This window comes from Proteus genomosp. 4 str. ATCC 51469 (assembly GCF_003144375.1).
GTDB lineage: Bacteria > Pseudomonadota > Gammaproteobacteria > Enterobacterales > Enterobacteriaceae > Proteus.
This window is the reverse complement of sequence record NZ_PENV01000024.1, coordinates 1-53,442: the sequence shown is the minus strand read 5'-3', so window position 1 is coordinate 53,442 and position 53,442 is coordinate 1. Positions and strand designations below refer to the sequence as shown.

The 53,442-nt window shown below is 37.6% G+C and carries 42 protein-coding genes and 2 tRNA genes; 26 read left to right on the top strand and 18 right to left on the bottom strand.

Annotated elements, in window-relative coordinates; translation table 11 throughout:
* The 4 genes from DK866_RS18310 to DK866_RS18295 form a co-directional block, all read right to left on the bottom strand.
* A partial coding sequence (locus tag DK866_RS18310) for a hypothetical protein (RefSeq protein ID WP_162557033.1) occupies positions 1-1,941 on the bottom strand: 1,941 nt, incomplete at its 3' end.
* Positions 1,942-2,094: 153 nt separating this feature from the next.
* On the bottom strand, positions 2,095-2,961 hold the full coding sequence (locus DK866_RS18305; RefSeq protein WP_109410062.1) for a YjjW family glycine radical enzyme activase: 867 nt from the start codon (positions 2,959-2,961) through the stop codon (positions 2,095-2,097).
* Complete coding sequence (locus DK866_RS18300; RefSeq protein ID WP_109410061.1) at positions 2,933-4,474, bottom strand: YjjI family glycine radical enzyme; 1,542 nt, start codon at positions 4,472-4,474, stop codon at positions 2,933-2,935. Before DK866_RS18300 ends, DK866_RS18305 begins: the two co-directional genes overlap by 29 nt.
* A gap of 231 nt (positions 4,475-4,705) precedes the next feature.
* The gene (locus DK866_RS18295) at positions 4,706-5,440 is read right to left on the bottom strand and encodes a YtjB family periplasmic protein (protein ID WP_109410060.1); all 735 of its coding nucleotides are present in this window, start codon (positions 5,438-5,440) and stop codon (positions 4,706-4,708) included.
* 109 nt (positions 5,441-5,549) lie between these two features.
* Here DK866_RS18295 and serB point away from each other — a divergent pair, with 109 nt between their 5' ends.
* The 9 genes from serB (at position 5,550) to DK866_RS18250 (ending at position 17,184) form a co-directional block, all read left to right on the top strand.
* Positions 5,550-6,527: a phosphoserine phosphatase gene (gene serB / locus DK866_RS18290; protein ID WP_109410059.1), complete on the top strand. Its 978-nt coding sequence runs from the start codon at positions 5,550-5,552 to the stop codon at positions 6,525-6,527.
* 37 nt (positions 6,528-6,564) lie between these two features.
* A complete protein-coding gene (radA, locus tag DK866_RS18285; RefSeq protein ID WP_109410058.1) occupies positions 6,565-7,956 on the top strand; it encodes a DNA repair protein RadA in 1,392 nt (463 codons plus the stop codon).
* Between the two features lie 11 nt (positions 7,957-7,967).
* Positions 7,968-9,212 (top strand): multifunctional transcriptional regulator/nicotinamide-nucleotide adenylyltransferase/ribosylnicotinamide kinase NadR, encoded by a 1,245-nt coding sequence (nadR, locus tag DK866_RS18280; RefSeq protein ID WP_109410057.1) that lies wholly within the window; start codon positions 7,968-7,970, stop codon positions 9,210-9,212.
* A 385-nt stretch (positions 9,213-9,597) separates the two neighbouring features.
* Positions 9,598-10,737 (top strand): ElyC/SanA/YdcF family protein, encoded by a 1,140-nt coding sequence (locus tag DK866_RS18275; RefSeq protein WP_109410056.1) that lies wholly within the window; start codon positions 9,598-9,600, stop codon positions 10,735-10,737.
* Positions 10,738-10,956: 219 nt separating this feature from the next.
* A complete protein-coding gene (locus tag DK866_RS18270; protein WP_244179726.1) occupies positions 10,957-12,486 on the top strand; it encodes an alpha/beta hydrolase-fold protein in 1,530 nt (509 codons plus the stop codon).
* 202 nt (positions 12,487-12,688) lie between these two features.
* On the top strand, positions 12,689-14,128 hold the full coding sequence (gene phoA, locus DK866_RS18265; RefSeq protein ID WP_109410055.1) for an alkaline phosphatase: 1,440 nt from the start codon (positions 12,689-12,691) through the stop codon (positions 14,126-14,128).
* A gap of 418 nt (positions 14,129-14,546) precedes the next feature.
* Positions 14,547-16,178, top strand: a complete 1,632-nt coding sequence (locus tag DK866_RS18260; RefSeq protein WP_109410054.1) for a Na/Pi cotransporter family protein — start codon at positions 14,547-14,549, stop codon at positions 16,176-16,178.
* A 2-nt stretch (positions 16,179-16,180) separates the two neighbouring features.
* Entirely contained in the window at positions 16,181-16,729 is a 549-nt protein-coding gene (locus DK866_RS18255; RefSeq protein WP_109410053.1) for a GNAT family N-acetyltransferase, read from the top strand.
* 191 nt (positions 16,730-16,920) lie between these two features.
* The gene (locus DK866_RS18250; RefSeq protein WP_109410052.1) at positions 16,921-17,184 is read left to right on the top strand and encodes a DUF1435 family protein; all 264 of its coding nucleotides are present in this window, start codon (positions 16,921-16,923) and stop codon (positions 17,182-17,184) included.
* Positions 17,185-17,248: 64 nt separating this feature from the next.
* Here DK866_RS18250 and DK866_RS18245 read toward each other — a convergent pair.
* From DK866_RS18245 to rsmC, 3 genes are all read right to left on the bottom strand, one after another.
* A tRNA-Leu gene (locus DK866_RS18245) sits at positions 17,249-17,335 on the bottom strand.
* Positions 17,336-17,372: 37 nt separating this feature from the next.
* A tRNA-Leu gene (locus tag DK866_RS18240) sits at positions 17,373-17,459 on the bottom strand.
* 169 nt (positions 17,460-17,628) lie between these two features.
* Positions 17,629-18,645 carry a 16S rRNA (guanine(1207)-N(2))-methyltransferase RsmC gene (gene rsmC / locus DK866_RS18235; RefSeq protein ID WP_072069010.1) on the bottom strand — a complete coding sequence of 339 codons (1,017 nt, stop codon included), beginning with the start codon at positions 18,643-18,645 and terminating at the stop codon, positions 17,629-17,631.
* Positions 18,646-18,774: 129 nt separating this feature from the next.
* Between rsmC and DK866_RS18230 the strand changes: the two genes are divergently transcribed.
* The 12 genes from DK866_RS18230 to DK866_RS18175 all read left to right on the top strand — a co-directional run bounded on the left by DK866_RS18230 (position 18,775) and on the right by DK866_RS18175 (position 31,758).
* Entirely contained in the window at positions 18,775-19,185 is a 411-nt protein-coding gene (locus DK866_RS18230; RefSeq protein ID WP_109410051.1) for a DNA polymerase III subunit psi, read from the top strand.
* On the top strand, positions 19,154-19,600 hold the full coding sequence (rimI, locus tag DK866_RS18225) for a ribosomal protein S18-alanine N-acetyltransferase (RefSeq protein WP_109410050.1): 447 nt from the start codon (positions 19,154-19,156) through the stop codon (positions 19,598-19,600). The genes DK866_RS18230 and rimI overlap by 32 nt, the downstream gene beginning before the upstream one ends.
* Before the next feature lie 667 nt (positions 19,601-20,267).
* Positions 20,268-21,857, top strand: a complete 1,590-nt coding sequence (gene prfC, locus DK866_RS18220) for a peptide chain release factor 3 (protein WP_072069007.1) — start codon at positions 20,268-20,270, stop codon at positions 21,855-21,857.
* A gap of 729 nt (positions 21,858-22,586) precedes the next feature.
* A complete protein-coding gene (locus DK866_RS18215) occupies positions 22,587-22,931 on the top strand; it encodes a BON domain-containing protein (protein ID WP_109410049.1) in 345 nt (114 codons plus the stop codon).
* A 98-nt stretch (positions 22,932-23,029) separates the two neighbouring features.
* The gene (locus DK866_RS18210) at positions 23,030-24,085 is read left to right on the top strand and encodes a patatin-like phospholipase family protein (protein ID WP_109410048.1); all 1,056 of its coding nucleotides are present in this window, start codon (positions 23,030-23,032) and stop codon (positions 24,083-24,085) included.
* Between the two features lie 2 nt (positions 24,086-24,087).
* Complete coding sequence (locus DK866_RS18205; RefSeq protein ID WP_109410047.1) at positions 24,088-24,870, top strand: TatD family hydrolase; 783 nt, start codon at positions 24,088-24,090, stop codon at positions 24,868-24,870.
* A gap of 347 nt (positions 24,871-25,217) precedes the next feature.
* Positions 25,218-26,519, top strand: a complete 1,302-nt coding sequence (locus DK866_RS18200) for a NupC/NupG family nucleoside CNT transporter (protein WP_109410046.1) — start codon at positions 25,218-25,220, stop codon at positions 26,517-26,519.
* Positions 26,520-27,039: 520 nt separating this feature from the next.
* Entirely contained in the window at positions 27,040-27,819 is a 780-nt protein-coding gene (deoC, locus tag DK866_RS18195; protein WP_072069002.1) for a deoxyribose-phosphate aldolase, read from the top strand.
* Between the two features lie 67 nt (positions 27,820-27,886).
* Entirely contained in the window at positions 27,887-29,209 is a 1,323-nt protein-coding gene (deoA, locus tag DK866_RS18190; RefSeq protein WP_006536108.1) for a thymidine phosphorylase, read from the top strand.
* A gap of 66 nt (positions 29,210-29,275) precedes the next feature.
* Positions 29,276-30,502 (top strand): phosphopentomutase, encoded by a 1,227-nt coding sequence (deoB, locus tag DK866_RS18185; protein ID WP_072069000.1) that lies wholly within the window; start codon positions 29,276-29,278, stop codon positions 30,500-30,502.
* Positions 30,503-30,579: 77 nt separating this feature from the next.
* A complete protein-coding gene (gene deoD, locus DK866_RS18180; protein ID WP_036934279.1) occupies positions 30,580-31,296 on the top strand; it encodes a purine-nucleoside phosphorylase in 717 nt (238 codons plus the stop codon).
* Between the two features lie 252 nt (positions 31,297-31,548).
* The gene (locus DK866_RS18175) at positions 31,549-31,758 is read left to right on the top strand and encodes a hypothetical protein (protein ID WP_109410045.1); all 210 of its coding nucleotides are present in this window, start codon (positions 31,549-31,551) and stop codon (positions 31,756-31,758) included.
* Positions 31,759-32,290: 532 nt separating this feature from the next.
* Here the strand turns inward: DK866_RS18175 and DK866_RS18165 are convergent.
* Positions 32,291-32,740: a hypothetical protein gene (locus tag DK866_RS18165; RefSeq protein WP_109410044.1), complete on the bottom strand. Its 450-nt coding sequence runs from the start codon at positions 32,738-32,740 to the stop codon at positions 32,291-32,293.
* A gap of 695 nt (positions 32,741-33,435) precedes the next feature.
* On the opposite strand from DK866_RS18165, the gene DK866_RS18160 reads away from it, so the two are divergent.
* Positions 33,436-35,172: a pyridoxal phosphate-dependent decarboxylase family protein gene (locus DK866_RS18160; RefSeq protein WP_109410043.1), complete on the top strand. Its 1,737-nt coding sequence runs from the start codon at positions 33,436-33,438 to the stop codon at positions 35,170-35,172.
* A 96-nt stretch (positions 35,173-35,268) separates the two neighbouring features.
* On the opposite strand, the gene DK866_RS18155 is transcribed toward DK866_RS18160, so the two are convergent.
* The 4 genes from DK866_RS18155 to DK866_RS18140 form a co-directional block, all read right to left on the bottom strand.
* Positions 35,269-35,535 (bottom strand): DksA/TraR family C4-type zinc finger protein, encoded by a 267-nt coding sequence (locus DK866_RS18155; RefSeq protein WP_109410042.1) that lies wholly within the window; start codon positions 35,533-35,535, stop codon positions 35,269-35,271.
* A 160-nt stretch (positions 35,536-35,695) separates the two neighbouring features.
* Positions 35,696-36,856: an MFS transporter gene (locus DK866_RS18150; protein WP_072064354.1), complete on the bottom strand. Its 1,161-nt coding sequence runs from the start codon at positions 36,854-36,856 to the stop codon at positions 35,696-35,698.
* A gap of 27 nt (positions 36,857-36,883) precedes the next feature.
* Positions 36,884-38,182 (bottom strand): hypothetical protein, encoded by a 1,299-nt coding sequence (locus tag DK866_RS18145; RefSeq protein ID WP_109410041.1) that lies wholly within the window; start codon positions 38,180-38,182, stop codon positions 36,884-36,886.
* Between the two features lie 39 nt (positions 38,183-38,221).
* Positions 38,222-39,409 carry an ROK family transcriptional regulator gene (locus tag DK866_RS18140; protein WP_227336065.1) on the bottom strand — a complete coding sequence of 396 codons (1,188 nt, stop codon included), beginning with the start codon at positions 39,407-39,409 and terminating at the stop codon, positions 38,222-38,224.
* Positions 39,410-39,695: 286 nt separating this feature from the next.
* On the opposite strand from DK866_RS18140, the gene DK866_RS18135 reads away from it, so the two are divergent.
* Positions 39,696-40,097, top strand: a complete 402-nt coding sequence (locus tag DK866_RS18135; protein ID WP_109410040.1) for a hypothetical protein — start codon at positions 39,696-39,698, stop codon at positions 40,095-40,097.
* Between the two features lie 106 nt (positions 40,098-40,203).
* Here the strand turns inward: DK866_RS18135 and pyk are convergent, their stop codons facing one another.
* Together pyk and DK866_RS18125 are read right to left on the bottom strand one after the other, a co-directional pair.
* Complete coding sequence (gene pyk / locus DK866_RS18130) at positions 40,204-41,655, bottom strand: pyruvate kinase (RefSeq protein WP_109410039.1); 1,452 nt, start codon at positions 41,653-41,655, stop codon at positions 40,204-40,206.
* Between the two features lie 65 nt (positions 41,656-41,720).
* On the bottom strand, positions 41,721-43,058 hold the full coding sequence (locus tag DK866_RS18125; RefSeq protein ID WP_109410038.1) for an MFS transporter: 1,338 nt from the start codon (positions 43,056-43,058) through the stop codon (positions 41,721-41,723).
* Between the two features lie 312 nt (positions 43,059-43,370).
* Between DK866_RS18125 and DK866_RS18120 the strand changes: the two genes are divergently transcribed.
* The 3 genes from DK866_RS18120 to DK866_RS18110 are packed head-to-tail and all read left to right on the top strand — an operon-like array spanning position 43,371 to position 48,348.
* Positions 43,371-44,660, top strand: a complete 1,290-nt coding sequence (locus tag DK866_RS18120; protein WP_109410037.1) for an ABC transporter substrate-binding protein — start codon at positions 43,371-43,373, stop codon at positions 44,658-44,660.
* Between the two features lie 57 nt (positions 44,661-44,717).
* Positions 44,718-47,093: an ATP-binding protein gene (locus DK866_RS18115; protein ID WP_109410036.1), complete on the top strand. Its 2,376-nt coding sequence runs from the start codon at positions 44,718-44,720 to the stop codon at positions 47,091-47,093.
* Entirely contained in the window at positions 47,071-48,348 is a 1,278-nt protein-coding gene (locus tag DK866_RS18110; protein WP_109410035.1) for a sigma-54-dependent transcriptional regulator, read from the top strand. The genes DK866_RS18115 and DK866_RS18110 overlap by 23 nt, the downstream gene beginning before the upstream one ends.
* A gap of 78 nt (positions 48,349-48,426) precedes the next feature.
* Here the strand turns inward: DK866_RS18110 and DK866_RS18105 are convergent, their stop codons facing one another.
* The 4 genes from DK866_RS18105 to DK866_RS18090 form a co-directional block, all read right to left on the bottom strand.
* Positions 48,427-49,011, bottom strand: coding sequence for a common pilus major fimbrillin subunit EcpA (locus DK866_RS18105; protein WP_109410034.1), 585 nt, complete (start codon positions 49,009-49,011; stop codon positions 48,427-48,429).
* Positions 49,012-49,477: 466 nt separating this feature from the next.
* Positions 49,478-50,164 carry a fimbrial protein gene (locus DK866_RS18100; RefSeq protein WP_208624197.1) on the bottom strand — a complete coding sequence of 229 codons (687 nt, stop codon included), beginning with the start codon at positions 50,162-50,164 and terminating at the stop codon, positions 49,478-49,480.
* A gap of 139 nt (positions 50,165-50,303) precedes the next feature.
* On the bottom strand, positions 50,304-51,890 hold the full coding sequence (locus DK866_RS18095) for a fimbrial protein (RefSeq protein ID WP_109410033.1): 1,587 nt from the start codon (positions 51,888-51,890) through the stop codon (positions 50,304-50,306).
* 28 nt (positions 51,891-51,918) lie between these two features.
* Positions 51,919-53,442 (bottom strand): CS1-pili formation C-terminal domain-containing protein (locus DK866_RS18090; RefSeq protein WP_208624196.1); only part of this gene is annotated, 1,524 nt, incomplete at its 5' end.

The window sequence follows — 53,442 nt, the reverse complement described above, 5'->3', positions numbered from 1 at the left end:
CTCTTTGGTTGTGTCTGGTTGCTCTTTGGTTGTGTCTGGTTGCTCTTTGGTTGTCTCTGGTTGCTCTTTGGTTGTGTCTGTTTGCTCTTTGGTGGTGTCATTTTTCTCTTTAGCCAAGAGTTCTTTTTCTGCCTCTTCTTTATCTTGATCTTCTTTATTTTTATTTATCGCAATACCTTGTTGTATATCAAGAGCTTCTTTGTATACATTGTATTGATATTCGCTGGCTTTTAATTCTGGTGTTAACGCTAATAGCTCAAAATTATTTAAAGTATTCTGTATATTATCGAGTTCATTTTGTGCTAATTCCTCGTTATTTTGATATTGTGTATATTCGCCAATGTACTTATTGAATAAATCAGTATCTTCTAATTTATCTTCTAAACTTAATTTTTTTAAATTTGCCTCTTTTTTTCTTTTTTCAGCAGCTTTTTGTTGTTCTATTAGAGCAAGTCTAATTTTTTCTTTTTCTTTATTTATATCTAAAGCAAGAGCATCTACTTTATTTTTCATAGATGGAAGGTCATTTTTGGCGATTAATTTCTGATAATCTTCATCCATTTGATTAAATTTATCAGTTTCTTTTATCTTCCAACTAACAAATCGCCAGATGTTATCTTTATTATTAGCGACACCAAAAACGACTTTTCCATCACTTGAAATAGCGTGTGCCTCAGATTCTAATTCATTATAATGACTTAAGTTTGGTAGTAATAACGAAGTATCCTTATCTCTAAAATAGATAAATGCATTTCTAGGATATCTTGATTTTAAATCTTGGTTATAATCAACGCTTCTATTGATATCTCGTTTATATCCTTGTTCTGTCCAACCTATAATTGTATTACCATTGTCTGAAATTCCAGTCGCTTCTGAATTATAATAATCATTATTATCTGAGTTTATTTTACTAGGAATAATAGTTTTATTCTCTTTTGTATCATAAATAAAGGCTTGTCGAAGTAATCTTTTTGTACGTTCATATTTATAATTTACTCTTTCTTCTAACCAGCCCACAGCAATGTTGTTTTTGGACATTGCATTTATTTTTGCATCACCATGCTCTGATTTTGAAATAAAATTAATTGTTTTATTAACTGAATCATAAATAAAAGCAGATTTGCTTTCTGAGATAGAGGCGGATTTACTTAAGATCCCATATAAATATTTACCATCAAAGGAAATACCTGTTAATATAGGCTTTCTATTTATAATGTCATCAATAAAATCTAAATTAAGGAAAGATTTAAATCTATTTTTTTCTAAGTGGTTATTTATATCTGTATTTTCAATGTCTTTTAATGATATTGTTTTTTTAGTTTTATTATCATAGATAAGATATGACATTTTATTATAAGGAAGATAACCATTATTAGCTTGTTTTGTAACTTCATAATCTATTGAATAATCGGAATAAAGGCTAAATCTTCCATCTTCGCTTGTAAAGAAATAATTTTCCTTATCATAATAAACATCTTCCTTTGAATTAAACTGGTGAGCTGTTTTTAAATAAGTATCATAGATGAAAAATCGGTTTAACGCATTTCTTTCTTTATTTTCATGATGACTCCCATGAGCTGTAATGTAACGCCCATCTTCTGATAACGAAAGGAAACTTATATTACTATAGTGTTCTATTTCTAAATCTTGAAAATTAATACCAGCATCATAACTTATACTGTTTTTATTGTTGTTGGATAAAATAATAACATTTGAATACTTTGATGAGAATATTCTTGGTGTTGTTCTAGATGATAGCTTTCCGTGATGATAAAAATTATTAGGTAAAATTAAATTATTTTTACTTACTTCATAAAATTCAAAGTTAATAGGAGATGTTTCTATTAACTCAGAAGTAATGTATTTGGAATAACTTAATGAAGGGGTTATAATTAGCGATATAATAATTGAAATATTTAGTTTTTTTCTATTCATAAGCATAAGGAATAGCTCCATCTATTTTGCAGGTTTTGGAAGGTTAATTTGAACAAGCAAACCTGTCAATATTAGAGTGTTTTATTTAAAAAGATTAATTTAAATTATTTCAAATATTATTAATTTCTTAATTGCTTTTATTTCTTTAATATATTTCCATTATGAATATATATTGGGTGTTTTTATTAAATTAACATTTCTTTTATTTAGTTCTTTTTTTAATAAGTTAATGTCATTTTTGTTAGCAGACTGCCAATTTACGGCCTCTCCATAAACACCATGTTGATGGAATGCATTAATACGAATTAATATGGAACCACCAAGTGAATTAATAAACTGGGAGAGTAATTCAATATTTTCTAAATAGTCTGTTTTTTCTGGAATATATAAAAGGCGTAATTCTGTAAGTAGATTATTCTTAGCTAACCATATGATTGATTCTTTTATCCGTTGATTACCTCGACCTGTTAAATAAATATGAGTATCTTCATTCCAACTTTTTAAATCGATCATAGCACCATCCATAAAGGGAGCAATTTTTTGCCAGCCATGAAGAGAAAGAGTGCCATTACTGTCGATTAAACAAGTAAGGTGTTTTAGATCTGGTGCTTCTTTGATTGCTTTAAAATAATCAATCAAAAAAGGTAGCTGTAACGTGGATTCGCCACCGCTTACTGTTATGCCATTAATAAATGCTGAGTATTTGCGTGTAATCGCCATTAGCTCATCAACAGTATAGGTTAATGTCATTGGGCTTGATTGTCGTGGGCATTGCTGAATACAAGTATCACATTGTTCACAACTGGCGCTGTTCCAACTTATCACACCATTTTGTAATGAAAGCGCTTGTTGTGGGCAAGTCGGAATGCAGTCACCACAATTGTCACAGATCCCTATGGTGTAGGGATTGTGGCAATTTTTACAGCGCAAATTACATCCTTGCAGAAAGATGGCCAGACGATTGCCTGGGCCATCTACACAAGAAAAGGGCAGTATCTTATTTATCGAAACGCATCTGCTGTTCATGACTGATAACTCGTGGTTTACGTTCAGCGATATGACAGTTTGCAGTGGCTTCATCACCTAACCAAGTGGTATTAAGGCGGGAGCCTTCTTCTTTGTATTTTTTTAAATCCGATAAACGCACCATATAACCAGTAACACGAACGAGGTCATTACCACCTACATTGGCAGTGAATTCTCTTAATCCAGAGGAGAATGCCCCTAAGCAAAGTTGCATTAGGGCATCAGGATTTTGTTTGATGGTTTCATCAACTGTTAAGATATCGCTAATTCCGGAAGTATAAAATTGATGGTGAGGAGCAACCGTCATTAAATGGGTAACAGGATCTGGCTCTTTACCATAAGGAATGCGAGTTGCAGGGGTTGTGCCAATATCAGAGCTAATGCCCGATTGAGCATGTAACATTGAGCGATGTTTCCAACCATATTTAACAGGTGTATCAGCGACAAATTGTGCTAATTTTTCGCTGATCATATAGCTAAGTTTGTTGGCAGATCCATTATCACCATAAGCAGCTTGCTTGCCTTCTTTTTCAAGTAGAAGTGCTACGGCTTCTGCCATGGCGTAAATACCAAACATTGGCGCAAAACGATCAGGTGAGATTAATCCTTCTTCAACTAAGAAACTCTGTTTAAAGAAATTAGATTTTTCATAGAGAAACTCACAACGGGCATCGATGATCTCAATCTGTTTTTGCATATAAAAAGGCAATACATTATCAAGAAAATCGCGACTATCTTGGCTACGCTGTGCAACCTCTTTAAGATTTATACGCACTAAGGTGCTACCACCACCACTTTGAGGCAGAGAGTTATAACAACTCACAATGCCATATTCATCTTTACCAAATACCGCATCTTGCAACGTACCATTAGCAATATGAGGTTTGCTACTGTGGCAAATATTAGTAATGGCTTGGTGAAGTAAATCTGTTGGTGTTGAATTCGCATCATAAATAAATGTGAGATTAGGAGCGACTTGTTGAAGCTCAACATCCACTTTAAGAATTAAACGTGTAAGAACAGAGTCTTCTGGGCCAATATTGGCGTGCATAAAAGCATCTGGTAGCGTTCTATCAAGATAACGCCAGAAGCGTTTTAATTTAGGGTAAAGTTGTTCTTCAGTTAACTCGCCGATATAAGGCAGTAAAATTTTATCAATACGTCCTAAATAAACAGGCATAGAGGTTACAGAAGGAACATGATGATAAAGGATAGTCAGCATGTTTAAGGCATCGTCAAAATCTTGCGCAGGTTCGAGTTCTAAATAACGAGAACCCTGTGCTAAAAACTTCGCGTAATCAGGCAAGACATAACGCGGTTTATAAGGGGCGTGACCTTCATACATATCACAGATAACCCGTTCATTAAGCGCTTTAGCTGCATCATCAGGAAGTGACGGATAAGGCAACATATTTTCAGCTTCTAACGCCAGAAAATGACGTTTTTGTTCCGGGGAAAGGGTTGGGTTTTCTACGATTTGTTGACAACGTTGGATAACAGATTGTTCAGTCATAACCACCTCAGTACTCAAAGAGCCAGAAAAAGATTTAAAACTTATCTTTTTAGGTTAATGACTTGGTCAGAATTTACCGTGACTTTAAACAAAACCCCTTTAAAGATTAAGGAAATAGCACGAAAATACGCATAAATTAGATATATCTAATTTATAGTTAATTAGATATAAAAAATGAGTTTAGTTAATGATCCACTAAACTCACTAAGTAATTCGTTAAAGAATAAGAAATTATGTTTTATCTATTTTATTATCAGTGTCGTTATTTTCCTCTTTGACACTCTCTTTTGATTCATTTTCTTCATTATTTTCATCTTCACTGTCTTCATCTTCCTCTTTTTCAGTACGAGGCGGTAAATTAGCCGTTAATAAATAGGGCGATTGTTGCCAATGAACGGGAGTTAACTGAAGCAGGTTATGAGAAAGTAAAAAGCCAATGGCGAGCGCAACTAATAGCATCACACGTAATAAATTTGTTGTGTTATCGACTTGGCTTGACTCAGTGACTAACTGGTGAGTATCTAATGTTAGCCTTAAAAATCCCTTCGGTTTATCTTTGCCCGGTACGGGAACAACAAGTTGGTGATTAAAAGAACCACCACTCTTTTGTCCTTCTAGCGCTAATCGCTCTTTAACAGTGACATTTTCACCACTATGCGCTATTTGTGTACCATCTTCTAAATAAAGGCTGGCATCAAGCACCCGACTATTGTGAGTTAGATGATTTAAATTAGCCATAATGAGGGGATTTACGTTATCTTTGCTACTGTCATCCAGATAAGTGGATAAAGAGAACGCAACTTGTTCTGCCAGCGTTTTTGCAAGCTCTTCAAACTGGGTAATACGGGCATGCTGATTAGCACGGCTAAAATAAGACGCGCCCTGCATAAGAAATGCCAATAGTGCGATACAAATCAGTATAATCGCCGTTTTTTGTAGTTTGAATTTTAGTTTGTCTTTAAGCATGTTCATCCTTTTGCGTAAGCAAGTATGTGCATGTTGCCAGATGAGTCAGAGATAGAATAGGCTGAATAACGATTATTTTGTTCAGACAGGGGAAAACAGGAGAATAAGTATGTCAAATAGTCTGACCTATTGCTATTTACCGGATGAAATCCGTAAATGGCCAGGTCTGCCGTTATCACTCAGTGGTGAAGAGGTAATGCCACTAGATTACCGCGCTGGTGATAGTGGGTGGTTACTTTATGGACGTGAACTTGATAAGAAAAGAATAAGTGAGTTCCAACATAAATTAGGTGTGGCAATCGTAGTGGTTTCTTCATGGCGTATTGATGATTACCAAGTTGTGCGTATTGCAGGTAGCCTAACCCGTAGAATTCGCCGTTTATCTGATGAATGTGGCCTAGATGTCGTTCCACTAGGTGAAATCCCTCGCTTGCGTTCTCCTGGGCTTTTAGTGATGGACATGGACTCAACGGCTATTCAAATTGAGTGTATTGATGAAATCGCCAAACTTGCGGGAGTGGGTGATAAAGTTGCAGAAATAACAGAACGCGCTATGCAAGGTGAAATGGATTTTAGCGAAAGCTTAAAACTCCGTGTTGCTGAACTTAAAGGAGCCGACGCTTCTATTTTGCAAAAAGTGATGGATGATTTGCCTCTTATGCCGGGGTTAACGAGCTTAGTGCGCAAACTTCAGGCGATGGATTGGCATATTGCTATTGCATCAGGCGGCTTTACTTATTTTGCAGACAACCTAAAACAAAAATTACGGTTAGTGTCTGCTGTTGCTAATCATCTTGAAATTAAAGATGGCAAGCTAACAGGTAAAGTCAAAGGCACTATTGTTGATGCAAAATATAAAGCACAAGTGCTTGCGCGTTTAGCTAAAGATTTAGAGATCCCAATGGAGCAAACCATTGCCATTGGTGATGGCGCAAACGATCTTAAAATGTTGAGAAAGGCAGGACTGGGCATTGCCTATCATGCAAAACCAAAAGTGTATGCTCAGGCAAAAGTGGCTATTCGTCATGCCGATTTAATGGGTGTGATGTGTATTTTAAGTGGTGGTTTAAAACACGAAGAGCGTTAAACACGTTTTTTAGAATTGTTATCGTAGGGAGAGAAGTGTGGCAAAAGCAGCAAAAAGAGCCTTTGTATGTAATGAATGTGGTGCAGATTATCCTCGTTGGCAAGGGCAATGCTCGGCTTGCCATGCGTGGAATACAATTACAGAAATTCGTCTTGCTGCCGCCTCTTCCTCCCGTAATGAACGCTTTAGTGGCTTTGCGGGGGATGCTAAAGGTGTTAGTCGTGTTCAAAAGTTATCGGAAATTAGCCTTGAAGCATTACCCCGATTCTCCACAGGATTTAAAGAGTTTGACCGAGTATTAGGTGGTGGCGTTGTTCCCGGAAGTGCCATTTTAATCGGGGGAAGTCCCGGCGCAGGTAAAAGTACTTTATTACTACAGACTATGTGCCGTTTAGCTACTGAAATGAAAACGCTGTATGTCACGGGTGAAGAGTCGCTACAACAAGTCGCTATGCGCGCTCATCGATTAGGTTTACCGACAGCAGAACTGAATATGTTGTCAGAAACCAGTATTGAGCAAATCTGTTTAATAGCTTCACAAGAAAAGCCTAAATTGATGGTGATTGACTCTATTCAAGTGATGCATATGGCGGATATTCAATCTTCACCGGGCAGTGTTGCTCAAGTACGTGAAACGGCTGCTTATCTGACTCGTTTTGCTAAAACCAATGATGTTGCCATTATTATGGTAGGTCATGTAACAAAAGATGGCACTTTAGCTGGGCCGAAAGTGCTAGAACACTGTATTGACTGCTCTGTTATGCTTGACGGCGAAACAGACTCTCGTTTTCGTACCTTACGTAGCCATAAAAACCGTTTTGGTGCCGTTAATGAATTGGGTGTCTTTGCTATGACAGAGCAAGGATTGCGAGAAGTGAGTAATCCTTCTGCTATCTTTTTAAGTCGAGGAGATGAGATCACATCAGGCAGTTCTGTGATGGTGGTATGGGAAGGAACAAGGCCTTTATTGGTTGAGATCCAAGCATTAGTTGATCACTCGATGCTATCAAATCCACGCCGTGTGGCTGTGGGGTTAGAGCAAAATCGCCTTGCTATTCTACTTGCTGTTTTACACCGCCATGGCGGATTACAAATGTCTGATCAAGACGTTTTTGTCAATGTGGTAGGAGGGGTTAAAGTCACAGAAACCAGTGCTGATTTAGCCTTGTTATTATCATTAGTATCGAGTTTTCGTAATCGTCCTTTACCACGTGATTTAGTGATATTTGGTGAAGTCGGCCTTGCGGGAGAAATTCGACCTGTACCGAGTGGGCAAGAGCGTATTGCAGAAGCAGCAAAACATGGTTTTAAACGAGCCATTGTACCGAGTGCAAATATGCCAAAGAAAAATCCACCGGATATGAAAGTGTATGGTGTGAAAAAACTGTCAGATGCATTATCTGTTCTTGATGATTTAGAAGACTTCTAAAGGAGTTAATTATGGGACCTTTTGATTATATCAAACAGGCTATCAGAAAAAATGGATACACCTTACAACACGTTGCTGATGAAAGTGATATGACAAAAGGCTATCTTAGCCAATTGATTAATAATAAAATCAAGAGCCCCAGTGCGCAAAAAATGTCGGCATTACACCAATTCTTGGGGCTAGAATATCCAGTCAAAAAGAAAACAATTGGTGTTATTTTTGGTAAATTTTATCCTCTTCACACAGGGCATATTTATTTAATTCAACGTGCTTGTAGCCAAGTTGATGAACTACATGTGATCCTCTGTCATGACGAACCTCGCGATAAGAACCTATTTATCAATAGTGCGATGTCACAGCAACCAACTGTTAGTGATAGATTACGCTGGTTATTGCAAACTTTTAAATATCAAAAAAATATTCGTATTCATGAATTTGATGAGCATGGTATTGAGCCACAACCCCATGGTTGGGAAATGTGGAGTGAAGGGATCAAAACCTTTTTGCGTGAAAAACAAATTGCACCTGATTTTATCTATACCAGTGAACGTGATGATGCGGATCAATATAATGCTTTCTTAGGTATTGAAACGATATTGATTGATCCAGAACGCTCATTTATGAATATCAGTGGTAGTCAAATTCGCCAAGCACCTTTTAAATATTGGGAATATATTCCAACAGAAGTTAAACCCTTCTTTGTGCGCACCGTGGCTATTTTAGGCGGTGAATCTAGCGGTAAATCAACATTGGTCAATAAGCTTGCCAATATCTTCAATACAACCAGTGCATGGGAGTATGGTCGCGATTATGTTTTCTCTCATTTAGGTGGAGACGAGATGGCATTACAATATTCGGACTACGATAAAATTGCATTGGGACATGCTCAATATATTGATTTTGCTGTTAAATATGCCAATAAAGTGGCTTTTATTGATACGGATTTTGTGACTACTCAAGCATTTTGTTTACGTTATGAAGGTAAAGAACACCCTTTCGTACAGGCACTTATTGATGAGTACCGTTTTGATTTAGTGATTGTTTTAGAAAATAATACGCCATGGGTAGCGGATGGTTTACGCAGTTTAGGCAGTGATAAAGATCGTCGACTCTTCCAAACTTTACTGATGGAAATGCTAGATAAAAACAATATTGAGTATATCAAAGTTAACTCACCTGATTATGATGAGCGCTTCTTAAGTTGCGTTGAATTAGTCAGAGAATTATTGATGATGCAATCAAAGCATATTGAGTAAATACATAAATATAAAACGCCTTAAGGGGCGTTTTATATTTAAGGATAAAAATAATCACTGATCTCAAAACTCAACATTTTCCTCTCAGAGTAAATTCCTTTTATTTATTATTCTTTGCCACTGATGCACTATCAGAACAAAATCACTTACCAAAAGATAAAAATATATAAAAAAATCTGTCAAATAAGCTATCTACGTAATAATGCTATTTTTTTCAATAAGGTGAAAAAGGTTACTGAAAATTAATGTAGGGATCTCTATTATAGATAGCAGGTATAGATTTATCGGTGTGTATTTCTTTTGCCATTAGGTGTGAGGAGTCACACTCTCTATCTTCATTCGTTCAAGTGAAGATGCAGACTATTTTTCGTAAAAGGACAAGATAATGGCGCAACCTTCCTGTGTTTCACATCGTATTAAGAAAACGGTCATTTCGTTAGCGATTGCTGCTTTAGGTTTTACTGTCTCATCAACTGCATTGGCTTATCAAAAAGTCCATCAACCAGATAATAGTTATCAGCAATATGTTTCTCAGCGTCAAACAGTCGATAGCTTGATCCAAGATGCGTTAGATGCCTTTAAATCTCCAGCACGAGTGTCAGATGCAGGATTTACGGGAAAATTGCCATCAAATATGGAAATAGTGGCGCAAAAACTGCAACAAGCTTATAAATTAGAACCTTATCGTCTCGATTTATTATTTAGCACCGCAAGTGCTTATATCTATAACAATGATGTTCCTCGCGCGATTACTATTTATAAGCAGATTTTAGAAGCAGCTCCTGATGATATTGATGCGCTAATTTATGTCACTTCATGGACTCGTTTCGAAGGAAAAGATAAAGAGAGCGAAGCATATTTCAATAAATTGAAATCATTAAATCCAGCTAAAGCTGAAGAGATTAGTCGCTTTTTTGCAGAGATTGATCGCGTAAGTAAAATGCCTTTAAGTGATAAATTGACACCGGCAGATTTGGCAAAACTAAATAAAACCAAAGATAACAACGCGATTGTGACATTGGGTTATGCTTTAAATCCCGATGGCACAATGAATAAGATTTTAATTGAACGTTTAAATAAAACTTTAGAAGTGGCTAAACAATTACCTGAAGCTATGATTGTCGTTACGGGAGGCGTGCCAAAAGCACATCAAACGGAAGGTAAATTAATGGCGGATTGGTTGGTGAAAAACGGTATTGCACCAGAGCGTATTTTCCAAGAAAACTATGCCCGTACAACCGTCGAAAATGCATTATTTAGCCGTTATGCTTTAACCAAACATCGTATTAAAACAGCCGTTATTATTAGCTCTGGTAGTCATGTTCGTCGTGCCGATGCGATTTTCACGCTTGCAAGCTGGCAAAGTGGCCCAAGTGACATTACTTATTTAACCGTTGTTGCACCAGATAAGCCATTAGCTGAATTACAAAAGGCAAGTAAATCAGATATACAAGGCATTTATCGTGATGGCTTAAAAGCATTAGGGCTATGGAGTTTCCGTAGCTATCCACTAGAAGAGCGTTAATGGGAGCGTTTTAACGTTAATTAGTTTAGAAAGGAAATCTCCTCAATAACCAAAATGATTGGGGAGGTTTTTATTATTTTTTACTGAGGCACTAAATTTATTATAAATTTGTACACGCTTAATTTTTATTGAATTGATAACAGTTATCATTACTATTGATTCTCACAATAGTTAATAATGAGAAATAAAGTGAGAATTCCTCTGATGATATGTGCATTGATGGCCTCTTTTCCCAGCTTTGCAAGTTGCTTAGCAGTAACTGAAAATAAAGAAATGACAGGTCAGTTTGATAACAACAATACGTTGTGTTTTACCGCTCATTTAGAAAGCCAACGTTATGTTGAATTAAACGTAAAAGGGATACAAAACTTACGGTTAGAGACACAAAACGGCACTCATATTCGTAGTTTGTTAAAGGATATTCCCGCTGATGGACAACAGAAAGTACGCTTTCTATTACCTGAAACGGCAAATTATCAATTAGTTGCACAAGGTGAAGCTAAAAAGCAGTGGCAATTCATGCTAACAACACAACCTTATCAACCGTTAGATAAAAATGCTGGTATTGCACCAACTAGCCCTCGTTTACAAACGCTCGCTAAACAACTTGATCAAAAAAATATTCAGGCATTTTGGCAACAAATACGCCAAGAAGGTGCTCCTCTGATTGAGCCTTATGATCATGATAAAAAGCGAGTCACCTTTCTATGGCAAGGTGCCAAAAAGAATGTTTATTTATTGGGATCACCTGATGGTAATCATGATCCGTTAACGAATTTAGCGAATAGTGATATTTGGTATCGCAGTTATATCGTGCCTAACGACACATTAATGCAATATAAATTAGCGCCTGATGTACCTGTTATTGAAAACTCAGAGCCTTTTGAACAACGTCGCGCGATTTTAACCACGGCACAAGCCGATCCGTTTAATTCCCAAAATTCACCAAGTCAATCTGAAGATATCTATAATCACTTTTCGTTATTGTCGTTAGACAGTAAGCGTGAATGCCAATTGCCCGATATTCTTGATAGAACAATGAAAGGCAAGACGGAGATTGTTCGTTTTCACAGTGAGATCTTAAATAATGATCGTGAAATCGCACTTTATCAGCCAGCCCAAAAAATGGAAATACCGCGGATCTTGGTCTTATTTGATGGTCAAACTTATCGTCGCCAATATGGTATTGATAAGTTTTTTGATAAACAGATCGAGGAAGGAAAATTGGCACCGATGATGATCCTATTTGTTGATAGTATTGATAGTGATCGCCGTAGTGTTGAATTACCACCAAATCCTGATTTTTATCGTTTCTTGGCTGATGAATTATTTGTTTGGCTAGAAAAAGAGAAAGGTATTCACATATCAGGAGAAGAAACGATTGTATCAGGCTCAAGTTATGGTGGATTAGCGTCTTCATGGGTCGCATTTAATCGCCCTGATCGCTTTGGTAAAGTGCTGAGTATGTCTGGCTCTTATTGGTGGGCGCCAGAAAATGAAGAGCCTGAATGGCTTATTCGACAATTTGAGCAAGCAGATAAAAAACCATTACAGTTTTTCTTAGAAGCTGGGCTATTTGAAAGTCGTGGTGATAAAGGAGGAATTTTAAATAATAATCGCCACTTGAAACAGGTTTTAGAACAAAAAGGCTATCCTGTTCAATCACTCGAAATGGCCAGTGGGCATGATTATATTTCTTGGTGTGAAACACTGTATTTGGGCGCAAAAGCATTAACACAAGAAAATTAATATTTTTAAATCCGATCTCAATACAAGAGAAGCTTATACATGAGAATACACTGTATAAGCTTCATTTTTGTCACCAACTTGTCATAAAGCTGTCATCAAAATCGCTTTTACTCTTCATTTCTTTGTCATTTAACTGCCGTAAGCTTTTTCTGACTTAAAACATTAACCCTGTTTTTTTACTTTAGAGTGCAAGGAAAAAGCTATGTCTCATCGTTACCAATGTTCTATTTTATCCGTTATTGTAACAACGCTATTGGCTGGTGCGAGTTTCTCTTCTTTTGCAGCTCCCGTTGCTGCTGATGCAATTTTGGCTCAAGATCGCGCAGCAAAAGGTAATATCACGGAATTTGGTGGTGCTCGCCGTATGACTCAAGATCAAACTGAGGCATTAAAAGCAGCTTTAAATAATAACCAAGCGAAAAATGTGATCCTCTTTATTGGTGATGGCATGGGGGATTCTGAAATCACTGTTGCACGTAACTATGCTGAAGGTGCGGGCGGTTTTTTTAAAGGCATTGATGCGTTACCGATGACGGGTCAATACACACACTATTCATTAGATAGAAAAACACAAAAACCTAACTATGTAACAGATTCGGCAGCCTCAGCAACGGCATGGGCTTCTGGTGTGAAAACTTATAATGGTGCATTAGGGATTGATGTATTTGGTAAGGATCACCAAACCATTTTGGAATTAGCAAAAGCCAATGGAAAGGCAACAGGGAACGTGACTACATCTGAAATTCAAGATGCGACACCTGCCGCACTATTTTCTCATGTCACTGGACGTAAATGTTATGGTCCCGTTGAAACCTTAGAAAAATGCTCAACTAATGCATTAGAAAATGGCGGCAAAGGTTCTATCTCTGAGCAATTATTAGTGACTCGTGCAGACGTTACATTGGGGGGCGGTGCAAAAAGTTTCGCTCAAACCGCCGCTGTGGGGGAATACAAAGGTAAAACGTTAGAGCAACAAGCTATTGAGCGTGGTTATCAAATCGTCAAAGATGCAAAATCGTTAGACGCAATTACTTTGGCAAATCAGGATAAACCGGTATTAGGTTTATTCCATGAAGGTAATATGGCTGTTGCGTGGGAAGGTCCTAAAGCGGTTTATCATGGCAATATCAATAATCCACCATTAGAGTGCAAACCTAACTCTAAACTCGATCCTAATGCGCCAACATTGGCACAAATGACTAAAAAAGCGATCGATTTACTGAAAACTAATGAAAACGGTTTCTTCTTACAAGTTGAAAGTGCCTCTATTGATAAGCAAGATCATAATGCTAACCCTTGTGGACAAATTGGTGAAACTGTTGCGTTAGATGAAGCTGTACAGATCGGTTTAGATTTCGCTAAACAAAACGGTGATACATTGATTATTGTCACCGCTGACCATGCGCATTCAAGCCAGATTATTGAAGCTGATGTGAAATCAAGTGGATTAACACAGGCGCTTATCACTAAAGATGGCGCGGTTATGGTGGTGAATTACGGTAACTCTGAAGAAGAATCTCAAGAGCATACTGGTGCGCAATTGCGTGTGGCTGCTTATGGTCCACATGCGGCTAATGTGGTTGGATTAACTGACCAAACAGACTTGTTCTTCACAATGCGTGATGCAATGGGTCTGAAATAAATTTGAGTTAATACTGTAGTCTGTCTGAACTTGTAGTCGAATTGCCTTACTAAATTGTTGTATTTTTGCGCGACTCAGAGAGATACCCTCTAGTCGCGTTTTTTTATTAAAAATAAACATAAGAAAATAAAATGATAATAAATCAATAGGTTATTTATTATCTGATTTTGAAAATTACACATTCTCTGTTATAATCAACAGAATTTACAAATAAATCTATGTAATATTCTCAACTTCTCCATTGATTATTGCACTTAAGTTGCAATATCTTTTTGTCTAATAACACTCTACGTTATTTAGGCATTACCAATAAAAATCTTTTCTCAGATGTATTATCTGCTCATGGTCTTTCTCTTTTTATGAGATTGAAGGAGAACAGAGTCAAACAAACAACGATAAAAATAAGGTTATTATTTCTATGCTGACACTGCTTCATTTACTCTCATCAGTCGCGCTTCTTGTCTGGGGAACACATATTGTTCGTACAGGGATCATGCGTGTCTTTGGCTCTGATTTGCGCCGAATTTTAGGTAAAAGTATTAATAAAAAATCCAACGCTTTCCTTGCAGGGGTTGGGGTAACGGCATTAGTCCAGAGCAGTAATGCAACGGCACTTTTGGTTATCTCTTTTGTGACGCAAGGACTTATTTCGATTACACCTGCACTTGTTATTATGTTAGGTGCGGATGTAGGTACGGCACTTATGGCACGAGTGCTGACGTTTGATCTCTCTTGGTTATCTCCACTTCTTATTCTTATTGGTGTCATTACTTTTTTAAGTCGTAAAAAAGAGCGAGTTGGGCAACTTGGGCGTGTAGGGATTGGTCTTGGTTTAATTATTCTCGCTTTGCAACTTATCGTGACATCCGCAGAGCCAATTACTCATGCGAGTGCGGTACAAGCTATCTTTACATCATTAAGTGGGGACACTGTTTTAGCTCTCTTAGTAGGCGCTTTGTTTGCCATGGTGAGTTATTCAAGCCTTGCTGCAGTGTTATTAACTGCGACATTAAGTGCAACAGGGTTAATGCCTTTGTATATCAGCTTATGTATTGTGATTGGTTCTAATATTGGTAGTGGTTTACTGGCATTAATGAGTAGCCGAGGACAAAATGTTGTTTCTCGCCAAGTTGTATTAGGAAGTCTATTTTTTAAATTGATTGGTGCATTTCTGGTTTTACCTTGGATAACCTTAATTGCGAATAAAATTCAGCAATACGGTTTTTCTCCAGCAGAAGTCGTTATCTATTTTCATGTTATCTATAATCTTGCACGCTGTGTATTGATGATCCCTTTTGTCGGCATAATGGCAAAATTATGTCAGAGACTTATTCCGGAATTACCAGTCGCAGGATCTGAAGTTGCGCCTCGTTATTTGGATCAATCTGCTATTGATACACCATCTTTAGCTATCGCTAATGCAGTTAGAGAATCACTACGATTAGGTGATGTTGTAGAACAAATGTTGCAACGTTTTACTGCATTAATGGAAGGTGATCGTCAGCAGAAAAGGGAAATTAGTCAGTTAGAAGAAGAGGTTGAATTGCTTCATAGCAGTATTAAATTGTACATGGCGCAAATTCAACAGCATGATCTGGGCACTGAAGATTCTCGACGTTGGGCAGAAATTATTGATACAGCGATGAATTTACAACAATCATCGGCTATTATTGCGCGCATGTCAGTTGAAGTGGTGAGTAAAGGTTTAAATCATCACTTATTTTTATCGGAGGAAGGGCGTCGTGAATTACAGACACTCCTTGAGCGTCTGCAAAGTAATCTGAATCTGGCGATGTCGGTATTTGTTTCCGGCAACATGGAACATGCTCGTAAGTTACGTCGAGCAAAACATCGTTTCCGTTTACTCAACCAACGTTACTCGTTTGCACATGTAGAACGTCTTCATTTGCATAATATGCAAAGCATTGAAACTAGTTCTCTGCATACCAGTTTGCTTGGTGATATGAAACGGTTGAATTCCTTATTCTGTGCGGTGGCTTACCACGCACTAGAACGAAGTGAATCATCATCAGAACAGGTTAATCTTTAATAATGAAAAATGTTATTCGTCAATTAACACGAAATGAAATTCCACAAGTTTGGGAAATCGATAGAACTGAGCTTATTGAAAAACTATATGTATTAAAAGAAGGAAAGTTGCTTTTATCAGAGCAGCGCTTTGATATGAAAGGTTGGCCAGAAGGTGAAGCGGAACATTACACCCCTGTTTTACTTGAAAGCTTTGATCGAGGAGCGCCTTTTTGGGGCGTTTTTGAGCGTGATCGATTGGTCGCAGCGGCAAGTGTTGATCCGAAAAAGCGCGGTAAAAATGGTAGTCTACTTCAACTCTCTTTTTTACATGTTAGCCACCAGCAACGTGGGCAAGGTTTAGCACGAATACTCTTTGACTATTGCGTGAAATATGCGAAGGAAAACGGTGCGGATGGATTATATATCTCATCAACACCATCTGAAAATAGTGTGAATTTTTATCAGCATCTAGGGTGCCGCTTAATTGATATTCCTGATCCTGAACTTTATGAAAGAGAGCCAGAAGATATTCATTTGGTCTTTTATTTTATAAAGTCAAATAACGCATAATTTCGTTTATTAATAACATGATAAAATCAAACGCCTTTTCGTGAGAATGAGAAGGCGTTTTTTATATTGTAGAAAACGCTTTAACCCTTTAAAAATTAAGGATATAGAGAGTTTTTTTTCTTTATATAAGTTGATTTAGTACCGGTGTTATATATAATAATGAAAATCATTATCATTAATGGTGAGTTATTATGGCTAAATCAACACGTTTATCTCCAGTCACTTCTTGGACATCTCGTATCAGTTTGTGGGAAATGTTAGCTGTTTCTTCTTTACTTACCGTCATTATGCACTCTATTGCTGGAACATCTGCATTTACGTTAGTTTTAGTTGTTTCAATGCTGCTATCAACATTGATGTTATTCCATAAGAAATTGCAGATGTGGGTGATGATCCCTGCTGGAGTTGTGTTGACTTATAGCTTAATGACACTGTTAGCCACATATTATGGGTAATGAATAGAAAGCAATAAAGGATTATTAACTGGGGGTTATCAAAGGAAAAGAAAGGTTAATTGAGTGGTGCGAAGAGGGGGACTTGAACCCCCACGTCCGTAAGAACACTAACACCTGAAGCTAGCGCGTCTACCAATTCCGCCATCCTCGCAGTCTTACTCAATTATTTAGCTCTACAAAAGTGTGTTTGGTGCGAAAAGGGGGACTTGAACCCCCACGTCCGTAAGGACACTAACACCTGAAGCTAGCGCGTCTACCAATTCCGCCACCCTCGCAATCTAAACATTATCTTTGTAGATAGGAGGCGAATTTTAGGCCTTTTATTTTTGGCGTCAATTATTTTTTATCATTAAATTATCTTAGTGATGAAAAATAAAACACCTTGAATTATCACTTAAAACCAGCCCAAAAATAAAGCCCTGTTTTAGATAACAGGGCCTGTGATTAATCTTTCTTGGTGGCTTGGTAAACTTTAAATTTACCTGTTGATGCAAGCACTTCATGAGAGCCAAATACATGATCCAGAATGTCTGGATAAGGGATAAATGAATTCGCTACAATGCGTAATTTCCCCCCTTTTTTTAGGTAATTAGGTGCAAGGCGAATAATATCTTCAGCCGCAGTATAGCTTGTACCTAAACCATCATGGAAAGGCGGATTTGAGATTATCCAATCATAAGTTTCTTCAACGGCAGAATAGACATTACTCGCAATCACTCGGCCTTCTAATTCATTCACATTTAATGTCGCAATACTGGAAGAAATTGCAGCTGCATTTACATCACACAAAGTGAGTTTCAGCATTGGGTTTTTCTTGCCTAATACAGTAGCAAGAACACCACAACCACATGCCATATCTAGTAAATCACCAACCATTGCATCATCAAAAGTTGAAAGTAATAAACGGCTACCTTCATCTAATGCATTTTGGCTAAAGACACCCGGTAATGCCATTACGGTTAAATCGTTATGGCGATAAGTTTGCCACCAGTTATTACGGTCAAACAGTGTTTGATATGTTTGTGTACCAAAAAATAAGCTACAACGGCGTGCTGAATCTATTTTTTTAAGTTTAGCGATACCGTTCATTAATTCAGTTGCACTTTTAACACCGCTACGGTTTTCACCAACGATAAAGATTTCAGTACCCACTTGTAAGTTAGAGCAAAGGCTACGCAGTTGGAAAGTGGCTTCGTTTTTATTTTTAGGCCAAAAATAGATCAAGGTATTGCAATATTTTACAAAGGATTGATCTGCAACTAAACCGAAGAGTGCATTATCACCCATTGATTTTAGTAATGGTAACCATTGGTGATATTGGTTTGTATATGCTCTGACACTTTTCGCCTGGATCTGTGCTGCAAAAGTATCTTGAAGATCACCTGCAATAAGTACATGCCTGTCTGCGAAATGATCTAGGTGACGAAGAATAACTTCGCTAGCAGGGGACAGTGAGGACATTATGATTATTACTCCTTAAAAAACATGAGACGCATGATATCAGATATAAAGAAACCGACGCTATTTATTGGCGTAGTTTATGCCCTCTGATACTATGTACCGTTGTTCTACACTTGATAGGTAAGCATAATGAGCCGTAAAGACAGAATGTTATCCCAACTAGGAATTCGTCAGTGGGTACTTCGTAAGCCCGCAGTGTTAAAAGGCGAGCATTCTGTTCAATTTCCGGATACAACACGTTTACTTATCATTACTGATGATACCGTTGATCTAAATAACGGGCTTTTCTCTGATATTTTTAGCGCCATGGGGATAGATAAAAACGAAATCTATTGTATTACAACAGACGATGTGAGCATGCTCACAGAATCATTTGATCTTCCCTGCTGGTTATTAGGCACTGATCTCATTCTTCCCTCGGAATATACTTCTTTGAGAAGCCCTTCATTGCATCAATTATATTTTGATGCCGATGCAAAACGCGATCTTTGGAAACAAATCTATCAATATGAAGACCATTTCACCCTTAAACTCTGCTGATTTACCTTTAGCATGGCAAATAGAAAAATTAAGTCATTCATTCCCTTGGAGTGAAGAAACATTTTATAGTAACCAAGGAAGTCATTATTTTAATCTGAAAATTTGCATTGATAATATTATTGTAGGTTTTGCAATTACGCAATTAATATTAGATGAGGCAACACTTTTTAATATCGCAATCCATCCTGATTATCAGGGAAAAGGTTACGGTAAGGCACTTTTATTGGAACTGATTGAAACACTTGAGAAAAAAAATATCACGACCTTGTGGTTAGAGGTACGAGAATCTAATGAAAAAGCGTTCAATCTCTATGAATCTATAGGATTTAATTTTGTTTCAAAACGCAAAAACTATTACCCAACAAAAACGGGAAATGAAGATGCGATTATCATGGCTTATCCTATTTCTTTCTAATTAAATCTTTATTTAAGTTAAATTTAAAGCGCCTTTTTTGGGGCGTTTTTTTATTTTATACGGAGTGATTTTAATTTATTTTTTATTGATTTTATTTAAAATTTATCTTTATTTTTACTTAATGGAAATTTATCAAGTTAATTTCACTTTTGTCATGCTTTCATTGTGAGGTTAATGTGATTATAACGGTGTTAAAATAGTGAACGATATATAAAATAAGTAAATCGAGTATTTGGTTTTGTTTTAAATAAAGTGATTAGTCTCTAAATATACAGAATTAAAATTTAAATAAATGTACATTTATTTTAAATATTATATTCAATCCCGCTTTTAACCTAAAATAAATAGGCTAATTCTTGGCTTTATTAGTAGCTCATAAAGGCTGTTTATAAAATTCTTAGTAAAATAGTTGTCTTGGGAGTATCAATGAAACAACGTTGCTCTATAAAGCAATAGATATGATTAATTTTTTCAAACACTAGGCATCACTCCCTCAAGCAGATAAAATAGTAACCATTGATTGTTTATACAGACAAGATAGGCGAAAATAAGCGCCAATTAAGATTAACTTGCGGGTTGAATGTCTTTATAGTCACTTTAATTATTAGTTATATAAATATATCAGTGCCTTACATTCACTCGCCTATCAACCAGAAGATCACCATTGATGTCTAATCCTATTTTTCAGCAAGAAGTTGCTCGTCGTAGAACTTTTGCCATTATTTCTCACCCCGATGCGGGTAAAACAACTATCACTGAAAAAGTGTTGTTATTCGGACAAGCGATTCAACGTGCAGGAACCGTAAAAGGACGTGGTTCAAATCAGCATGCAAAATCTGACTGGATGGAAATGGAAAAACAACGTGGTATTTCTATTACAACCTCAGTTATGCAATTCCCTTATGCTGATTGTCTAGTTAACTTACTCGATACCCCAGGGCATGAAGACTTCTCTGAAGATACCTATCGTACTTTAACGGCTGTTGACTGCTGTTTAATGGTGATTGACTCTTCTAAAGGGGTTGAAGATCGTACACGTAAGTTAATGGAAGTAACGCGTTTACGTGACACTCCAATTCTGACTTTTATGAATAAACTCGACCGTGATATTCGTGACCCAATGGAAGTCATGGACGAAGTTGAAACTGAGCTAAAAATTGCTTGCAGTCCTGTTACTTGGCCTATCGGTTGTGGAAAACTTTTTAAAGGGGTTTATCACATTCTGAAAGATGAAACTTATCTTTATCAAACAGGCCAAGGCCACACTATCCAAGATTCTCGTGTCATCAAAGGATTAGATAACCCAGAGCTTGATGAAGCGATAGGTGATGATTTAGCAAGCCAATTACGTGACGAGTTAGAGTTAGTATTAGGCGCATCTCATGAATTTGATCATGAAGCCTTTTTAGCAGGTGAATTAACACCTGTGTTCTTTGGTACAGCATTAGGTAACTTTGGTGTTAACCACATGCTTGATGGCCTTGTAAAATGGGCGCCAGCACCAATGCCTCGCCAAACAGATATGCGCCAAGTTACAGCTAATGAAGAAACGTTCACTGGCTTTGTTTTTAAAATCCAAGCAAATATGGACCCTAAGCACCGCGACCGTGTAGCATTTTTACGTGTTGTATCCGGTATGTATGATAAAGGTATGAAATTACATCAAGTCCGAATCAAAAAAGATGTGGTGATTTCAGATGCATTAACCTTTATGGCTGGCGATCGTTCTCACGTTGAACATGCTTACCCTGGCGATATTATTGGTCTTCATAACCATGGTACCATTCAGATTGGTGATACTTTTACGCAAGGTGAAATTCTGAAATTCACGGGTATTCCTAACTTTGCGCCAGAGTTATTCCGCCGTATTCGTTTACGTGATCCGTTAAAACAGAAACAGTTACTTAAAGGATTGGTACAGTTATCAGAAGAAGGTGCGGTACAAGTCTTTAGACCATTGGCTAATAACGATTTAATCGTTGGTGCGGTCGGTGTGCTTCAGTTTGATGTGGTTGTTGCAAGACTTAAGAGTGAATATAACGTTGAAGCGATTTATGAATCCGTTAACGTTTCAACGGCACGCTGGGTTGAGTGTGATAACGAGAAGAAACTCGAAGAATTTAAACGTAAAAATGAACAAAACTTGGCACTAGATGGTGGTGATAACTTAACGTATATCGCACCAACGATGGTGAACTTGAATTTAACGCGTGAACGTTATCCTGATGTTGAGTTTCATCAGACTCGTGAACACTAATTCTCGTCTTACTCGTCATACTTCAAGGTGTAGCGTTGTTGACTACGTTCATTCGCATTAGTCACATACTTGTGTATGTTCCTAGCGACTCATTTACTTGTCGCCTAGCTACATCTTGAATTATTTAGAGTAAGAATGCAGTCATACTTCAAGGTGTAGCGTTGTTGACTACGTTCATTCGCATTAGTCACATACTTGTGTATGTTCCTAGCGACTCATTTACTTGTCGCCTAGTTGCAACTTGAATTATTTAGAGTAATGGTATTGGCATACTTACAGTTGTAACTTGAATTATTTAGAGTAATGGTATTGGCATACTTACAGTTGTAACTCGAATTATTTAGAGTCTGTAATCTGATGAAAAGGCTATATTTTTTAATATGGCCTTTTTTTTCTTCGTTTTTCTTTGTTAAATCTACTCTGCATATCCCTAATATCCTACCAAAAAGCCCCTCTACATTCGGAATTACTCTTTTTTATTTCTGTTAACATGATATCTGTTTTTACACTTATTTATAAATTTATGTAAAATTTTTTATAGTTTTATTGGTTATTATTAGAATAAAATTATTAGGATTAGTCTTTATTTGCTATTTTTTGCTTTATTTAATACTAATAGCTTATTAGTGTAATAACTTAACTTGTTAATTTTTTGTAGTACTTCATAAAAATAAAGATATTAAAACACACACATTTCCTAACTCAGTTATTGTGATTAAGGGGAGAGCAATGAAACAATATAAAACGTTTAAATTAGCATTATTTATGTCCATGGGGCTTGCTTTTGTCAGTATGGGAGCATCAGCTGAAACATCATGGTATAGCGAAATTAATAGTGGAACGAATAACACAGGTTACGCTATCAGCGATACAGCGATTTCTACAAAAATTAAAGACACATTATTGCCGATCGAAAGCATTGATAGTGAATCGCTTTCTATTCGTACAGAATTTGGTCATGTATTTGTGACCGGCTTTGTTAAGAATAAAGAGCAAGAAGCGCAAATTATACAAATTATTGAAAAAGTAGAAGGCGTAAAAAGTGTTGATTCTTCAGTAAATATTCGATCTTAAATTAAGATACGTTGTTTTTTATTTGTATGAATACGTAAAAATAATGACGCCGAAAAAATGTGCGGGTATCCTTTGTTAAGTTGTATAAAGGAGACATTATGGGGAAGTATATACCTGTCACATTAAATAATATTACAGCACTCGAATTTCAATCATCTCTACCACAAGGTAAAGTCGCTTTAGTCTGTGAAGGTGGAGGTCAACGTGGGATCTTTACCGCAGGTGTTCTTGATGAATTTATGCGTTCACAATTTGATCCCTTCGATATTTTGCTTGGGGTGTCTGCGGGCGCACAAAATTTATCCGCTTTTGCCTGTGGTCAGCGTGGCTATGCGCGTAAAATTATTAATCGTTATACAACTAATAACCAATTTTTTAATCCTATCCGATTTGTCCGTGGCGGTAATTTATTAGATTTAGATTGGTATATAGAAACGACAGCAAAAGAAATGCCTCTTGATATGCCAACAGCATTACGGCGTTTTGATACTGGCCGTGAATTTTATATGGTAGCCAGTCGTTCTGATAATTTCCAAGCAAATTATTTTCAACCAGATGAGCCAACTTGGCTTGATATCATCAAAGCATCTAGTGCAATTCCTGCTTTTTATCGTAATGGTGTTTTATTCCATGATGTTGTCTATCATGATGGCGGAATAAGTGATGCTATTCCTGTCAGGGAAGCTTATCGGCGGGGTTGTCGTACTATTGTTGTTGTGCGTACGGTGCCTTCTGAATATCAATATACCACTGAGTGGGTCGATCGTATGGGTAAATGGTTCGAAAATAGCCGTTTACAACGTTTTATGGCGATGGCTCAAGTTCATATTGAAACCTATACCGAAACACTTAAATTTATTCAATCGCCTCCAGAAGATGTTGTGGTTATCGAAATCTATCCACCAACGACGTTACAATCAAGTGCATTAGGTAGTCGTTTAAATGCATTAAATCATGATTATCATGTAGGTAGGCGTTGTGGACGCTATTTTTTAGCGACAATAGGTCAGCATTTTTCTAAGAAAAAATTCAAACAACATGATAAAAAAATCTTTAGCCTATTTGAGCAAGAAGCAAAGGCGGATAAAGCGGAGGATGCTTCTATTATTCAACAAGGAACAAGAAGCGTGCATCCTGATGTAAGGCAGGTTTAAGAATGAATAAATTTATTGATACTCACTGTCATTTTGATTTTCCTGTTTTTTATAATGATATTGCGAATAGCTTATCTTTAGCGCATCAAGCGCAAGTTAAAAAAATTATTATTCCTGCAGTTGCTCGTTGGAATTTTGATGTGGTGACTGAGTTATCAAATGAATATCCTCAATTATATAGCGCATTAGGATTACATCCTTTATATATTGAAGAGCATACAGAGCAGCATCTCATTGAATTAGAACAGAAACTAAAAATAGATCCTCGTTGTGTTGCTATCGGAGAAATAGGGCTTGATGACTATATGGATAACCCGCAACCAGAAAAGCAGGAACGCTTTTTAATTGCACAACTTAAATTAGCGACTAAGTTTGATTTACCCGTTATTTTACACTCACGTAAAACTCACGATAAGTTAAGTGCGCTGTTACGTCGTTATGATGTTCCGCGTAAAGGGGTTGTACACGGTTTTGCAGGAAGCCAGCAACAAGCTGAAAAATTTATTCAGCAAGGTTATTTTATTGGTGTTGGTGGTACGATTACTTATGAACGAGCACAAAAGACACGCCGAGCAATTGCTTCATTGCCACTCGAATCGCTATTACTAGAAACAGATGCTCCTGATATGCCAGTGAGTGGTTTCCAAGGTGAGCCTAATCGGCCTGAGCGTATTCAATATGTTTTTTCCCAACTCTGTGAGCTACGTCAAGAACCCTCTGAGGTAATTGCACAGCAACTCTATCTTAATAGCCTACAATTATTTCGGTTAACAGATAATGCCTAGTTGTTGAATTGATTCATCCTACGATTAAAAATTCATTTTAATTTAATCTTATTTATATGAATAAGGTGTTTATTTAACTTTATTGTCTAAGATTGAATACAAGGATTGTTAATCATATGATGTTTTCCCTTTATTCAACCTATTCAATAAATGCGTTTTCCTCTCTTTTTATGTGATCTGCTTCTCATTTGTGACCTTTTTGTTACTTTTTTCAGATTCTATTTGTGATGGATGTTGAGGGTTATTTTCTTAGACTAGGTATAATCATCCGGCAAAAAGAGTCAATAAGCTCTGACTAGAGCGTTATTGATAATCCATTAAATTTTTATATGAACAGGGATCCTTCAATGCAACTCATTATGAGCTTGGTCGGAATGGCAACATTAATTTTGATAGCCATTCTGTTTTCCAGCAATCGACGTGCAATTAGACTACGTACAGTTGGTGGCGCATTCCTTATTCAGATTGGCTTAGGTGCATTTGTTCTTTATTCCGACGGTGGTCGCGAGGTACTTCTTGCGGTTTCTGATGGCGTCAAGAATGTAATTGATTACGGCAATAACGGGATGAGCTTCCTATTTGCAGGCCTAGTATCAGATAAAATGTTCGAGTTGTTTGGTGGTGGCGGTTTCGTATTCGCCCTACGCGTACTGCCTGTTATCGTGTTCTTCTCTTCACTCATTGCAGTGCTGTATTACCTTGGCATTATGCAAATTGTCATTAAAATTCTCGGTGGTGGCTTACAAAAAGTACTTGGCACATCACGAACAGAATCTATGTCTGCCACTGCAAATATTTTCGTTGGACAAACAGAAGCCCCACTTGTTGTTCGCCCTTATATTGCAAGAATGACAACCTCTGAACTCTTTGCGGTTATGTGTGGTGGTTTAGCTTCTGTTGCGGGTTCAGTGCTTGCTGGGTATGCCAGCATGGGTGTGCCGTTAGAGTATTTGATCACCGCATCCTTTATGGCGGCTCCAGGTGGTTTACTCTTTGCTAAATTGTTGATCCCTGAAACAGAAACGCCAGACGATCAAAAAGACGCGCTTGATAAAATGGCAGATGACGAAAAACCAGCCAATATTATCGATGCCGCGGCTGCGGGTGCATCTTCAGGTCTACAGCTTGCCCTAAACGTAGGTGCCATGTTGCTTGCTTTCGTTGCCTTGATTGCATTAGTCAATGGTATTCTTGGTGGCATTGGTGGCTGGTTTGGCTATGAGAATTTCTCATTAGAACTGGTGCTAGGTTGGGTATTTGCACCAATTGCCTTCTTGATTGGTGTACCTTGGAGTGAGGCAACCATTGCCGGCTCATTTATTGGACAAAAAATTGTTATCAATGAGTTCTATGCTTACTCTGAATTTAGTAAATATCTAAAAGAGGATGCATTAGTTGCAGGTTCTGGATTAGTAGTGTTATCTGCTCAAACGAAGGTTATTATCTCCTTTGCATTATGTGGTTTTGCTAACCTATCTTCTGTTGCTGTACTGCTAGGTGGTTTAGGTGGAATGGCGCCAAACCGTCGTAAAGATGTGGCTCGTTTAGGAATGAAAGCTGTGCTAGCTGGTACACTCTCTAACTTAATGAGTGCAACAATTGCAGGATTCTTCTTTGCATTAACGGCAATGGCAGTTGTTGCCGCTTAATTGATTTAATTGTAAAGAGCAGATGGGTATTTTACCTATCTGCTCTTTTATGTTTGTTTTCTGTTGTAATGTTAACTACTTTTATTGTGTGAGATATTTCGCAGATTGTATTGAATATGGTCACAAAGGTTGTCATTTAATGTGTATTACACTTTTCTTGCGTTATAAAGACGACTTAAAAACGGTATTCAAGTAACATTAAACCAGAAAATGACCTAATTGTGATATTTGTCACATTTTTATGTCATTGCTTGCAAGTTACATTTGATTAGTGTGACGTAAAGCACATCTAATTGTTCCTTAGCGTGTTCAAATAAGATGTGCTGAAACTTCATGGAATGGCGAAGGCTCAATGACGGGTCGCCGAAGTGAGCATAGCGCGGTGAGAGGGAGCTCAGCTGTCGTTGTAGCACTAGTTACAACAACATCTTCAAGGAACCAAGTCCGCTCGCCAACAAATTTAATCGCTAACCTTAAGCGTATGCCCAAAAGGGCTTAAGAAACATCGTTGGAGAGTTTTATGACAGATTTAACCGCTGCAGCGCGCCTTGCGCTGTCTTTGATGGATTTAACTACATTAAATGATGATGACACTGATGCAAAAGTGACTGCGTTATGTCATCAGGCTAAAAGCCCAGAAGGCAATACAGCCGCTATTTGTATCTACCCACGCTTTATTCCGTTAGCACGTAAAGTGTTACGCGAACAGGGTACACCAGAAGTCCGTATCGCAACCGTAACTAACTTCCCTCATGGTAATGATGATTTAGATATCGCATTAGCTGAAACCAATGCGGCATTAGCTTATGGCGCAGATGAGGTTGACGTAGTTTTCCCTTACCGTGCATTAATGGCAGGTAACGAGCAAATCGGTTTTGATATCGTTAAAGCATGTAAAGAAGCTTGCGCAGAAGCAGGTTCTTTATTGAAAGTCATCATTGAAACGGGTGAGCTGAAAGATCCTGCTCTTATCCGTAAAGCCTCTGAAATTTCAATCAAAGCGGGTGCTGACTTTATTAAAACTTCCACAGGTAAAGTACCTGTAAATGCAACACTGGAAAGCGCTGAGTTAATGATCCAAGTGATCCACGATATGGGTGTTGGCAAAGAAGTTGGTTTTAAACCTGCAGGTGGTGTTCGTACCGCTGAAGAAGCTGCTCAATATCTAGCATTAGCTAACCGCATTATGGGTGACAACTGGGTTGATGCCCGTCACTTCCGTTTTGGCGCATCAAGCTTGTTAGGTAATTTACTAGCCACTTTGGGTCATGGCGAGCAAAAATCGTCTAGTGGTTACTAATCCATTCGTGTAATACGCCCACGTTTTATTGTGGGCGTTATCAATGCTATAAAGCCAGGAGGTTGCAGTGTTTCTTGCCCAAGAGATTATTCGTAAAAAACGTGATGGTCATCCTTTAACAGAGGAAGAAATTCGTTTTTTCATTAACGGTGTCAGAGATAATACTGTTTCTGAAGGTCAAATTGCTGCATTAGCAATGACTATTTATTTCCACGATATGACGATGCCTGAGCGTGTTGCTCTGACATTAGCTATGCGTGATTCCGGTACAGTACTGAACTGGAAAAGCCTAAATTTAAACGGTCCAATTGTTGATAAACACTCAACAGGTGGTGTGGGTGATGTCACTTCACTGATGTTAGGGCCAATGGTTGCCGCGTGTGGCGGTTATGTTCCTATGATTTCAGGTCGTGGATTAGGTCATACAGGTGGAACATTAGATAAACTCGAAGCTATTCCTGGTTTCGATATCTTCCCTGATGATGAGAAATTCCGCGATATTATTCGTAACGTGGGTGTTGCTATTATCGGACAGACTAATTCATTAGCACCTGCTGATAAACGCTTTTATGCTACCCGTGATATTACTGCTACAGTTGATTCAATCCCTCTTATCACAGCCTCTATTCTAGGTAAAAAATTAGCCGAAGGCTTAGATGCATTAGTGATGGACGTTAAAGTGGGATCGGGTGCCTTTATGCCGACTTATCAGAAATCTGAAGAGCTGGCTGAGTCTATTGTTCAAGTAGCAAATGGCGCAGGCTGTCAAACTACGGCACTGTTAACGGATATGAATGAAGTTCTAGCTTCTAGCGCAGGTAATGCTGTCGAAGTTCGTGAAGCCGTTCAATTCTTAACTGGTGAATACCGTAATCCTCGCCTATTTGAAGTCACTATGGCGCTGTGTGTTGAAATGTTAGTATCAGGCCGTTTAGCGGATGATCGTCAACAGGCTCGTCAAAAACTGCAAGATGTGTTGGATAACGGTAAAGCGGCAGAAGTCTTTGGTCGTATGGTTGCAGCACAGAAAGGCCCATCTGATTTTGTTGAAAACTACAATAAATACCTGCCAACTGCGGTATTAAGTAAACCTGTATTTGCTGAGAAAGCTGGGTTTATCACAGAAATGGATACGCGTGCATTAGGTATGTCTGTTGTGACATTAGGTGGTGGTCGTCGTAAAGCCACTGATGCAATTGATTATAGTGTGGGATTAAGCGACATCGTAGCGCTTGGTGCTGAAATCAATACAGACACACCGTTAGCGATGATCCATGCTAACAGTGAAAAATCATGGCAAGAAGCTGCGGCTGAAGTCCGTAAAGCGATGGTAATTGGTGATAGCAAACGTGAAGCCTCACCAATGGTGTACCGTCAAATCAGCGAATAAGAACTCAATTACGATTTATAAGTGACATATCCGTGGTCTACGGAGAATGACACAGGAGAGAGAATTATGAAACGTGTACATATCATGGTATTAGATTCCTTCGGTATCGGTGCTGCTGGTGATGCAGAAAAATTCGGTGACCAAGGTTCAGATACTTTAGGGCATATCGCACAAGCGTTTGCTGACGGTAAAGCAGATAAAGAAGGTCGTAAAGGCCCACTTCATTTGCCAAATCTTTGCCGTTTAGGTTTAGGTAAAGCCGCTGAAGAATCAACAGGTAAATTCCCTATTGGTTTAGATAAAAACGCAGATATCATCGGTGCTTATGGCTACGCGAGTGAAATCTCTTCTGGTAAAGATACTCCGTCAGGCCACTGGGAAATCGCGGGTGTTCCTGTGCTTTTCGATTGGGGATACTTTAAAGAGTTGAAAAACTCATTCCCACAAGAACTGCTAGAAAATATCGTTAAACGTGCAAAATTACCTGGGTACTTAGGCAACTGTCACGCATCTGGTACAGTTATTTTGGATGAGCTTGGCGAAGAACACATGAAAACCGGTAAACCGATTTTCTATACTTCTGCTGACTCTGTATTCCAAATTGCATGTCATGAAGAAACTTACGGTTTAGACGAATTATATGAGCTGTGTGAAATTGCTCGTGATGAATTAAACAAAGGTGATTACAACATTGGTCGTGTTATTGCGCGTCCATTTATTGGTGATAAACCAGGTAACTTCGCCCGTACAGGTAACCGTCATGATTTAGCCGTAGAGCCACCAGCACCAACTATGTTGAAAAAACTGGTTGATGAAAAACAAGGTCATGTTGTTTCTATCGGTAAAATTGCTGATATCTACGCAAACGTAGGTATCACTAAAAAAGTGAAAGCAACAGGTATTGATGCACTGTTTGATGCAACACTTGAAGAAATGAAACTCGCGGGCGATAACACAATCGTTTTCACCAACTTTGTTGACTTCGACTCCTCTTACGGCCACCGTCGTGATGTTGTCGGTTATGGTGAAGCACTGGAATTATTCGACCGTCGCTTACCAGAACTAATGGAACTGGTAAAAGAAGATGACATTCTTATCTTAACAGCAGACCACGGTTGTGACCCAACTTGGCCAGGTTCTGATCATACTCGTGAGCACATTCCTGTTCTGGTTTATGGTCCTAAAGTTAAACCTGGTTCATTAGGTCATCGTGAAACCTTCGCTGATATCGGCCAAACTGTTGTGAAATACTTCGGTTTATCTCCGGTCGATTATGGTAAAGCAATGTTTTAATTTAACTTCGGTAGGTATAGCAATATGCCTACCGAATGATATTTGAATAGTAAAAAGATCAATTAAAAGGAAGAATTATGGCTACCCCTCATATTAACGCAGAAATGGGCGATTTTGCTGATGTCGTTTTAATGCCGGGCGACCCGCTTCGTGCTAAATACATCGCTGAAACTTTTTTACAAGACGTGCGTCAGGTAAACAATGTTCGTGGTATGTTAGGTTTTACAGGTACGTATAAAGGCCGTAAAGTTTCTGTAATGGGCCACGGTATGGGTATTCCTTCCTGCTCAATTTACGCAAAAGAATTAATTACAGATTTCGGCGTGAAAGTTATCATCCGTGTTGGTTCATGTGGTGCAGTATTACCAGATGTTGAACTGCGTGATGTTGTTATCGGTATGGGCGCATGTACTGACTCTAAAGTTAACCGTCTACGTTTCAAAGACCAAGACTTTGCCGCTATCGCTGATTACCAATTAGTTCAAAATGCTGTTGATGCAGCCAAAGCGAAAGATATTAAAGTTCGCGTTGGTAATATTTTCTCTGCTGATCTGTTCTACTCTCCAGATCCAGAAATGTTTGATGTAATGGAAAAATACGGCATCCTAGGTGTTGAAATGGAAGCAGCAGGTATCTACGGTGTTGCAGCTGAATACGGCGCAAAAGCACTGACTATCTGTACTGTATCTGACCACATCAAAAAAGGTACACAGACCACTGCAGAAGAGCGTCAAACTACCTTTAATGAAATGATTGAAATTGCATTAGAATCTGTTCTGTTATTAGAAGACTAATCAATACATTTCGTTGCTTAAAAATAATAAAAACCCAATTTAAAAATTGGGTTTTTTTATGTCTATTTACTCAAAAATATAAATAGAAGTTTTAAATAAAATACTTAATATCAATAGGTTAGTTGTTATTTTTTTGGCTTGCCACTATCTATTTTCTTGACTATCAATAGTGTATTTTGTAGCCTATATAACATAGGTAATGAGATTGAAGATCTCTATTCCTACATTTTTATAGCAAAGTAGGAGGGTAATATGAACTTTGATATGTGCATAGCCCAAAATTGTGCATCTTTTTTTAACCCGATAACAAAAGTATTTGTTGTGGTTGATTCATTTAATAATTATGAGTTTGATGTACGTACAGGAACTTTATCTCATACGGAATTTGTAGGTACGATTACCGCAACAAGTGATGAAGAATTGAATAAGAAACTCGCTGAGATCACGGCTGCCTATATATGATAACAGAGCAAGAAATAAATCAGTTAGTTGCAAATATTAATGAAATTCTTTAAGAAGATAGGGCTAAATTAAAAATATCATTCCATTTTGCAGTCGAACGACTTAATGATAATCGTAATAACCCACCAATTACTTTAAATGAACTTAGAACTATATTTATAAAATTTATTAAGCATCATTTACAGAAAATATTAGAAAAAGAAGAAGGTTTTTCTTTTACGATAAAATGTAAAAAATCAGGTATTGCAATACCTTGCGCTATTGAACATGAGTTTGATATTGGTTCAAAATGTGTAATACAGCAAGTCATTACTATTATGCGAAAATGGGATTTTAACGCTTATCACGGCGATGCCCTTTTTGAAATTTAGATAACTCAACGCCTTAAAATCATTATTTAATTTATTCTCTTTAATATAGCTATTAGTTATAGGGGAGCGCTTAATATATTAATTATTAGAGCGTCAATTTAAATAATAAAAACCCAATTTAAAAATTGGGTTTTTTTATGTCTAATTAATAAAGTTAAAAACTATGGAGCATAAATATACGTTTCTAAATAAGGGTCCATTTTAATCGCGTAGTTTTTTAGATTATTCAGGCTAGGGGTTAACGGATCTTTGCACTCTTTTTTACTAATAATGTTATTGTCTTTATAAACAATCACGCCGTTAAAGTTCCATCCTCTACCTTCACCGTCATAAACAACGTAGCTGTAATTTCCATTCTTAAATCGAATATAAGTCGATGCTCCAGCAACAAACATCTGATGCCCATAAAAGACATTATTATTAGGTTGCTGAGGAACTGGTAGTGTGATCTCTGTTTTAGCAAGTGTGCCATAGCGATACACAGGGGGATTCCCATGTTCGGCAAATACACTGACATACTTACCATTTTCAAGTTGGCAGGTAAATTCTTCAGCATAGACACTTGCGGATAATAATACGAATACAGCAGCAACAGTGATATGTGCTTTCATATTGTCTTCTCCGTTAATTACCTACTTTATTACTTTAAGTATCGGCAAAAAAAGCAAAAGATGTAGAGTAAATATTCTGATTATTTAGCAGGGTGACTATCTTTTGTTTTTAACCAATATTTTTGTTATTTACAGGATTATTGTCTGTGATTATTTTCTTTTTTATATTTTCATTAGTGACTACCCTCTATTTTAACCCTAACCCATATTTTGTACCTAATAATAGTTAAAATTAGAATTAATTTGCTAATTGTTGAAAATATAGCAGTGTTTTAGTTTGATTTTATTGGTAGTAACTAAACTTAATGTAATTTTAGCTGTACTAATTGCGGAAATAACAGATTAATACAATTAATTAAACTGAGAGTCTAATGATATCATATGGTTAGCTAGTTATTATTGTATTTTGATTATATTTCAAATAGTTAATAGTATTGTTGGTGATTGTTTCTATTTATAGTCCTATTTTCATTGTGATCTCAGTCACATAAGCATATTAATGAAAAATTTGCGTCTGTAAATTTAACTTTCCGTATCAACTTAATTTGTTGATATTAATAATAAATATTATTAAACCTGTTATGTTTTATGGGATAGATGCTATCGCATAGAACACTAACTAATTTAATTAGAAAATGTATAGTATTGCTATGCAATTAAATTAAATTATTGTCGGTTTCTATTTGGAGAATATAGTGAAAAATCAAGATTTATTAGGTCTATCTTCTGCTAACATTCTAAACGCGGAATTTGAGAAGAAATACCACGACGTTATTGCTCACTTTTTCAGCCGAGATCCGAAGTATTGGCCGATATTTCAGGATAAAACAATCCAATCGATTACACAGTTTAGAAAAACCACAACTAATGATAATGACCAATTACAGCGTTATTCTAATGGGCCACAAATATTTGAACGTTTAATGGCGGATACGCAAATCCAGCAACATATTAATTACCCAGAAAACGATCCTAATGAGCTACTCATGTTAGTTTCAACACTGTGTAAAAACTGGGAAAATCCATTAGCTGTTGAAAACGTGATTGCAATGCCAAGTGATCCAGGTGTTTATGGTTCAATCTTAGGGTTAATGGGCAATCCTAACATGGTGTATTGCGAATATTCTGGTGTTGCTGATGCGTTAGAAAAAGTGACGATAAAAAAAGTCGCTAAATTGGTTGGTTACGATCCTGAAGTTGCCTCAGGTGTATTCACTCAAGGTGGCACCATGTGTAACTTATATGGTTATCTCTTTGGATTACGCAAATCTATGCCTAATTCTAAACATTTAGGTATGGCAGCAGATCAAGATTATCGCATCATTAACTCCCAAGGCGGTCACTATTCAAACATGACTAACCTTGCACTGTTGGGGGTTGATGTTGATAACAAAACTATCCGTATTAAAGTATCTGAAGATAACACCATTAATTTAGAACACTTAGAGCGTGAGCTAAGAGCGTGCTTTACTGTTAAATGCAAAGTACCAACTATCATGTTAACCACAGGAACAACAGACACCTTTGGTGTGGATGATGTGAAAGGGGTTTGTGAGTTACGTGATCGCTTATGTGAAGAGTTCGAGATCCCTGTTAAGCCTCATGTTCACGTTGATGCCGCTGTGGGCTGGCCTATTATCTTCTTCTTAGAATATGATTTCAGCAGTAATCCACTGGCAATTAATGATGTTACCTTAGAAGGCTTACGTCAGAACGTTGAGAAATTTAAACATCTGAAATATGCCGACTCCATTACGATCGACTTCCATAAATGGGGCTATGTACCTTATACCTCAAGTTTAGTATTGGTGAAAAATGGCAATGACTTCGTGGCACTGGAAAACGATCCAGAAAACTTCACCTATTTTGAGCATGAATTAGAAGGGCAGACTCACTTACAATCTACTATTGAATGTACACGTAGTGGTGTGGGTATCTTTGGTGCTTATTCTGCAATGCACTATATGGGGATTGAAGGTTACCAAACCATTATTGCCCACTGTTTACAAAACGCGAACTACATGCGCCATCAGTTGTTAGAGATGGGTAATGCGAAAGTGATCGTACCGCAAAACCAAGGCCCAAGTGTTGGTTTTAAACTGTATGATCCAAACCTAGTGAAAGATCCTAATGTTGCTTTTGATTTAGAGTTAACGTGCTCTACAGATAAAGAAGCATATGACTTTATGGTTCATAACACACAGTGGCATAGAAAACTTTTCTTACAACGTGGTAGAGAAGGATTATTTACTAACTGGGTAGATTCTATTGCTTGCTCGAAATATGCGAAAAATAACCGTTACGTTTATCTTCCAGGTGAAAAAGCGGTATTTATGAATCCAAATACTGAACGTGCACATATTGACAATTTCATGAAGATTTTAACCGAAATGAGTCAAAATATGAGCTCAAAAAAGGCTGCGAAAATCTAATTAAATCATTGTTTGATTAAATAAAACAAACTGTACTTTAATCGAGAAAACTCGTATTAAGGTACAGTTTTTATTTTATATGATAACAATTGCAGATTATCTGAGTTGGCTATCTTTACTACCACGGCGATTATACCCACTAAAGGCATTATTCTTTTTATCAATAGCGTCTTGGCAGTTTAAACAATAACGTACACCAGGAACGGCTTTTTGCCGAGCTGGAGAGATTGGCTCACCACATTCATCACAAAACTCTGCACTTTCACCTTGTGCCATTTGATTGCGAGCTCTTGCAATTGCATCATCAATAGTGGCATCTATTTGCTCTTGAACAGCACTATCATTAGCCCATCCACTTGCCATCATATTCTCCTATTTTAACAGTGAATATAAATACTATTATTAGGGCGATGGTGAAAAAATCAACAGAATAAAAGAGAATATAGATTGCGAAGATAGGGTGATAGAAATAAAAACCCCCTCATAGAGAGGGGGAAAATTTCAGAGGCATAATACGTCGTTGTTATTGTTTTTGTTCTCTAATAAACAGAGAAATGATAAAGAAGAGGGCGACGAATACGATAATGAGGTTAAAGCCAACAGAAACATTATAGCTTTCTGAAACCTGACCAATTAATGAACCTGCTAACGCACCACCCAATCCAGAAGCAACATAAATCAATCCCATCACTGAGCCACTTTTGCTGGTTAATTTTGTGGCAACGGCGGCGGCTGTTGGAAACAGCACTGATAATGCAAAACCAAATACCATAAACAGATAAACAACATCTTGCACAAAGATACGGCTTACAATAATGGCTATCAGAGAAAATAATGAAAATAAAATAAGCGTTTTGCGATCACCCAATGCAAGGTTAATAAAGCCACCAATAAAACGACCAATAGTAAATAAGAAAGCAAAACTAGAAATCACATAAGCGGCGGTTTCTGCTTTTTGTGCGCTACTCATATTTCCAATATCCATAGAGGTATAGAAGATAGGGAAGAAGTTTAAGAAAGCGGCTTCAGCAGCAACATACAGCGTAATAAATAAGATAACTAATAATAGCGATTTTTGTGTCAGTAACTCTAAAAAGTCACTGAATTTCATATCAACTTGTGCGCTGTTTTCTATTTTTAATGTACTCAATACGAGAATAATGACCGCAACAATAACGGCAACACCCACATAAAAAGTACGCCATGAAATAGAGTGTGAAAATAGATATTGTAAAATTAGTGGAGTGACAATCATCCCTACGCCAAACATTGCATTGGAGACGTTAAACATCATGCCAGCTTTCTCTTTATAGAAAGTCGGAATAACGGTCACGATAGAGACAAGCATTGAGCCAATACCTAATCCAATAACCAGATAAAAGCCAAAAAATAGCATCACATTAAAAGCAAGGCTAGTTCCTGTTAAGCCAACAGCCATCATCAGTGAGCCAATAAACATCATGACTTTTAACCCTTTCTTATCGGTAAAATAGCCTGTTAATAAACTGGCAATTAAAAAACCGATTTGGAAAAAGGTAATTAATGAGCCAACTTGGCTCATATTTAATGAAATATCATGTTGAACTTGTTCGAGAATAAGTCCTTTTGTATTTTGAATGCCACCGAGTAAAAACATCGTGACAAACAGAAGGAAAAAGACTTTCCATTTTTGTTGTTTAGCCATAATTTTATCCTGATTTTCCGCGGTGTATTATTCTTTAATCGTGTTGTTATAGGCGTTATTGTTAGGTGTATTGTGTTCGCCAATGGCATCAAATAATTCTTGAGTAGCCCATCCATAGCAATAATAAAGTAAGTCATCACAAGCACTTTCTTCTGCTGCAATAACAGCTTCAATTAATTGAGAGGCAGGTAAATTCCACATTTGAATACCGCTATAAATAAAGGTATTTGGCTGTGAAAGCTGGCGAACTTTATTATTTTGTTCTGCAACAAAGTGAATAGGAAAACCTTGCTGTTTAAAGGTTTCGTATGAAATATCATAAGGTAATTCAAATAAGCGTTTGAACGCAGTAAATGCACGCTCTTGGCTTTCTTTATCATGGGCAAAATGATTAATTAACCCTTGAACATCTGCACCTCCCCCTAATTTATGATAAGGGAAATGTTTGAGTGTTGAAGAATAACGGGTTAATTCATGATAATTTTGACCTAAGATCCAACTATAAGCTGGTGGCCATAAGTCAAGCCATAACGTAATACCACCCGCAGTTTGTTTGGCATCAGACAGTAATTTTTCAACTAATTGAGTCACACTTTGTTGGCGAAATACTTGCCATGCTTTTAACAAAGGTTCTTCTTTTAATGCGCTAACAGGTGTTTCGAAATCCCCTTGTTTCAATGAATCAGCTAAAGCCGCCAGACGCTGTTTGATTTCATTAACAGGTAAACCTTGCTGTACCATTTTTTTTTCACAGTGAGGGCAAAAACAGGTAAATAATCCTGCTGGATTCACTTCTTTACCTGCCCAATCAGGGAAACGAATTCTGTCAATTAAAAAGGTGTCATAACCGTAGTTTTGTTTTAATGCTGTGAATGTCTTTTGCCACAATTGAGCGACACCAGGGGCGTTAGGACAGAGCCAATGTGCTTGCGGACGACCTTGAAAATCCACAACCTGATTGTTTTCTACATCCCCTGTGAAATCGCCATTAAGAATATTAGCCCATGGAATGACTTTATACTTTCCGCCATCAGTGGCTTTTTTTATCGTCATTAGCGGATCAGCACCCGCTAAAATGGTTGGATCAACACGTTGGCTCAGACGTGGAAAATCAGTATGAGTGTTGATGTGTAGTGTACCTGTTCCCATAACCACATTATGAATAGGGTTATGAGGTAAATCACCAACAGGGTAAGGGTTACGTTCAAAAATGGTATTAATTTCGACAAATAAATGCTCGACATGCTTCATGCCATCAAGGCGTTGAAGTATAGCGGACATGCCTTCGTCTAAAATATCATGTGGGTGAAGATGTATTCCTGCCATGAGTTGCTCCCATCTCGTTTAGGTACTTTTTTATTAGGGTTATCTCAGTTGGATCTCGGGCATAAATTGAATTGATGGATAAACCGTAGCCAAGGCAAGAATGGCAATGCCATAAAGCGGGCCTTTTTCCCATAATTCAGACAGCTCGATATTCACTTTGGTGTTAGCAAATAAATGTCTATCTAGATTTGCCTGAACACGCGGTAAAAAGGTGTCAGCAGAGCGAGTGATCCCGCCTGTTAATACCACTTTTTCCAGATTTGCAATGGCGACTAAATTCATAATGCCGATGGCAAGATAATCAGCCATTTCCTCAACTAAGGATTGAGCAAGCGGATCGCCTTGTTGTGAGGCTTGAATAATCTCAATAGCACTAAGATTCTCCCCTCGTAAGTTTGCCATTCGCTCACTTAAACCTGAGCCAGAGCAGAAACTTTCAAAGCATCCTTTGTTACGCCAGTTTCGAAAGAGATGGTCACGAGCAAACATCATATAGCCGATTTCACCAGCCGCATTGTTTGCACCGCGGATAACTTTTCCATCCATCAGCAAGGCGGAGCCTAATCCTGTGCCGATGCCAATCAATGCACAACTGTGTGTATGACGGCATCGACCTTTCCACATTTCACCCACAAGTGCTGCACGAATATCATTTTCGAGTACAACGGGTACATTGAGTTTTTCTGTAAGCTGTTGTGCTAAAGGCAAATTATCCCATTGAGGTAAGTTAGGGGAGCCTTCTAGTACAACACCATTTTTGATATCGATGATCCCTGGTGTGGCGACACCGATAACATTGATCTTTTGACGGTCTACGCCGCTTTTTTCGATCACATTTTCAATACTTTGTGCAAATTGCGTAATAAAGTGCTTACGATCGTCAGTATCAAAGGTAGGCTCTTGATATTCATACAACAATTCGGCATCTAAGTTAAAAACCGCATAGGCGATTTTGGTTCCGCCTAAATCAATGCTGACACCTAAACTGTGTTGAGGATCGAAGTTAACTAAAATACCTTTTCTGCCTTGTCCTGCTGGCGAACTGACACCACTTTCATAAACGATTTTTTCTTCAAGGAGATCGTTAATAATTTCAGACACCGTCGCTTTTGTAATCCCGCTAATTTTGGCTATCTGAGCCCGTGACAAAGGACCTTGATGACGAATGACATTTAATACAAGCGAGGCATTCATTTGCCGTAATGTATTGGGTACGTTCGGTGTCACGTTACTACTCCATTTGTTTAGAAACAAAACTAAAAGATGTTTTTTTTATATAAAATCGTCTGTGTTTGATATTTATGCACCGTTTTATTTACTTTGTAAAGTATAAAACGACTAATTAGTTTAGAAACCATCCTAAATGCGTTTGTGATCACAAATTGATGAGTTTGATTTGCACAATGTGATCCTCTAAAAGATCTTCAATGTTATATATTCGTTGCTCATATTCTTAGGGTAATAAAACGACTAGAATGAAATCAATATCTATTGAACTAAAGAGAAAGTTAGCATGAAAAAAGGAATATTATTAAAAGGGTTAATAGGAATGTTATTGCTATTCCCACTGTATTCACAGGCAGTAACATTAAGCGGTTATCTTGAGGTAAAACGATTATTAGCTTTAGATAATCCTTCTAATAAACAACTAGAATCGGTGACACAAGCTTACCTGAACGGTATTGCGAATGGATTTAATTTTTATGCAGTGTCAGTAAGATTGCATAATGAAGGTAATGATTTTAAGCCACTTTATTGTCCACCCAAAAAAGTCATACAAAATGGCGATTTTATGGTAAAGCATATTGATGCTTATCTTGATAAATATCCTATTGCTAAGCAAAAATATAAAGATACATCAATAGAGCTAGTTTATATTGCCGCATTACAAGATGCCTATCCTTGCGATGAATAAAAAAGAAAAATAGCCACAATCCTTGTGGCTAAAATGATTTGGTGTGCTCTTTTTCTTGTTATTTACTTCAGGTTGCCTCTCTCATAAGCCCCTTGATGGAAGACACTCAAGCAGTTGCTGCTTCAACTTGTTTTACAGGAACAAGATGACAACAATCGCTTTCACCCGTTTTTTCAAAGGTTGATAAACGAGTGATCAAGAGTGAATTCATGTCTGTTAATAATCCTTCTGCTTGCAGTTTTTGCATGATGCTTTCATCACAATCACTATTGTTATGACGTTGATAAGCAACAGGTGTTACACCGCGTAATACGGTGAGCTGACCCGCAAGTGCTGGATTATCTGTTAATGCATATACGTTATTGTTTGGCATAAAGCGTGACAATAAGGTCACTGATTTACCGTTTTCTGTTAATGCGGCAACACTTAAATGCTTGTCATCATGGAAGGCGGTTGTCGCAGCAGCCAGAGCAATCCAACGACCAGTTTGTGAATAGTAAGACGGTGATTGCCATGGGTTTTCAGCATTAGCTGCAAAAGAGCGTTCGGCTCCTTCAGCAACACGCGCCATTGCACTAACCGCCTCGACTGGGTATTTTCCTGCCGCAGTTTCAGCGGAAAGCATTACAGCATCAGTGCCATCACCAACGGCATTCGCGATATCCATTACTTCGGCACGGGTTGGCATTGGACTTTCAATCATTGATTCCATCATTTGAGTTGCAGTAATGACAGGGCAACCTAATGCGCGACAACGTGCAATTAGTTGTTTTTGTGCGCCTGGTAAGCTGGCATCACCGATTTCAACGGCGAGATCACCTCGTGCTACCATAATGACATCGGATGCTTTAATAATGTCATCCATATTTTCTTCACAAGAAACCACTTCTGCGCGCTCAACTTTAGCAACGATTTTGGCGTGACTTCCTGCTGCTATTACTAAATCACGGGCATATTCAATATCCGCACCATTACGAGGGAATGAAACGGCAATGTAATCTGCTTGAATAGCGGCTGCTGTGTGTATGTCTTGTTTGTCTTTCTCTGTTAATGCAGGTGCAGATAAACCACCACCGAGTAAGTTAATTCCTTTACGGTTAGATAATTTTCCACCAACAGTAACGACAGTCTCTATTTTATTATTATTTACGGCACTGACTTGTAATTGAATATTACCATCATCAAGTAACAGAATATTCCCTGGTGTGACTTCCTGAACAAGTTGTGGGTAATCCAATCCAACTTGTTGCTCGTCGCCTAATGTGCTGTCTAAATCTGCATTTAGAATAAAGCTATCGCCTTGTTTTAATTGAATTGAATCATTTTTAAAGTTAGCGATACGAATTTTCGGGCCTTGCAGGTCAGCTAAGATCCCGATAAATACACGATGTTTTTCTGCGACCTGACGGATAGTTGCGGCAGTGGCCTGATGCTGTTCGCGAGTGCCATGTGAAAAGTTTAAACGGAATACGTTAGCACCTGCCATAATCAGCTTTTCAATCATCTGTTCTGAGCAGCTAGCCGGGCCAAGAGTCGCAACAATTTTTGTCTTACGCATAATGACATTCTCTTTTTAAAGAGGGATACCCAAAGGTATCCCTTGATGACAACTTAATTAATTCATTAATCCATGGTAACTTTTTTCGCATTCCAGACTAGCGTCGCTAAAATCATGGAAACGATGGCAGAACCTATCCAGAAATACTGTACTGTGGTGAAGTCGTAGTTAGTGATATCGCCCACTTGAGTCACTTTGATCAGTGATGCCGAAATCAGTTCTTGAGCTGATGCTGCAATGTAAGCGAACAGTCCGATAAAGCCTTTTACTGCACCTACTGCGTTTTTCGGCATCAGGTCACAAGCGGTTAAACCTGCTAAGAACACAACCAGACCACCCATTGCAAAACCAATCATACTTAATGCAACAGCATCCATAACACGGCTTTGTGGACCCCAGAACATCAGTGCAAAACCAGCGATGTTGGCGATACCATAAATCAGTGTTGGAATATGACGGTTAGCGTTAAACAGTTTGTCAGAAGCCATACCCGCTAAGATTGCGCCGAAGAAACCAGCGATTGGGTAAGTTGACATTGCGAAACCCGCATCAATCAGTGAGTAACCTTTTGAGCCTTGTAGGTAAAGAACGGCCCATGAACTAATTGCGTAGCGAGAGATATACATAGCCGCACAAGCCGCTGCGATGATCCACACTGTTGGTTGTTTTAATACGAATAACTGAGCGCGACGAGTTTCTTTAGGATCACTTGATTTAACGGCTTCTGACTCTTCGCCATACGCAGTTGCTGGATCAGGTAAGCCATAAGTACGAGGACGGTCTTTTAAGACCATCAGTAAGATGATACCCGCAGCAATACCTGCGATACCTGCACCGATAAAACCTGCACGCCAGCCGAAGAAGCTCACTATGGTTGCAGTCAAGATCCAGGTAATTGCTTCACCGATATTACGCGAGCCACCCCAGATGGAATAAACCGTACCGCGCTGTTTTGGTGAGAACCACTGGAAGATAGAGACACAAGAAGGCGCTGAACCAACAGATTGGAACCAACCGTTAATACCCCATAACAGGATAAAGAACAGGCTCGCCGTTGACATTCCCATGAAGATACAAACAAAGGATGAGGCAATCAACGAGATGGACATAAAGCGTCCAATGTTGGCATAATCTGACAAGAAGCCGTTAGAGAACTTACCAAATGCGTAGGTAAAGAAGAACGCAGAACCCATTAAACCGAGTTCAGCGGTGGTTACAATACCTGCATCCAGCATAGGTTTTTTCACCACACCGAGTGCCATACGAACCACATAGAACATGGCATAACCAAGAACAAGACCAAAGAAGACCTGCCATTGGTGCTTTTTATATATTGCGCGGATCTTTTCACTTGACGCTTCTATTAGCGGCAGATCCTTTCTGGTTTTAAAGAAACTTAGCATAGAGATGACTCCGAATATTATTCATGTCTGAAGCTGATTTTGGTTTTCAGAGCTGATGCTATTCATTTAGGTCATCTTGGCGCAAAACACGGAATTTGAGTCATCGATGACACATTCTGCTGAATCGGTGAGTCAAATTTGTAACATCGCTATTAGGTGTTGGTTTAAAAATGAGTGAAGATATCGTCGTATCATTGTTGTAAATGGGTCATTAAGGACTCATTAGCCCAAAATAATAAATATTGCTAAATATCAGAAGTTTGAAGTTCGACACATTTTTATGTTTATTCAAAACAAAACCAGGGGTACGTCATGAGAATAAAAATAACACTTAGCCTCGTCTGTTTATTGTTTAGTTGGCTGTTTATCACTCCGGTACGTAGTGATGAGCAGCCACTTGTTATATTGACGACGCTTTCAGATACACCAATGAGACCACTCACAGAAGCTTTTAGCGCACGTTATCCTGATACCAAAGTGCAAGTGGTTTATCGTCGTGTCGCAATAGCAACACGTATGATGAAACAATATCCCACACAGCCTGTTGATATAGTGATGTCGTCCTCGGCTAACTTTTTTCATCATCTAGATAGAGAAGGGCTACTGGCGCGGTTACCAGTCAATTATGAAACGCCAAAATGGTTAACTCGCCATAGTGATATCTTAAACGATAAAATAACCACAGTTGGTTATTCCGGTATTGGTATTATGAGCAATACACAATACTTGCAAAAGTTGGGGCTTCCTGCACCGAAAAGCTGGATTGATTTAAGTGATCCGATTTATCAAGGGCACTTAACCATGACCACACCAGCGAACTCTGGCACGATGCAATTGATGGTGGAAAATGTGCTGCAAGAGTATGGCTGGGAGCGAGGATGGCAGATCTTACTAGAAACCAGTGGTAATCTTTCTTCCATTTCTGCACGTAGTTCACGTGTTAGTGATGCTATCGCCAGAGGTATTGTTGGTGCAGGGCCAATTATTGATAACTACGCTTTTAACCATCAAAAACGCTTTGATTTTGTTGAGTTTAGCTATTTTGATAAATCGATTATTTTGCCAGCTTATGTCGCCATTGTGGCGGAAAGCAGTAAAAGAGACACCGCGGCCAAATTTATTGCCTTTCTTTTATCGGATGAAGGACAAGAGATCATCTATAAGAGTGATATGGCAAAGATCCCATTAAGCAAAGAGATCTTAGGTAATAACGATGAACTTGCTAATAACACAGAATTTATTTTAAACAGTAATGAGGCTTATCGTCGTAGTGAAGTGGTGAATGTGTTATTTGATCAAATGATCACGCATAATTTTCCTTTAATGCGCCAAGTTTGGAATGATATCCATGAAGCAGAAAGACAGGAAAATAAAACTCCAGAACGCATTTCTGCGATCAGTAAAGCACGAAAAATAGCAAGTTCAGTGCTTATTAGTGAAAAAGAGGCTAATTCACCGACATTACAAGCGTTATTTATGAAGGAAGCCGATCAGCGAGAATACTCTGATCAAGCGTTAGCTGTGCTGTATCAATGGCGTACATTAGAAGCTGAAAGGCTTGAACAAGCACTGGTTTTATTGAAAGAAACAAAATCACCCTAACCGCCTTGTGGTTCAGATATACAGCAGGAAGCGCTGTTTTTATGAAAGGTATTACGGATGAAATTATTAGTGCCTAAACAATTTGGCAAACTAGGTAGACGCCTGTATATGGCGTTTATCTTTAGTTCTTTACTCACCTTATTGATTGGTGTGGTTATCTTTTTTATGTGGGGAAAACTGGCAACACAAATTAATGCGTCAGTGGGAGAGTCTCTACCGATGTTAACCACCAGCTATAATATGGAGCGTTATAGCACCAATTTACAAATGCTATTAAAAGAGCGAGAGCAGACACAGAGAAAATCAGTTTCAGAGCAACAACAGCAGGAAATTCATCAGTTATTAGATAATTTACGTGAATTCCCTATTGAACAAACACCGCAACGTGATTTTTATACTCAACTTGTCGATGAATTATCAGAGCTCATTAATCAACAAGATGTATTACTCGATAAACGACGTGAATTAGAGAATCGCCTTGCTCAATTATTGGGACAATTGGCTTGGATGCATGATGCTGTTGGTGAAGATATTAAACCGCTACTTAATGAAATTGAGTGGCATGTCAGCCAAATGCTCAATGAAAAAAATGTGCAGGAAAATAGCTTACAACTGTTATTAGAATCAACGTTATTACAAGAATTATTTACCACTGAGAATGAATTAATTGGTTTAGTTGAAGAAATTGCTCATCAACGTTATAGCCGTGATATTGATGTCGCTTTTCACTATATCAGTGTCAAAATTGATGAAATTATTTCGTTAAATCAGAAACTAAAAAGCTATCCATCAACCATTGCTCACAGACAGGTATTACAAGAGATTATTTCTATCACTCGTTATGATGGTGATATTTATCAAACACTGATTGATGATGTAGAAAACGAAAAAAAGCTTAAAGCATTAACCCCTGAATTAAATGAAAAGTTATCTCAGTTTGATAATGCCGTAAGTGGTAATGTGTTGGCGACCAGTGAAGTGTTAAATAAACTCAATGGCAATACCCGTAAACTGATGGCAACAGGGAAAATTGTTATTGTAGCGATCATTGTCGCTTCTTTATTACTCAGTATTATTGTGATGAAAATCTTAATTGATAGAAGACTTATCGCAAGATTGAATAAACTCAGTGATGACTTAGCGCATGTTGCCAAAGGTAATTTAACGGAGCCTGTACTGATTGAAGGGCAAGATGAAATTGGTCTATTAAGTCGGCGGCTTCGCCGATTTTGGCGTCAAATGAAAGAAGTTGAAGCCAGCAATGCGTTAAATCTTATCAATAATACCGATGCGAGTTTAATTACCTGCCACCACGATGGCAGAATGGAAACCGTCAATCCAAGTGCGGCAACGTTATTAGGAACAGGAAAAGAGCAAAGTAATAAACCGCTTTGGTTACTATTTAGTGGTGAGGCGAGCACAATGCTTAAAGCGCAATTTAGCTCAAGCAGTCAGCTTTACCGTTTAGGGCAGAGTGAATGTACTATTCGCATGGTAAAAGTAGGTGAGCCTCATTTCTTACAATTTAATATTCGTGAATATCCGCATAAAGATGAGCATAAATATATTGTGACTATCACAGATATTACGCGCCAAGAGTTAAGCCGATTAGAGCTTCAACGGCTGGTGGCATTAAAAACACAAGATTTGCAGGATAAAAACCAGCAATTAAATGAAGAGATGTTGCGTCGTGAACAAGCACAAAAACACTTAATTCAAACACAAGAAGAGTTAGTACAAGCGGCTAAAATGGCGGTTGTCGGGCAAGCAATGACAAGTCTTGCGCATGAACTTAATCAGCCTCTTTCTGCAATCAATACCTATTTGTATAGCGCAAAACTGACCATGCAGATGGAAAAATACGATCAATTGCCTGATTCTATAGAGCGTATTGAAAAGCTTTGCGCGCGAATGAATCGAATCATTACAGCATTACGTAATTTCTCGCGTAAATCTTCGTCTGAAATTAGCTTTGTTTCGGCACCATTAAAAGAGTTGGTAGATAGCGCAATGGTGCTGGTGGAGTCTCGTTCTAAGCGAGAGCAGTGCATCATTACGAATAATATTCCTGATGAATTAACCATTTGTGCTGACCCGACTCAAATCGAGCAAGTTTTGGTTAATCTATTTGTTAATGCGATGGACGCCATTGCGGGTATTGGTGAAAGTCAGATCACTATCGATCTCTTATCTGCTGATCCTAAAAGGAAATTAGTGGGGATCTCGGATAGTGGAAAAGGGTTTAATTCAGCTGTTTTACCAAAACTATTTACCCCGTTTACCACAACAAAAGATGTGGGGCTTGGGTTAGGGTTATCCATTTGCCGTTCTATTATGCAACGGTTTGGTTATGAAATTTATTTGGCCTCAGCGTTAAACGGTGGCGCTATGGTTGTTTTGGAGTTTACTGATGACACAATCACTCATGCCTGATATTGATGTTCTATTAATTGATGATGACGAAGATATACTTGAATCTTATCGTCATTTGCTTAACCTCGCGGGTATGGTTGCCAGAGTAACTGATTCGCCTGAAAAAGCACTTAGCCTTTTAACACCAGAGTGGCAGGGTGCTGTTGTGCTCGATATCTATATGCCAGCAATGAATGGTATGGAAGTGCTTGAACGTATTAAACACATTGATCCTCGTATCCCAGTTATTATGATCACTGGGCATGGCGATATACCGCTGGCTGTTGAGGCAGTAAAAAAAGGCGCTTATGACTTTATTGAAAAGCCAATTAATCCGCCATTATTCTTAGAGTTGGTGGCAAAAGCACATAAAGAACGACAGTCTATTCTTGCCCTTAGAAATGCGGTAATCAGCACAACTCAAGAGCGATTAGTGGGTGATAGCGCACAAATCACTGCGATTAGGGAGCAAGTACAACAAATTGCCGATATCGATAAAGACTTAATGATAGAAGGCGAGATGGGAACAGGGCGTCACCTTCTTGCTCAACTCTTACATGAGTTAAGCCCGCACAGCGATAAAGCGATCCAAACTGTGGATTGCCAGAATTTATCTGATATTAAACAGGTTATTGCTCAAATTGAAGCGGATGAAGTAGGAACGCTGATTTTGCGTTCTCCTTATGATTTATCCTCAGAAGCACAACGCTGGTTAAGTTCTTATTTGTTAGATATGGAACGCCAAGGAAAGCGCCATTTTAGAACGATTGCAATTTTAGAAAATAATACACAGCAATTGGTAACAGAAGGGCGGTTAATCCCTGAATTTTATTACTATTTTTCACAAATCACTTTTTCATTGCCTCCGCTAAGTGCGAGACGCCCTGATATTATTCCGCTATTTAGAGCGTTTTTGAGACAAAGTGCGCAGCGACTTGGTATTGCGGTACCGAAGATTGATCGTAATTATCTTGATATTTTAAAACGTTATGATTGGCCGGGTAATATTCGAGAGTTACGAAATGTGGCTGAATTGTATGCGGTAGGTATTGTGAAGATGGTGGATAGTGAACAACATAGAGCTATTATTCCACCAGAAGGCCCTTTGGACAACTTAGTTGATGAATATGAGCGCCGATTAATTGAGGATGCATTATATTTATTTGCAGGTCGTGTTAGTGATGTGGCGGATTATTTAGGTATTCCTCGTAAGAAGCTGTATTTACGGATGAAAAAGCACGATCTTGATAAAGATAGCTATAAACCGAAGGTTTGATTTAGATCCTATGGAATAATAAAGAAGCGCCATACCGGCGCTCTTTCGCATTTTTTCTTTTAAGATACATCGATTGAATTATCTTGCAGCGAGAGTTACAAAATCGCCTGACCACTTACTGGTAAATTCAATACGCAAAGCGCCTTCCCATAAACCTTCTGGTAATGATGCAACAGTTTGAGAACCATTGATAACATTAAATAAAAAAGCACTTTGAAGACTTTTTAACTCGCTTTTCTCTGATTCTTTATTCTCAGCCACCAGCCCATGATGAATACCTTTTTGATTATCGAGAATAACGGTTTCTTGATTATTTGATAATGTTTTACCGTTCCAGTCTGCTTTCACTGTTAATACAGAATTATCAGTCGCATTTTTAAGTTCATTACTAATAATTTTCGAAGTTAATTTAAAGTCTGTTGCCCCTTCGGCATCTTTAACAGTGATATCAAAAGTCCCATTTTGTGTATTAAAGCGGTTATTTTCTGTTACTTCAAAATGTAGGGCATTTAAAGGGGTAACACCTAATTCACTTTGTGGTTTTTTTACTGCTGTAGCATGCCAATTTGCAACAGTTTGTATAGAAGCACTGTTGTTTGCGTAAGTTGCAGTTGTGGTAAACGCTGTCAGTAATAGGCTTAGTAAGACGTGGTATTTTTTCATGGTTTATTCCTAAAAAATTATCGACGTTAATAGCAATATCGGCTAAAAAGTTTTTTTCATGAATTTATAAATAAAATTATGAGCATCTAAAAAAGATGAATCATTAGATAAATTATCGAATAAATTTGAAAAATAGTTTATTAAAAACGTCATAAAAAAATAGGAATAAAATGTAATAAAAATAACTTTATCGTTAATAATGTAAAATAATTAATTATCAATAACTTATGTTGTTATTGTTATCTTTTTATGATTATTGCTCAAAAGTTAAAAATGATAAATATGACAAAATATAAATTAATTTAATTAATTATGTATTTACAAAAATTATATATTTAACAAAGTTACATTTTCTTTCAAATGAGAGGAAATAACAGGAAAGGTTATGAAATAGGTAGGATCACTTATTTTATAATAAAAAAGGTAGCTTATTAGGCTACCTTTATTTTTTTAATCAGCATTTATGTTAGTTTGTAGCGCAATTATTATCTAACCCAATGTAACGATCAAAAGCGATGATAAACTGTTTATGCTCTTTCTTTAGCCAAGGATGTTGGTAACTTTCACCGGGTAATAGCTGTAATATCTTGGCATTTTCTTCGTCAGAATCGCACTTATCATTTAGCAGTAAACGGAAATAAGTATTGCCTGTGTTTCTGATGGTGCCAGCAACATTATTATGATCATAAGTGAATTTCATTTCACGAGGACGAATAACCATCACGGTGTTTAATCCAACAGTCGGAACGACTAAAGGCTGTTTACTGTTTTCTTGATAAGGTACTAAGTTAACAGGAGTTTCTTCAATAATAATTCGGTAATAACGCTCTTTATCGTCTTTGGCACCTTTATAAAATAATTTAAAAAACTCATGTTCATTAGGTAATAATACTTTTTGCAACGGTGTGTAAAGTATTTCACCATCATCGATAGGGAGTTGTTTTTCATCTTTTTCTTTGCCTCCCGGTTTTTCGATTTTATAGACATGAATTTTATAAAGATTCGTTCTGTCTGTATTATTAAGATAAGTGCGAGAGAAAAAGGTTTTATCAGATTCAAGAGTAAAAACTTCAGAACCTACATAAAGAGCATGGGTTGAAAATGTTAGTGCTGAGAGCACTAATGTACTGATAAATTTTAATATTTTTTTCATTCTATCTCTTTAATTCGCTTTTTAATAATCAGTAATAAACCACACTATAATACCGTTAATCCAGATTACATTATGTAGGTTCAAAAGCAAAACGGGTATAAACACTAAATTCATACCCGTTGATTAACCAACTTGACTGTTAGTAAATATCTGTGCCAGACCATTCAGCAAATACATTGACATAACCGCTGGCTTCTACCACGCCAATCCAGTCTTCCCCTTCCATTGAGAAAAGAGATGTTCCTTCATTCATCGGAAAGGTTAATTGCAAATCGGTACGATAGAAATAACCCTCTAATTGATAAGGATAAGGCCATGTGGTTTGTGTCCATAAGGCTTCTTTTATGGATATAGGTACATTATCGCAAGCTGTGCGGGTTTTAACTTTTGAACCACTTTCATCGGTATAAGTCAGATAAGCTGAAAAGGGTACATTAATTTTTTTATCTTTAGAGCTAAATAAGCAGTAAGGCTGACCTTTTAATGTAATTTGAGGGCCTTCAACTGCGGCTGTAATTTTATTTGCTTGGCGAAATGCACTGGTGGTAACGATATAGTCAAAGGTTAGCGGTGGCTCTTTATCGCCCACTTTTCCTTCTCTATGAGGATTGCTCACTAGTTCTTTAGAGACAATACTAATGCCGTAATCGCGAGGTTTTATAATTATTGTATTAGAAGGCGTAAATTCATAATAGCCAGATTGTGGTGCAACGGTTTTGTTATCAAAACCAAAAGTAAATAATTGTTGGCTTTTAGATAAATCAATTTTACGAGTAATGAGTTCTTTTAAAAATGTTTGTGAAAAAAAGACATCAATTCCATTTTCTCCAGCAGACAGAAGATTTGTAGCATAAGTTCTATCATCGTAATTATACCACTTGGTAAAGTTGCTTCCCTTTATTTTAATTGTGGCACTTTTAGGGGTAAAACCTAGCATTGGATCTATATTTAAGCTAATACGAATTGTACTGATTAATGAGCCTTTTAATTCAGACTCCACTAATCGACAACTTATTCCTGATGTATTTGATATTGTTGTTACAGAACAAAAATTGGAGCCTAAACCTAATACGGCATTACCATTACTATCAACAAAAATTTCTTGCAATGCATTTGTAGAGATTAATTTTAAATGTCCAACTTTTGTTAAATCGTAAATGGTCGTTTCTTCATTTTTAGGTTCAACATCGACACAACGTTGACCTCTTGATGGATCATAAAATTTATCTGTTGAACAAAAACGGTAATCTAAAGTTGTTTGAGTATTCACTGCCATTTTGTTAAAAAATAAATATGAACTGTTAGAGAAAATCCCTCTTACATTATTTGACTGCCCATCATTATTGAACGCTGGGATGTGATAAGCACCATCGGCTAGGATATACTCCGCTGCATTTAATGCAGTATCTGGGCAACCAGACATATCCCTTCGGCAACGATTACCCGTAAAAGGTTCTTTAATGGGAGAATTTTCTAACCAAATATCACCATAATAATTTTTCCCCACTTTCCATGTGCCCATTCCCATATAGCCTAGGCTAGCGTGTTTCTCTACAAATTTTGCAAATTCATTTGAGCCAGTGAAGCGAGGACTTAATTTTGACGTAGTAATAAAATATTCATTATCAATATTATTTTCGACAAAAAAGAATTCATTTTTGTCAGCGAATGAATTAACAGAAAATAATAATATAAAAATAAAACCTAATTTTTTAAAATTGCTCATAATATTAGGAACCTAATTTAAAAAGATCTTAATTTCGAACCGCCAACGTAGTCTGCGGATCACAAATCACATCACCTACCCATAACACACCACGTGCAGATGAAAGATCTAATTCAGCTTCACAAATTTGTTTATCATCTTGTTGTAATGAAATGACTGGGTAGCGTTTATCAACATCCATTGCAAATTGGCCTTGGTGGTCGGTTTGAGTGCGACCGATATGGTTACGAACTTGCGCACTAGCTAACAGTGTGCCATCAGGCGATTTCATTCGACCAAATACGGTAACCATTTGTTTTAATTCAGGTTGATGTACTGCAACGTTGCCTGGATAAAGCACTACGTTTTTCACTCGACCTGAGGCGATATCAAAGCTATCTTCACTGTTTTTATCATTGAGTAATTCGACCTTATATTCCGCGTAAGGAGAAAGCGGAATAAAGTTATTGCTACCGGATAAAACAAAGCGTTGGCCATTGACGTTGGCGGCAATTTGCCCTTCACCATCAATGCCTGTTTTAACAATTACCCCTGATGTTTCTTGTTTACCACTGGCAGAGAAATTCATATCACTATATGCCAATGAACCTCTAGCGGTTAACGTAGTATTTAAACGATCATTATTAGGGCGACTCATGGTTAGCGTACCAGTACTGTATTTGGTATCAAAAGAGCCGTAACCACTGACAGAGAAATCACTGTCAGTACCGTCTTTATCGTGTAATAAGGTTGATACCGATAAACCTGCGTTACGAATAGCCGAATCTTCAAAGCTTTTCGATGCAGATAACTCGCCACGCACATTACCATTACTAGAAGAAACGCCGGCACTAAGCCATGTTGCGAGTGGTAGTGAGAAATCCAGTGTGATGTATTTTTCGTTAGTGCTACTTTGGTTATCGTAGTGATAACGTTGAACACCGGTACGCAAACTCATGCTACCGTAACGTCCGTTATAGAGTGTGGTGGAATATTCAAAGTTATTCGATTTGTTTTTATCGCGTAAATCTTTGGTATAGGAATAGGTAAATGATCCGGCATATTCCCAAAATTGAGTCAAATTGAGGGTAGTACCAAAAGAGTAATTATCAGAGTCATATATAGGGAAATCATCTTTGATATTCCCTTTCTCTTTATTTACCCAAAGTGAGCCAAAACCCTTGGGCAATGAATAAGATGCGGTAATTATATTGCGATCACTACCATCGTTAGCAAAAAGTGATTGCCAACTAGTTGATATATTTTCACTTAATTGTAAATTAGCATTGGTTTCAAGTACGCTTAAATCATCAAATGCATAGGTTGAGGCTTGTAAATTTAATCCTGAGAATACCCCTAAAGTAACTGTTCCTGCACCACCCACTAGCCAAGTATTATCAGAGTTTGATGTTCTATATCCATTGTCTCTATTTTTAATCCGTTTTTTATAATCGACATAGCCTGAGAATATTTCCCAACGAAACTCATTTAATGTTGCGCCTCGCATATTGAAGGTTTTATTCACTGTTTGAGCTTGTTTGGAGTGAACCTTACCGTCAATAACGACTTCGAC

Bases quoted from the DNA above. Each gene is read 5' to 3' on its own strand.
- DK866_RS18305 (WP_109410062.1), bottom strand. From the start codon at position 2,961: ATGAACAGCAGATGCGTTTCGATAAATAAGATACTGCCCTTTTCTTGT.
- DK866_RS18300 (WP_109410061.1), bottom strand. From the start codon at position 4,474: ATGACTGAACAATCTGTTATCCAACGTTGTCAACAAATCGTAGAAAAC.
- DK866_RS18295 (WP_109410060.1), bottom strand. From the start codon at position 5,440: ATGCTTAAAGACAAACTAAAATTCAAACTACAAAAAACGGCGATTATA.
- serB (WP_109410059.1), top strand. From the start codon at position 5,550: ATGTCAAATAGTCTGACCTATTGCTATTTACCGGATGAAATCCGTAAA.
- nadR (WP_109410057.1), top strand. From the start codon at position 7,968: ATGGGACCTTTTGATTATATCAAACAGGCTATCAGAAAAAATGGATAC.
- DK866_RS18275 (WP_109410056.1), top strand. From the start codon at position 9,598: ATGGCGCAACCTTCCTGTGTTTCACATCGTATTAAGAAAACGGTCATT.
- DK866_RS18270 (WP_244179726.1), top strand. From the start codon at position 10,957: ATGGCCTCTTTTCCCAGCTTTGCAAGTTGCTTAGCAGTAACTGAAAAT.
- phoA (WP_109410055.1), top strand. From the start codon at position 12,689: ATGTCTCATCGTTACCAATGTTCTATTTTATCCGTTATTGTAACAACG.
- DK866_RS18260 (WP_109410054.1), top strand. From the start codon at position 14,547: ATGCTGACACTGCTTCATTTACTCTCATCAGTCGCGCTTCTTGTCTGG.
- DK866_RS18255 (WP_109410053.1), top strand. From the start codon at position 16,181: ATGAAAAATGTTATTCGTCAATTAACACGAAATGAAATTCCACAAGTT.
- DK866_RS18250 (WP_109410052.1), top strand. From the start codon at position 16,921: ATGGCTAAATCAACACGTTTATCTCCAGTCACTTCTTGGACATCTCGT.
- rsmC (WP_072069010.1), bottom strand. From the start codon at position 18,645: ATGTCCTCACTGTCCCCTGCTAGCGAAGTTATTCTTCGTCACCTAGAT.
- DK866_RS18230 (WP_109410051.1), top strand. From the start codon at position 18,775: ATGAGCCGTAAAGACAGAATGTTATCCCAACTAGGAATTCGTCAGTGG.
- rimI (WP_109410050.1), top strand. From the start codon at position 19,154: ATGAAGACCATTTCACCCTTAAACTCTGCTGATTTACCTTTAGCATGG.
- prfC (WP_072069007.1), top strand. From the start codon at position 20,268: ATGTCTAATCCTATTTTTCAGCAAGAAGTTGCTCGTCGTAGAACTTTT.
- DK866_RS18215 (WP_109410049.1), top strand. From the start codon at position 22,587: ATGAAACAATATAAAACGTTTAAATTAGCATTATTTATGTCCATGGGG.
- DK866_RS18210 (WP_109410048.1), top strand. From the start codon at position 23,030: ATGGGGAAGTATATACCTGTCACATTAAATAATATTACAGCACTCGAA.
- DK866_RS18205 (WP_109410047.1), top strand. From the start codon at position 24,088: ATGAATAAATTTATTGATACTCACTGTCATTTTGATTTTCCTGTTTTT.
- DK866_RS18200 (WP_109410046.1), top strand. From the start codon at position 25,218: ATGCAACTCATTATGAGCTTGGTCGGAATGGCAACATTAATTTTGATA.
- deoC (WP_072069002.1), top strand. From the start codon at position 27,040: ATGACAGATTTAACCGCTGCAGCGCGCCTTGCGCTGTCTTTGATGGAT.
- deoB (WP_072069000.1), top strand. From the start codon at position 29,276: ATGAAACGTGTACATATCATGGTATTAGATTCCTTCGGTATCGGTGCT.
- deoD (WP_036934279.1), top strand. From the start codon at position 30,580: ATGGCTACCCCTCATATTAACGCAGAAATGGGCGATTTTGCTGATGTC.
- DK866_RS18175 (WP_109410045.1), top strand. From the start codon at position 31,549: ATGAACTTTGATATGTGCATAGCCCAAAATTGTGCATCTTTTTTTAAC.
- DK866_RS18165 (WP_109410044.1), bottom strand. From the start codon at position 32,740: ATGAAAGCACATATCACTGTTGCTGCTGTATTCGTATTATTATCCGCA.
- DK866_RS18155 (WP_109410042.1), bottom strand. From the start codon at position 35,535: ATGGCAAGTGGATGGGCTAATGATAGTGCTGTTCAAGAGCAAATAGAT.
- DK866_RS18150 (WP_072064354.1), bottom strand. From the start codon at position 36,856: ATGGCTAAACAACAAAAATGGAAAGTCTTTTTCCTTCTGTTTGTCACG.
- DK866_RS18145 (WP_109410041.1), bottom strand. From the start codon at position 38,182: ATGGCAGGAATACATCTTCACCCACATGATATTTTAGACGAAGGCATG.
- DK866_RS18135 (WP_109410040.1), top strand. From the start codon at position 39,696: ATGAAAAAAGGAATATTATTAAAAGGGTTAATAGGAATGTTATTGCTA.
- pyk (WP_109410039.1), bottom strand. From the start codon at position 41,655: ATGCGTAAGACAAAAATTGTTGCGACTCTTGGCCCGGCTAGCTGCTCA.
- DK866_RS18125 (WP_109410038.1), bottom strand. From the start codon at position 43,058: ATGCTAAGTTTCTTTAAAACCAGAAAGGATCTGCCGCTAATAGAAGCG.
- DK866_RS18120 (WP_109410037.1), top strand. From the start codon at position 43,371: ATGAGAATAAAAATAACACTTAGCCTCGTCTGTTTATTGTTTAGTTGG.
- DK866_RS18115 (WP_109410036.1), top strand. From the start codon at position 44,718: ATGAAATTATTAGTGCCTAAACAATTTGGCAAACTAGGTAGACGCCTG.
- DK866_RS18110 (WP_109410035.1), top strand. From the start codon at position 47,071: ATGACACAATCACTCATGCCTGATATTGATGTTCTATTAATTGATGAT.
- DK866_RS18105 (WP_109410034.1), bottom strand. From the start codon at position 49,011: ATGAAAAAATACCACGTCTTACTAAGCCTATTACTGACAGCGTTTACC.
- DK866_RS18100 (WP_208624197.1), bottom strand. From the start codon at position 50,164: ATGAAAAAAATATTAAAATTTATCAGTACATTAGTGCTCTCAGCACTA.
- DK866_RS18095 (WP_109410033.1), bottom strand. From the start codon at position 51,890: ATGAGCAATTTTAAAAAATTAGGTTTTATTTTTATATTATTATTTTCT.